Source organism: Pseudomonas marginalis, from assembly GCF_024169655.1.
Classification (GTDB): domain Bacteria; phylum Pseudomonadota; class Gammaproteobacteria; order Pseudomonadales; family Pseudomonadaceae; genus Aquipseudomonas; species Aquipseudomonas paraveronii.
Genome location: NZ_JALJWV010000001.1, coordinates 636,823 through 693,504 on the forward strand (window position 1 = coordinate 636,823; position 56,682 = coordinate 693,504).

The following is a 56,682-nucleotide window of genomic DNA, read 5'->3' on the forward strand; positions in this document are numbered from 1 at the left end:
AGTGGACGTATAGGGTGTGACGCCTGCCCGGTGCCGGAAGGTTAATTGATGGGGTTAGCTAACGCGAAGCTCTTGATCGAAGCCCCGGTAAACGGCGGCCGTAACTATAACGGTCCTAAGGTAGCGAAATTCCTTGTCGGGTAAGTTCCGACCTGCACGAATGGCGTAACGATGGCGGCGCTGTCTCCACCCGAGACTCAGTGAAATTGAAATCGCTGTGAAGATGCAGTGTATCCGCGGCTAGACGGAAAGACCCCGTGAACCTTTACTATAGCTTTGCACTGGACTTTGAATTTGCTTGTGTAGGATAGGTGGGAGGCTTTGAAGCGTGGACGCCAGTTCGCGTGGAGCCAACCTTGAAATACCACCCTGGCAACTTTGAGGTTCTAACTCAGGTCCGTTATCCGGATCGAGGACAGTGTATGGTGGGTAGTTTGACTGGGGCGGTCTCCTCCTAAAGAGTAACGGAGGAGTACGAAGGTGCGCTCAGACCGGTCGGAAATCGGTCGTAGAGTATAAAGGCAAAAGCGCGCTTGACTGCGAGACAGACACGTCGAGCAGGTACGAAAGTAGGTCTTAGTGATCCGGTGGTTCTGTATGGAAGGGCCATCGCTCAACGGATAAAAGGTACTCCGGGGATAACAGGCTGATACCGCCCAAGAGTTCATATCGACGGCGGTGTTTGGCACCTCGATGTCGGCTCATCACATCCTGGGGCTGAAGCCGGTCCCAAGGGTATGGCTGTTCGCCATTTAAAGTGGTACGCGAGCTGGGTTTAGAACGTCGTGAGACAGTTCGGTCCCTATCTGCCGTGGACGTTTGAGATTTGAGAGGGGCTGCTCCTAGTACGAGAGGACCGGAGTGGACGAACCTCTGGTGTTCCGGTTGTCACGCCAGTGGCATTGCCGGGTAGCTATGTTCGGAATAGATAACCGCTGAAAGCATCTAAGCGGGAAACTAGCCTCAAGATGAGATCTCACTGGGACCTTGAGTCCCCTGAAGGGCCGTCGAAGACTACGACGTTGATAGGTTGGGTGTGTAAGCGCTGTGAGGCGTTGAGCTAACCAATACTAATTGCCCGTGAGGCTTGACCATATAACACCCAAGCAATTTGACTACTCGAAAGAGCATCAGATTGCGGTGTGTGAAGACGAAACGAACCGAAAGTTCGACTTTTACAAAACACCGAAAGCTATCACATACCCAATTTGCTGAAGCGAGGCCATCAGGCCACGACTCAGTACCCGAATTTCTTGACGACCATAGAGCATTGGAACCACCTGATCCCATCCCGAACTCAGTAGTGAAACGATGCATCGCCGATGGTAGTGTGGGGTTTCCCCATGTGAGAGTAGGTCATCGTCAAGATTAAATTCCAGAACCCCTGTTTGCTTACGCAGACAGGGGTTTTGTTTTGGGCGCTTGGAAAGTGCGAAGAGGCTTGCGACGATCGGCATCCGACAAATTTGCACAGTTATTTCTGAACCAGACCACTAGAATAGGCACCTAACCTTTTTTAGCGTCCGAGCCCTATCTATGCCCGATCCGGATGATGCCCCCAAGGTGTCGGATTTACCCCTGGACGACCTGGTGGCATGCCATGAGTGCGATTTATTGATGCGCAAACCTGTGCTCGCCCTCGGCGAAAAAGCCCAGTGCCCGCGTTGCGGTTACGAGCTGTACGCGCATCGCCACAACGTCGTCGAACGAAGCCTCGCCTTAGTGCTGGCAGCACTGTTGCTGTACATTCCCGCCAACTTTTTGCCCATCATGCAGCTCAATCTACTCGGGCAGTCCTCAGAGGACACCGTGTGGACCGGCGTAGTCGGCCTGTTCGACACCGGCATGCGCGGCGTCGCCGCCGTTGTGTTCCTGTGCAGCATGGGCATTCCCCTGCTCAAGTTGCTCTGCCAATTGGCGGTGTTGCTCAGCATTCGCTGGAACATCGGCCGCAGTTACGGGCTGCTGCTCTATCGCATTTACCATCACCTGCGAGATTGGGGGATGTTGGAGGTGTACCTGATGGGCGTCCTGGTGGCGATCGTAAAGCTCGCCGACATGGCCTCCATTACGATTGGCCTGGGTCTGGTCTGCTTCATCAGCCTATTAATGGTTCAGGTTCTGCTTGAGGTGGTGATGTCGCCCCACCAGATCTGGCACGCACTGTCAGGAGAGGATGATCATGCGGGCGATTGATGCAGGCATTCTGATTTGTACCGAATGCCACGAATTGAACAAGCAAGAACCGGACACCGATGAGCAAACCTGCACGCGTTGCGGTGCGCTGGTCCATGCCCGTCGCCCCAACAGCCTGACGCGAACCTGGGCCTTGCTGATCACCGCCGCGATTCTCTATATCCCCGCCAACCTGCTGCCGATCATGACCGTCAATTCCCTCGGCCAGGGTGACCCCAGTACCATCATGTCCGGCGTGATCCAACTGGTGCAGCACGGCATGTTCCCCATCGCGGCGGTGGTGTTCATTGCCAGCATCTTGGTGCCGACGTTCAAACTGGTGGGCATTGGTCTGCTACTGTTCTCGGTGCAGCGTCACCAACCGTTGTCCGCGCAACAACGGATTATCATGTACCGCTTTATCGAATTCATCGGCCGCTGGTCCATGCTGGATATCTTCGTGATCGCCATCCTGGTGGCGGTTGTAAACTTTGGGCGGCTTGCCAGTGTCGAGGCCAATCTCGGCGCGGCGGCGTTCGCCAGTGTGGTGATCTTGACGATGCTTGCCGCAGTAACTTTTGATCCCCGACTGATTTGGGATAACACGGAGTCGGACGACGACCATGAGTAATTTGCCTAAAGCTAAAACCCGCCCGGCCTCCAACTGGTCGGCCATTTGGGTACTGCCCCTGATCGCCCTGATCATCGGCGGTTGGTTGGGCTGGCGTGCCTATTCCCAGCAGGGCATCGAGATCCAGGTACGCTTCGAAAGCGGCGAAGGTATCCAGGTCAACAAGACCGAGGTGGTCTACAAAGGCATGCCCGTGGGCAAGGTCAAGACCCTGGCCCTGGACGACGAAGGCAACAATCGCGGGGTGATTGCCACCATCGAGATGAACAAGGACGTCGAGCAATACCTCAAGACCAACACGCGCTTCTGGCTGGTCAAGCCCAGCGTCAGCCTCGCCGGCATCACCGGCCTGGAGACTCTGGTGTCGGGTAACTACATTGCCGCCAGCCCTGGCGATGGTGAGTCCACGCGCAAATTCAAGGCGCTGTCCGAAGAGCCGCCCTTGTCCGACGCCAAGCCCGGCCTGCACTTGACCATCAAAGCCGACCGCCTCGGCTCGCTAAACCGCGGCAGCCCGGTGTTCTACAAGCAGATCCAGGTCGGCCAGGTCAAAAGCTATCTATTGTCCGAGGACCAGAGCACCGTCGAGATCAAGGTCTACATCGAGCCGACCTACGCCAGCCTGGTGCGCAAACACACGCGTTTCTGGAACGCCAGCGGCATCAGCATCGACGCCAACTTCTCCGGTGTGAAGGTGCGCAGCGAATCCCTCTCTAGCATCGTCTCTGGCGGTATCGCCTTCGCCACCCCAGAGAATCGCAAGGACAGCCCGCCGACCGACCCGAGCCTGCCCTTCCGCCTGTATGAAGACTTCGACGCCGCCGCCGCCGGCATCAAGGTCAAGGTCAAACTCAGCGACTTCGAAGGCCTGCAGGCCGGGCGTACCCCGGTGATGTACAAAGGTATCCAGGTCGGCAGCCTGAAAACCCTGAAGATCGACCCGGATCTGTCCAGCGCCAACGCCGAGCTGACCCTCGACCCATTGGCCGAAGACTACCTGGTTCAGGACACCCAATTCTGGGTGGTCAAACCGTCGATTTCCCTGGCCGGTATCACTGGGCTCGAGGCGTTGGTCAAAGGTAACTACATCGCGGTTCGTCCCGGTGACAAAGGCACTGCACCCCAACGCGAGTACGTGGCTCGGGCCAAGGCACCGCCCTTGGACCTGCGTTCTCCTGGCCTGCACATGGTGCTGTTCACTGACAACCTCGGCTCCCTGGATGTTGGCAGCCCGATCCTCTACAAGCAGGTCAAGGTCGGCTCGGTGCAGAGCTACCAGTTCTCACGCAAAAACAAACAGTTGGTGATCGGTGTCCACATCGAGAAGGAATACGCCAACCTGGTCAATGGCTCGACGCGTTTCTGGAATGCCAGCGGTGTAACCCTGACCGGCGGCCTCACCGGCGGTATCCAGGTCAAAAGCGAATCCCTGGCCAGCCTGATATCCGGCGGTATCGCCTTCGAAACGCCGGAACCGAACGTGCCGCTGAGAAAGCGTATTCCACGTTTCCGCCTGTTCACCGATCGTGAAGCGGCGAATCAGAGTGGCACCCTGGTGACTATCAAAGTCGACCGCGCCGACGGCCTGCGCCCCGGTACCCCGGTGCGATTCAAAGGCCTGGACGTCGGTAAGATCGAGAGCGTCGACCTCAGCGCCGATATGCAATCGGTGCTGCTCGGTGCGCGCATCACCCAGGTCGCGGATCGCATCGCGCGCGTCGGCAGCCAGTTCTGGGTGGTCAAGCCGGAACTGGGCCTGATGAAAACCTCGAACCTGGAAACCCTGGTCACCGGCCAATACATCGAGGTGTTGCCCGCGGTGAAAAACGCCGGGCCACAAAAGAGCTTTGTTGCGCTGGACCAACCGCCCGAAGCCACCCACCAGGAGGCCGGCCTGAGCCTGACACTCAGCGCCGCACGCCGTGGTTCGCTCAAAGAAGGCGTGCCCGTCACTTACCGCGAAGTCACCGTGGGCAAAGTCACCGGCTACGAGTTGGGCCAGACCGCCGACCGCGTGTTGATCCACATCCTGATCGAACCCAAATACGCGGCGTTGGTGCGCAGCGGCAGCCGCTTCTGGAACACCAGCGGCTTTGGTCTCGACTTCGGCCTGTTCAAGGGCGCGACGGTGCGCACCGAGTCTCTGGAAACCCTGGTCGCCGGCGGCATCGCCTTTGCCACGCCCGATGGCGAACGCATGGGCAGCGCCGCACGGCCGCAGCAAACCTTCCCGCTGTTCGACAAGTTTGAAGATGAGTGGCTGACCTGGGCACCTAAGATTCCGCTGGGTAAGTAGACCGAGGCGCGGCTGTCGCGGGCAAGCCCCCTCCCACATTCGACCGCATTCCTACAGGATAAACTCGGTCAAATGTGGGAGGGGGCTTGCCCGCGACGAGGCCCTCAAAAACACCACCAAACCCCAGCCCACAAAAAAGGCCGCGATCCATAAGATCGCGGCCTTTCTGTCTTTCAGCGCAAACTGTCAGACCTCATCCAACTCCGGCTCATCCGCCTGCACATTCACCGTCACCTTCACCGCATCATGGCGACGGATGTACTTCCAGTCCGCCTCATCGATGTAGATGCCATTCGGCCCGCTACCGCCTTCCAGGTCGATCGCCACCTGGGCGGACACCTGCGGCTTCACACTCGCCAGGATCGGCACGAAGCCCAATTGCAGGCTGGTTTCCAGCAGCGCCGCCTGGTTCTTCTCATCGATGTCGGCCGCTTCATCGAGGTAGTACGGCAAGCGCACACGCCCGGCCTGGTCGCGGTCCATCAAGTGCAGCAACAAATACATGTTGGTCAGCGCCTTGATGGTCATGGTCGTGCCGTTGGACGCCGCACCGTCGATGTCGGTGTGAATCACCGGCTGGCCATTCACTTTGGTGATCTCGAACGCCAGCTCGAACAAGTCCTTGAGACCCAACTGGTTATGGTTGGCCGCCACCAGGCGCGCCAGGTATTCCTTGGCCTCTTCGTTCTTGTTGTCCTGCTCGGCGCTCTGGCTCAAGTCGAATACCGACAGGGTTTCGCCTTCTTCGTACTGACCGGCGCTGTGGATGATCTGGTCGATATGCTTGAGCGCTTCCTTGTTCGGCGCGAGCACGATGCGGAAACTCTGCAGGTTCGACACCTGGCGCTTGTTGATCTCGCGGTTGAACAAGGCCAGTTGGTGTTCCAGGCTGTCGTAGTCACTGCGGATATTGCGCAGGGTCCGCGCGATGTCGGTGACCGCCGCGCGCCGCGCCTTGCCCAGGGTCAGGGCTTCGTCGGTCCGGTGCGCATACGCGTTGATCAGCAGATGCAGGCGCCGCTCCATGTCGTCCTCGCTGTCGAACTTGGCCACGCCCTTGAGGCGTACCTGGGCGTACAGCGCTTCGATCTGGCCATCGGCGCGCAGCAAGCCCTGCCAGCTGTCCTGATAATCGTTGAGCAGTGGCAGCAGGTTGTCCATGGAATCGTCGACCGGGTCCATGAACGGCGTGCCGAACGGCAAGTCCGCCGGCAGCAACTGGCGACGGCGCAACGCGTCATCCAGGGTGCGTTGCTTGGCTTCCATATCGCCGATCTGGCGACCGACCAGTTGCAGCTTGGCCGACAGTTGCTGCACGCGTTCGGTGAACGCATCGCTGGAGCGCTTCAATTCATCCTGGGCCGCTTCCATCTGCGCCAGCTGTTCCAGCTTCTCGCCTTCTTCGGCGCTCAGGGTCTGCGCACGGCGGAAATCTTCCAGCGCCTTTTGCGCGTCCAGCACTTGCTGGTACAGCGCTTCGGTCTGGGTTTTGCTCGCGGCGCGGTCAGAGGCGACCGCCTGTTGCGTCTTGAGCTGCTTGAGTTCTTTTTCCAGACGCTCTTTCTGGTCGCGCAAGGCTGCGCGATCCGCCAGGGCCTGCAAGGCGGGTGGCTCGATGTGGGAGATGTCGATGGACAGCCCCGGCACTTCAAAGCGCTCACCCTTGAACCCATCGAGGATCAGTTCCAGGGATTTGACCCACTGGCCGTCCTCATCCAGCGTGATGCCATGCTCACCCAACGGCAGGCTGAACAACGAACTGTTGAACAGACGCATCAGACGCTCGACATCCTGCTGTGAGAATTCCTCGCGCAGTTTGGCGTAGCTGTTGTTGTCGGCGTGGTCGAGCTGTTGCTTGACCGACTTCAAGCGTTTTTCCAGGTCGCGCAGGCGCTCGTCCAAGTCCTCGGCGCTGAACTGCCGCGACTGCGCCAGGGCGCCGGCGAGTTCATCGTGGGCATCCTTGGCCGCCAGCAGTTGCTGTTCCAGCACCTTGACGTCATCGACCAGCGCAAAGCGATGCTTGAGCACCGACAGCTCGCCCAGCCAACGCTGGATACCGCTGATTTCGCGCTCCAGGCGCATCAGCTCCTGGGTGCCGCCGCGCTGGTCGTTCTGCAGCGCGTCCTGCTCGTTACGGTAGTGCTCGGCCTGGAGGGTCAGCTCTTCCTTGCGCGCACCGGCGTAGTCCGACCAGGTGCCCAGCAGCGAGTCCAACAGCGGCGACAGGCGATGCAATTTGCCGCGCAGGATGTCGCGTTGTTTCACGCCATTGGCCAGGGCCTCGACCAACGGGCCGGCGGCGACCAGCGAGTTGTAGTCCTGCTCCATGCGTCGCACGTCGCGGAAGGCTTCTTCACACGCGGCGATGTAATCGACACTGCCGGAACGCAAGCTGTGCTCGAACGCATCGAGGAACAATTGCTTGAGTTTGGCCGCAGTGATTTCGCGCATGTGCAGCAGGTTGATAAACAGCGCGCGGAAGGTCTTCAGGCTCTGTTCGCTGGTGGAACGCAGCGGGATCAGCGTCAGGTCCAGTGGGATCGACGTGTGGCCGCCCACCAGCAAACGACGTAGTTCATCGGGCTTGAGTTCGTAGGCTTTCAGGCCCTCGCGTTCAAGGTTGGTGAACAGCTCTTTCTGGCGCAGGCAGGTGTCGTTTTTCTGGTAATGGGCCAGGTCCAGCTTGCCGGCGTAGGCAAAGAACTGGTGACCGAAACCACCGCCCGGGCCGCGTCCGACCACGCCGATCACGTGTGGGCCGTGGGGCAGGGAGACTTCGACGAGGATGTAGCTGGTGTCGGTGGCAAAGTAGAAGCGCCGCGATTGTTCCAGGGTGTACTTGCCGAAACTCATGTCCGACATGCGCGCCAGGATCGGGAACTGCAAGGCGTTGATCGACGCCGATTTACCCAGGTTGTTCGCGCCATACACCGACAGCGGTTCTTCCAGCGGAAACAAACCCAGGCTGTAGCCGGCGGTATTCAATAGGGCGAAGCGGCGGATGCCGTAGCGTTCCTTGCTCATGCATCGGTCTCCTGTTCTTCGGCAATGGCGCGGGCCAAGGCGTCTTCTTCGCTGTCGTCGGCAAAGTCGCTCAAGTCCAGCGGGTCATCGGTTTCCAGCAGTTTTTCGTCGCTGTCTTCGTTGATGATCACCGGCGCCGGCAATGGCAGCACGCTGTGGATGCTGGCCGCGAGGTCGCGGTCCTGCTGCACCGACAGGCACACATCGAGGAAACGGTGCATCGGCGGCAGGAAGCGATAGATGCCGTTGTCTTCGCTGGCAAAGCCCAGCTGGGTCATGCGGCGCATGATTTTTTCTTCGAGCTCTTCCTGGGTCTGCACTTCGGCCTGGATAAACAGGTCGCGGTACTTCTCCAAAAGCGACGGCAGTTCATCGCGGCCGAGGCTGCCGCCGTCGAGCACGGCAATCGGGTCGCGGCCCTGGTCGGCCAGGTGCTCGACGATGATGAAGGTGAACAACGCCAGGCGCTGCGCGGTCTTGTTCACCTGCGCGCTGGCGATGGCGGAGTCCGGCACGAAATAGTAGAAACCACGCGTATCGCAGACCAGCTCAAAGCCCAGGGCCTTGAACAGCGTGCGGTACTGGTCCTGGAAGTTCGACAGTTGCGCGTACAGCTCCGGGTCGCGGCGGCTGACGTGGTAACCCTTGAACAGCTCGCGAAAGATCGGCGCCAGCTGGGACAGTTCGGATAGATCAAGATGCATAAGGGGTGCTCGCAGAATGCTCGGCCGCGTCTGTGCTGGCCGGGAGCAGGGCGAATGAGCGCAGGCTGACCTGATGCTCGTGTGTGTGGTAATCGCGGCGTTCCAGGCGCTCGCGCTTGAAGCGTTTTTCGCGGGACAGACGCGAGAACCAGTACAGCAATTCGTCGGTGGCGCCGTCCGGTTCCTGTTCCAGCAGCCAGGTCATCAGGTCCGGCATCGGCAGCGCGTCTTCGCAGCGTTCGAGCATTTCCTTGACCGTGCGCGGTGCGCGCTGGGCTTCGCCGGTATGGGACTTGTGCGCCTTGGGGAAACGCGCCGGTTTCGGCTCGAAGTTCGCCAGGGCATACACATAGGCTTCGACCTGACTGGCACTGCCGAGGAAGGTGCTTTGCGGCCGGGTAAACATCGGCATCGCGGCCTGCGGCACCGCGTCCAGGCCTTTACGGCGAATGGCCGACAGGGCAAGCGCTGCGCCACGGGTCACGGCGTTGTGCCGACGCGCTTCTTCACGCAACGGCAGCAGCAGCTCGCGGGCGTGACGCAGGGTCAGTTGGGCGCTGGTCTGCATTTCGAGGATGCGCGCGTGGGTGCGCAACAGCATGTCGTCGTCGACCAGATGGCCAAGACGCTGCTGCTCGGTGAGCATGCGCAGCAGCACGTTTTCGACCTTGCGCACGCCCTGTTCGAAGGCGCCGTCGGCGTTCACCAGTTGGATCATCGGTTCGACGTATTCGTCCCAGGTCGCCAGCACTTCGGCATAACGCTGACGCAACGGGATCTGCCGGTCGCTGGTCTTGGCGCGGTCGGCCACGGCGACGAGGGCCTGCTCGTCGTTGGCGAGCTTTTTCAGCACATCGCGCACGCGCATGTCCAGCAGGCGCAGTTGACGGGCCAGGTCGTGGCCGTCACGGATGTCGAAGGCGTCCTGGATATAACCGGCCAGGCGCTCGAGGTGGCGCAGGTAGGCTTCGATTTCCAGGCACAGGCCGAGCCGGTGCTCCTTGCGAAGATAGGCGAGGAAGTCGTGGATCTGCGCATTGAGCTCGAATCGGTTCGGGCTCTTGGCGACAGGCACCAGGATATCCAGGCGAATCCACACGTCCAGCAGGCTGGTGATGTCCTGGGGCGTGCTGTCCAGTTGTTGGGCGGCCAGTTGTGCGCGCAGCTCGCCGAGGCTCAGGGTGCCTTGGTCGAAGTGTTCGCACAGTGGCTCAAGTAAGGCCCAGTGTTCGGCGAGGGCGCGCAGGACGCGCTTGGGTTCGATCATGGGAATGGCCGGCTGGTTGGCGATTAAAAGTCGCGATTGTACTGCATCAGGCGCGGGATTTATCCACAGCCGGTCAGTGCGCAGTGGGCGATTGTTACCGAACAGCGGTAGAATCCCCGCTCTTTACTTATCCACAAGTGGCCGAGCTGTGCTTATCGAGTCCCGACGTCGCGCTTACTTGACCGCCATGCAGGTGGTCAACTGGCTGCCCCGCACCGAACTGCCGTTTGCCGCGCCGTCGCGGCCCGAGCTGCTGCAGGCGCTCGAGCCCGATGAGGCCTTCGAGACCTCGGGGGAAGAGGCCGCAGCGCCGGTGGCGGTGGTCAAGCCTGAGCCGCCGGTGCGCCCGGTGGTAGAACGCGCCAAGGTCGAGGTGCCACGCCCGTCGCCGATGGCCAAACCGGTGGTGGCTGAAGAGGCGGTGCCGGTGGTCAAGGCGGCTGTCGTTCCACCCCCGCGTTTTGCCCTGCAACTGCTGCGGGCCGGGCGTTGCCTGTTGCTGGTGGAGCTGCCGACCGGCGAGCGCTTCCAGACCCGCGACCCGGCCTACATGTTGCTCAAGGACATGCTGCGCGCCGCCGGCTTGCCCGACAGCCCGCAAATCGTCGGCGACCCGGTGCGCTGGCCGCTGCTGGTGCGCGGCACGATGGACCAGGGCCCGGACGCCGCGCGAGATTTTGTGCAAGGTTTTGTGTCGGCGCGCCTGGAAGACGAACCCTGCGTGTGCCTGTGGCTGATCGGCCTGCCCGCCGTGCGGTTTGCCGGCGAAGCCGACGCCGAAGTCTGGTACCGCGAGCTGCAGGTCGAAGGCCTGGGCTCGGTATGGGCCCTGCCGGGCCTGGAATTATTAATGGAAGAGCCACAGCGTAAGGCTGATGTCTGGCAAGCCATGCGCCGGCTGATGGCGCGCTGGAAAACAACCGATGAGTGAGGCTTTATCCTTTCGCCCGATGACCGAGGCCGACCTCGACGCCGTGCTGAAAATCGAATACGCGGCGTACAGCCACCCCTGGACCCGCGGGATCTTTCTCGATGGGTTGGGCAAGTACCAGATCTGGCTGATGTTCGAAGGTGAACAGCAAGTGGGCCACGGGGTGGTGCAGATCATCCTCGATGAAGCGCATTTGCTGAACATCACCGTCAAACCGGAAAACCAGGGCCGCGGCCTCGGCCTGGCGCTGCTGGAGCACCTGATGTCCCGCGCCTATGCCGCCACTGCACGGGAATGTTTCCTCGAAGTGCGTGACAGCAATACCGGCGCGTTCCGGCTGTACGAGCGCTATGGCTTCAATGAAATCGGGCGTCGGCGCGACTACTACCCGGCCGTCGGCGGTCGCGAAGATGCGGTCGTGATGGCCTGCACCCTGGTCGACTGAACACAGATGTGGGAGGGGGCTTGCCCCCGATGGCAGTGTGTCAGTCAACACATGTATTGCTGACAGTGTGCTATCGGGGGCAAGCCCCCTCCCACATTTGGATCTACGGTGTGTCAGCGGTTGCCGTCGACAGGCTCGCGCTCGGCCAGTTCGGCTTCATCCAAGCCATTGCCGCCGCCAATTTCATCCTCGTCGACGATGCTCAGGTCCCAATCGGCCTGTTCGCCTTCGCCTTCTTCCCGCGCATCCCGTGCGCCGTCCTCGCGGATCAGGTTCTCCGGGCTCATCTCGTCATCGGTCGTCTCGGCCTCGCCCACCCGTTTGTCGGGCATCCGGTGCTTGCGCTCGCCACGTGGCATTTCATCGCCGATTTCCGCCGTCGGCTCTTCCTCGTCAAAGTCCAACTCGCGCATCGAGCCCATGCGATCCTCGTTGTCATCAATCGGTTCCGGCTGGGTAGCACCGTATGGACGTCGTGATTCAGTCATGGCCAATCCTCATACTGTGGGGCTTATAGTGTGTGGACAGGCCTGGCGCCCCAAGATTCAAGTAATTGCCCGCCGACTATCTTTATTCCCTACGTGACCCGGACGGGCGGTCGTCTGTCAAAGCTGCGCATCATTCCTGAGGCTTTCCCTGATGAACGAACTACAAGACCTGCTTGATAACAACGAACGCTGGGCGGATGCGATCACACAGGAAGATCCCGAATTCTTCGCCAAGCTGGCCCGCCAGCAAGCCCCGGAATACCTGTGGATCGGCTGCTCAGACGCCCGTGTACCGGCCAACGAGATCGTCGGCATGCTGCCGGGTGATCTGTTCGTACACCGTAATGTGGCCAACGTGGTGTTGCACACCGACCTTAACTGCCTGTCGGTGATCCAGTACGCCGTCGATGTGCTCAAGGTCAAACACATCCTGGTCACCGGTCACTATGGTTGCGGCGGCGTGCGGGCGTCGATGCAGGACCGCCAGTTCGGCCTGATCGACGGCTGGCTGCGGACCATTCGCGACCTGTACTACGAAAACCGCGAGATGCTGGCGCAGTTGCCGAGTGAAGAAGAACGCGTCGACCGCATGTGCGAGCTGAATGTGATTCAGCAGGTGGCCAACGTCGGTCACACCAGCATTGTGCAAAACGCCTGGCACCGTGGGCAGAGCCTGTCGATCCACGGCTGCATCTACGGCATCAAGGATGGCCGCTGGAAGAGCTTGAACACCACCCTCAGTGGCTTTGAGCAGTTACCGCCGCAGTATCGCTTGCGCCCGCTGGGTGAAGTCTAAGGGCGCTTGCGCTCGCGCCACTCGGTCATGAACGCCTGCCCCTCGGCGTTCAACGGCTCCTGGCTGCCGGTGATCCAGCCCCGGCAGTTCAGCTCGCCGCATTGGCAAGCGAACTGCCGGAACAGCGTGTCCTCGGTGCTGGCGTAATCCAGGGTCAGCCGGGTGTCGGCGGGGATGGACTGCACGGTCCAGAGCTCCAGGTAGGTGGTGTCTAAAAATACATTCGGGTTGCAGGAGTGGTGCAACAGGCCGCAGAACCAACAGTCGTACAAGTGGATGCGCGGCGACACCTGCAAGGTGTGCGGGCGTCGCTCGTTCACCGCGTAGCCGGAGACCTTGGCAATGCGCACGCGACTGTCAAAGGGAATGCGCGCCTTGATCCCGGCTCCGGTGCCGTCCGTGGTTCGGATGACCTGGAAGTGTTTGGACGAAGGGTAGCCCTGCTCGACGAACAGTGTCTTGAACGGGTAAAGGCAATCATTCATAGCGTTTACAGCCTTATCCATGGCTCGAGTCTTCATAACTCTCCTTGGTTGGGCTGCATCGACCTGCGGGTGGTGTCTGACTGCCAGTCTTGCAGCGGATGGGCCCGGATCAAGACTCGCTGAACATAAAGCCGATTTCTACTGTCAAGTTTGACAGTAGAAATCGGCTTTTTTTCTGCACTTTACAGCGCCGGGGCGGTGATTGCCGGGGCGGGGGCGGCGTCTTTCAGTTGCTTGAGCTGGGTTTTGATCGCGGGCGTGGCGCATTTGGCGTTCGCCTGCTCCGGGGTCAGGTCGCGCACCGAGGTGTAGAACAGTTCGCAGGTCTGCTCTTTGCGCGTGACTTGCCAGGTGTTCATGCACGCCTTGAGCAGCACATTCGCATCGCTCGCTGGCTTCTGGCCCATTCCGGCTTGCCAGCAGGCGGCGCTCAAGTCCTGGCCCATCACTTTCAAACCGGCCTCGTCGGCCTTCTGCGCGTTACCGTCGTAGGTGTCCGGGCTGGCCGCGTACCAGATGTAACTGGGGTGGTTGGCGCCCAGCACCGAGACGGTTTTACCGGGGGCCGGGCTGATCTGCGCCAGGCCCAGCACGCCCACGGTTTGCCCGTATTGTTGCTTGATCCAACTGCGCACCGGCGCGCCGAACGCCACCATCGGCAATGCACCTTTGGGCGGCAGGCTCAGCTCCGCGACCATGCGTGTCTGGTAGTCGGTGAAGTAGCTGTAGACGTTTTCCAGGTCTTTACCGGCGTTGGACGGCGCGGCGATCGGCGCGATGTCGATGATGGTCTGGTAGGCCGGGGTTTCGCTGGCCGGAATGCCATTGTCGACGAGCAGGGTGGCCCAGCGGTCGGTGGTGGCCGATTCCAGGTAATCCTGGGCCTGGGTCAGTGAATAATCCGGCGGAAAGTGCAGCAGCTCGATGCTTTTGCGGTTTTCCAGGGCCATGCCCAGCGGCAGGAACAAGTACCAGTTGTAGGCCCACTTGCCGTCGCTATTGAGCCGGCTCGCGCCTTGGTAGGCCAGGTCGGCGGTCGCGAGCAAGCTCGTCAGCGGAAGGCCATAGCTCTCGGGCACGCCGCTGAAGGTCGCCGCGACCTGGCCATCATGGATTTTGACGCTGACTTTGGCGCGGCTGTAACCGTCGCGCTGCAGGCTCTGGTTCAGGTAATGCTCGGCGGTCTGCTCCAGCGTCCAGGGCCGAAAGCAAATCACATTGCAGTTATTGGGGTAAGCGAACAACTGGGTAACCCGTTGCGTGCTGCCCAGGGGCACTTCGATGTCGGCCTGTACGACCGCACTCGCCATCAGTGCGGCCAAGGTGAAGGACAACCTGGTCGGTTTAAACATAGATGATTCCTTGTCCGCGAAAGCCCGCCTGTGCGGGGTGAAAGCCCACCCTCACACAGTAGCGGCTGACCAGGAAAACCGCGTGCAAAATTGCTGGGCGTGTCGCTATTGGATAAGCCGTCCTACACCTCGAACTGCAGCGCATTGCTCAAGTCGCCCATCGGTTTCTGGCCGCGGGCGATCATGGCGTCGTCGCGCTGCTTGAGCCCGTCGAGTGTCTCCAACTGAAAAACGCGGGTGATCAGGCGCAGGATCGACGCCGTGTCGTACACCGTATGGTCCACCGTGCCTTTGCGCGCGAACGGCGACACCACCAGCGCCGGAACCCGCGTGCCAGGGCCCCAGCGGTCGCCCTTGGGCGGTGCCACATGGTCCCACCAGCCGCCGTTTTCATCGACGGTCACCACCACCACCATGTTTTTCCACTGCGGGCTTTCCTGCAGCACCTTCAGGGCGCGGGTGATATGGCGATCACCCGAGGCTACGTCGGCATAACCGGCGTGCATGTTGAGGTTGCCCTGGGGTTTGTAGAAGGTCACGGCGGGTAGCTTGCCCGCCTGCGCGTCGGCAAAGAACGTGTTGGTGCTCGACTCATCGCCCAGGCCCGCGTCGCGCAGGCGCTTGTCACGCTCCGCGCGGTTTTCCGGGCCCTGTTGCTTGAAGTAGTTGAACGGCTGGTGGTGGTACTGGAAGTTGGGGATCTTCGGAATGCCGCCCGAGTCCTTGAACTGCTCCAGCGTCGCCTGCCAGGCCCCGGCGTACCAGGCCCAGTCGATGTGCTTTTTCGACAGCTTGTCGCCGATGTGTTCGTGGGTTTGCGGCACCAGCACGTTGGGCAGGTCGGGCTTGGCGTAGTCCGGGTTTTGCGGGTCGCGAATCCAGGTCGGCCAGTAGGGCGGGGCCAGGGTGTTCACGGCGTAACCGTCCGGGGTCAGCGCGCTCGGGCCGAACTGCGGCGGGCCGCTCATGGCGCTGGCCGGGGATTTGTCCAGGGGCTTGAGGCGTGGGTCGTTGGGATCGTCGCTTTGCAGCGTGGCGATCTGCGCCTTGGCCACCGACTGCGCCGCGTTCGGATAAACCGGCGCGGTGGCGCTGATCAGGTATTGGTGGTTGAGGAACGAGCCGCCAAATGCGCCCTGGAAGAAGTTATCACAGAGCACAAACTCCTTGGCCACGTCCCACAGGCGCAGGGAATAACGGCTCTGGGCGTAATGCCCCATCACCAGGCCGCCGGAATCGGCCCAGGCGACGAAATTGTCGTTCTTGCCGCCGTTGATCTGCATCTGGTTCTGGTAGAACACGTGCCACAAATCACGGGTGACCAGGCTCAAGGGCAGGTCTTCGGCGTTCGGGCCCTTGAGGGCGAACGGGGCGTTGGGCAGGTTCTCCTGGAATTGCACTTCACTGGGGTAGGTCACCCCGTCGACGCTTTGCGAGCCGACTTGCAACACGCCACCCCACACCGGGGGCAGGGTGGTCAATACGCTGGCGTCGCGGTCGCGCTGCTGATAGTCGGCGGCGGACAACGCCGACAGCGGTTTCTCCAGTCCCGGGAAGTCGGCAAACAGGTTGTTGAAACTGCGGTTTTCGGCGTAGATCACCACGACGGTTTTCACTTGGTCGTGTAATGCCTTATCCAACTCCTGCGGCGTAAGCGGCCGAGGCAGCGGTTTGCCCGGCGCGTCGCCGGGATTGCCGCAGGCACTCAAGGTCGCGCCCACCCCCAACACCGCTGCGCCGCCGAGGAAGCGCCGCCGGCTGGTGTCTACCGGCGGTTGGTCGATGGAATCAGAGGCAGGGCGGTCTTCGTGCTCGTCACTCATTGCGGGGAGTCCTTGCTGGCTATTTGTTGCAAGATATTTCGCCAGGACGGTAGCAGTGGAATGTGACGGAGGGAAGACAATGGTGTGTGACCAGTGGCATGTGTCTACACGCCGTCGGCGCTGCTAGACTGGCCCGATAATGGATGTCACCGAGGTGAACCGTGAAACCTTCAACTGCCCTTGATCTACAACGCGCCGCCGTCAGAGAAGTGGTGGGCCGTTTTCGTATCTCAAATCCCAGGGTGTTTGGGTCGGTCTTGCTGGGTACTGACCATGAGGGCAGTGATCTGGATTTGCTGGTTGATGCTCCGCCGGGAACCACTCTCTTTGATCTCGGTGGGCTTCAGGTGGCGCTTGAGGATCTGCTCGGGATTAATGTGGACTTGCTGACGCCTGCCGATTTGCCGTTGAAGTTTCGTGCAAAAGTGTTGGCAGAGGCCCGGCCGGTATGACATTGAACCGCCTTGGGGATTATTTGAATCACATCAGGCAAGCCGCAACTGATGCGGTCACCTTTGTCGAAGGCTTGAGCAAAGAAGAATTTCTGGAAGACCGGCGTACTCAACAAGCGGTGATCATGAGTTTGATCATCATTGGTGAGGCGTCTACGAAAATCATGGATCAGTACCCGGATTTTACGGTGGGTCATCCACACATTCCTTGGCGGAGCATGCGCGGAATGCGCAACCGGATCGCTCACGGTTATTTCGACATCAACCTTGATGTGGTTTGGGACACGATCCAGAGCGCATTGCCCGATTTATTGGGGCGCATCCCCGATGCTCCTGCGTAAATGCACCTGTTGCAACAACAGGTGCGTCATCCGCAGTTTAAGGCATCACCGGCGGCAAATACTTCAACGTCGTCCCCAACGCCCACAACAAAAACAACACCAACGGCGCGTGTACCAGCAACTGCACGAACGAAAACCCGATCAAATCCCGCGCCTTCAGCCCCAGCACGCCCAGCAACGGCAGCATATAAAACGGGTTGATCAAATTCGGCAGCGCCTCGGCCGCGTTGTAGATCTGCACGGCCCAGCCCAGGTGGTATTGCAGGTCATTGGCCACTTGCATCACGTAGGGCGCTTCGATGATCCACTTGCCGCCGCCCGACGGGATAAAGAAGCCCAGCACCGCCGAATACACCCCCATCAACAGGGCATAGGTGTCGTGGGAGGCGATGGACGTAAAGAAGGTCGAGATATGGTGGGCCAGCGTCTGGCCGTCGCCGCCCTTGACCACGGTCATCAGCGCGGCAATCGAGCCGTACAGCGGGAACTGGATCAGTACGCCAGTGGTGGTTGGCACCGCGCGGGCGACCGCATCGAGAAAGCTGCGCGGGCGCCAGTGCAGCAACGCACCGACCATGATGAACAGGAAGTTATAGGTGTTCAGCCCGGAGATGGCACTGATCGCCGGCTTGGTCGAAAACTCGTGGAACAACCAACCCGCCGCCAGCAGCGCCAGCAGGATGGTCAGCACCGGGCTGTGCTCCAGCCATTCGCCCGGGCGCGTCGGGGCCTGCGGCTTGGGCAGGTTGAAGGCCGGGTCGACCCCGCAGGCCTTGGCATCACGGGCGCTGTTCGGGCCGGGCGCGGTGGCGTAGGCGATGATCAGCGAGACCACGATCAACGCCAGCAACAGTACGCCGGATTGCCACAGGAAGATGGTGTCGGTGAATGGGATCACCCCGGTGATCGACAGGATCGACGGCGGCAAGCTGGCCGGGTTGGCCTGCAACTGCGCGGCCGACGACGACAGCCCCAACGCCCACACCGCACCGAGGCCCAGGTAGGCCGCGGCGCCGGCAGCGCGGTAGTCCATGCGCAAGTCCGTGCGCCGCGCCAATGCGCGCACCAGCAAACCGCCGAACACCAGGGACAGGCCCCAGTTGAGCAAGGAGGCAACCATGGAAATCAACGCCACCCAGGCCACGGCCGAGCGGCCGTTCTTCGGGATGCGCGCCAGGCGGTCGATCAGCCTCACCGCCGGCGGCGAACTGGCGACCACATAACCGCCGATCACCACGAAGGCCATCTGCATGGTGAACGGGATCAGGCTCCAGAACCCATCGCCGAACGCCTTGGCGGCCTCGCTCGGCGCGGCGCCCATGCCCAGGGTCGCCACGGCGACAATGATCACGGCGAGGGCGGCAAACACCCAGGAGTCAGGAAACCAGCGTTCGGCGAAATTGGAGCAGCGCAGGGCAAATCGGGCATAGCGGCTTTCTTCGAGAGCATCGGCCACGAGGCATTCCTCTTATAGTTGTTATGGTTTTGGTAGTTTTACGCCATGTTCCGCTACGGCCATTGATAGGGGAATGCAGTTATCTTCATCGATCAATGAGGAAAACAAATATATCCTCCGCGATTGCCATCATCCGCCTCAGCTCATAACCTGCACGCCATTTTGTTTGTCTGCCGAGCCTCAACATGACTGCCACCTCGCTTGCACAGGCGCAGCGTTTTTCCCGCTCCGACTACAAAACCCTGGGCCTGGCCGCCCTCGGCGGTGCCCTGGAAATCTACGACTTCATCATCTTCGTGTTTTTCGCGCTGACCCTCAGCCAACTGTTCTTCCCGCCGGAAATGCCCGAGTGGCTGCGCCTGCTGCAAAGTTTCGGGATCTTCGTCACCGGCTACCTCGCGCGCCCGCTGGGCGGCATCCTGATGGCGCACTTCGCCGATCACCTGGGGCGCAAGCGCGTGTTCAGCCTGAGCATCCTGATGATGGCCTTGCCCTGCCTGCTGATCGGGATCATGCCGACCTACGCGCAGATCGGCTATTTCGCACCGCTGATCCTGCTGGTGCTGCGCGTGCTGCAAGGCGCAGCGGTGGGCGGTGAAGTGCCCAGCGCCTGGACCTTCGTCGCCGAGCATGCGCCGACCCATCACCGCGGTTACGCCTTGGGCTTCCTGCAAGCCGGCCTGACCTTCGGCTACCTGCTCGGCGCGCTGACCGCCACACTGCTGGCGCAACTTTTCACCCCGGCGGAGATCCTCGACTACGCCTGGCGCTTCCCCTTCCTGCTCGGTGGTGTCTTCGGCGTGATCGGCGTGTGGCTGCGCCGCTGGCTCAACGAAACCCCGGTGTTCCTCGAAATGCAGGCGCGCCGCCAAGCCGCCGCCGAAATGCCGCTGCGCACCGTATTGCGCGACCATCGCAGCGTGTTGCTGCCGGCGATGATCCTCACCTGCGTGCTCACCTCCGCCGTGGTGGTGCTGGTGGTCATCACCCCGACCATGATGCAGAAAACCTTCGGCATGACGCCCAGCCACACCTTCGCCCTGAGCGCGCTGGGCATCGTGTTCCTGAACATCGGCTGCGTCCTGGCCGGCCTGTTGGTGGACCGCATCGGCGCCTGGCGCGCGGTGCTGGTCTACAGCCTGTTGCTGCCGCTGGGGATCGCGGTGTTATACGCCAGTCTGATCGCCGGTGGCGTCTGGCTCGGCGCGGCGTATGCCTTGGCAGGCTTGAGCTGCGGCGTGGTTGGCGCAGTGCCGTCGGTGATGGTCGGGCTGTTCCCGGCGCCGGTGCGGGTGTCGGGGATTTCCTTCACCTACAACATTGCCTACGCGCTGTGGGCGAGCACCACGCCCTTGATCCTGATTGCACTGATGCCGACCAGCCCGTGGATTTGCGTGGGTTATTGCGTGGTGATGGGCGCGGTGGGGGCGGTGAGTGTGGTGTTGTTCAGCAAGCGCCACGCAGTGGAGGCGGGCACTCACGGGGCCTAAGGGCCACCAATTGACGGGTATTGCAGCCACTCCTATAGTCAGCTCCACCCTCGATTAGCACCTAGTACTTCATGACTCAGACGGCCTTTATCAACCCCTCCATCCTGTCCTGGTCTCGCCAGCGGGCGGGGCTGTCTGAGGCTCAGGTCGCCAAGGGGCTTACGGTCAAGACGCAAAGGGTCATGGAGTGGGAGGGCGGCCGGAGCCTACCCACCTTTAACCAGGCGCAAAAGTGGGCTGCCATCGCGCATGTTCCTTTTGGTTTTCTCTTTCTCCAGGCGCCTCCAGAGGAGCATCTGCCACTTCCGGACCTGCGCACGGTAGGCGGTGTATTGCCCGATAAACCCAGCCTGAATTTGATGGACACCGTCAGGGATGTGTTGCGCAAGCAGGACTGGTACCTGGAGTATTTGCAGGATCATGAACGAGCTCCGCTTTCCTTTGTCGGTAGCTTCAACAGTCGTTCGCCGATCAAGGACGTCGTTGCCGATATTCGTCGCGTGCTGGGCATAACTGATGCACCTACCCGTATAAGTTATGAAGACTATATGCGGGCATTGGTGAGTGGCGCGGAAGACGCCGGCATTCTCGTTATGCGCAGCGGTGTTGCCTTGGGCAATACCCGCAGGAAACTTGATGTCAGCGAATTTCGAGGATTTGCGATCAGTAACGTGATGGCGCCTGTCGTGTTTATCAACAGCGCGGATGCACCCTCTGCACGGCTTTTTACCCTGATGCATGAGCTTGCCCATATCTGGATCGGTAGCACAGGTGTGTCCGATGGAGGTAGTCAAGGTGCAGGTCAGGAGGAAGTGTTCTGCAATGCCGTGGCGGGCGAGTTTCTTGCGCCGGGGATCGTCTTCAGCGCGTACTGGGACGGCGATATTTACTGGGAAGGAAACCTGGCGCCTTTGGCGGGGCGTTTTCATGTCAGCGCACTCGTCATTGCCCGTCGTGCGCGTGATCTTGGTTACATCAGCAGCGATCAATACGGTGCTTACTACCGACGGATCTTGCAGGCCTATCGAGATAAGGATGGCTGCGGAGGGGACTACTACCGCACCGCAGCGACCAGGAACAGCGCCCGGTTAAGCAAGGCTGTTCTGGCAGAAGCCCAGAGCGGGCGGATGTTGTTACGAGATGCCGGAAAACTGCTGGGTGTACAGCCTGCCAAGTTGAAGGCATATGGGGTGAAGCTCTCGGCATGAAACATCTATTGGATTCGAATACGCTGATCGAGGCCAAAAATCGTTATTACGGTTTGACGATTTGTCCAGGCTATTGGGCGTGGATACTTCAACAACATCAGGCCTTGGAGGTTGCCAGTATCGTACCGGTAAGGGACGAGCTGGCCAAAGGCAATGACGACCTCACCCAGTGGGTCAAGGGCAATGCCCACCTCTTTGAAGACGCCAGTGATGAACGGACTCAAGCGGCATTTGGACATATTGTCGCCAAAATTGCGCAGCAGGCGCCGCTGATGAAGGCTGGCGCACTTGAAGAGTTTCTTGAAGGGGCAGACCCGTGGCTGATTGCCAAGGCTATGACGACGGGGGCAGTAGTCGTAACCCATGAAGTTTATAACCCCGATATCAAGCGCAAATACACCATTCCCAATGTGTGCTCACTCGTCGGAGTCTCTTATATGAACACGTTCGAGTTGCTCGGTAAGCTGGACGCACGCTTTGTTTTGCACCACTGACCTATAGGTGAAGAGGGCCACCCTCTTCAGGTCGGGAGTTTTGGTGCAATCAACGGTAACCGCCTGCTGGCGCGCGGAGGACAAATTTGTAACCTGTGCCGGCGGATTTAGCTGATAGCTCTATGATCCCTGAACCACTCCCCACGAGGATGTTTCATGAGCGCAGGACACAACCACGCCCAGGTACGCGCCGGTCACGAACGCCAGTTATGGATCGCCCTCGGGCTGACCAGCAGCTTCATGATTGCCGAGGTGATCGGTGCCTTTATCACCGGCAGCCTGGCGCTGTTGTCCGACGCCGCGCACATGATGACCGACGCCCTGGCCATGGCGATTTCCCTGGTGGCGATCCAGATCGCCAAGCGTCCCGCCGACCGCAAGCGCACGTTCGGTTACGCCCGCTTTGAAATCCTGGCGGCGGCATTCAATGCGTTGCTGCTGTTTGCGGTGGCGTTCTACATCCTTTATGAGGCCTATCAACGCCTGCAGGCACCCGCCGAAATCCAGTCGACCGGCATGCTGGTGATCGCCGTGCTGGGGCTGCTCGTCAACCTGATCGCCATGCGCCTGCTCAGCGCCGGCAGTGGCGAAAGCCTGAATGTCAAAGGTGCGTACCTGGAGGTCTGGAGCGACATGCTCGGCTCTGTCGGCGTGATCATCGCGGCCGTGGTGATCATGTTGACCGGCTGGGGTTGGGTCGACTCGGTGGTGGCGGCGGCAATTGGTTTCTGGGTGTTACCGCGTACCTGGGTGTTGCTCAAGGAGAGCATGAATGTGCTGCTGCAAGGTGTGCCCGACGGCATCGATATCGACAGCGTGGAACAGGCCATACGTGGCGTACCTGGCGTGAAGGATGTACATGACCTGCATGTCTGGGCGCTCACCAGTGGCAAGAACGTGCTGAGCAGCCATCTGGTGGCGGACGCGGTGCCGGGCGTCGAGCAACAGGTCCTCGCTCAAGTGACGCAATTGCTGCATGAACAATTCGATATTTCCCACGTCACGCTGCAGGTCGAGGGCGAGGGTTTTCATCGTGACGGGCTCGAAGAAGCCCATGCTTGAGCCTTGCTAACGGATTTGTAATGTTCGCCCCACCCCCCTGATAAGTACCGAAAGTTACAGTGCCCCGGCTTGGATTTATCCGCCATTTCATGGGCCTGGAACTCTCGTTATGCCAACTCGTGCAAGAACATTACTGTGCTCGATCGTCGTGTTGCTGGCGACGGCACAAGGGGTCGGCGCCCAGACCCTGAGCCTCGACGCCGCCCTGCAAACCGCCTTCGCCAATAACCCCGACCTGGCCGCCGCGCAATGGGAGATCGACATCGCCAGCGGCGGTCGCCAGCAGGCGGGGCTGATCCCCAACCCGGTGGCCTCATGGGATGCCGAAGACACCCGCCGCGACACCCGCACCACCACGCTCAAGTTAAGCCAGACCCTGGAACTGGGCGGCAAGCGCGGTGCGCGCATCGCGCTGGCGACGCGTGGTCAGGACGTCGCGGCGCTGACCTTGGAACAGCGCCGCAACGACTTGCGCGCCGAGGTGATCGACCGCTATTACGGCGCCCTTCGCGCCCAGGAACGCCTCGACCTGGCGCAACGCTCCCTGGCACTGGCCGAGCGCGGTCTGGTGGTCGCCAACGGCCGGGTCAGCGCCGGTAAAGCGTCGCCGGTCGAAGCCACCCGCGCTCAGGTGCAGTTGTCGGAAATCCGCCTGGAACTCAACCGCGCCCAAATGGGCGTGAGCGACGCCTATCGCCGCCTGGCTGCCAGCACCGGCAGCGCCGCGCCCGACTTCGCCGCCGTCGCCACGCCAAGCAGCGTCCCGGCGACGTTGCCGCCCGCCGCGCAACTGCTGGCGCGTCTTGAGCAGACCGCCGAGCTGCGCCTGGCCGAACTGCAAATCCTACAGAACGAAGCCAGCGTCGGCCTGGAAAAAGCCCAGCGCATCCCCGACCTCGATGTGTCGATTGGCAGCCAGTACGACGCCAGCGTGCGCGAGCGCGTGAACCTGGTGGGCGTGTCGATGCCGATCCCGCTGTTCAACCGCAACCAGGGCAACGTCCTCACCGCCACCCGCCGCGCCGACCAGGCCCGTGACCTGCGCAACGCCGCCGAACTGCGCCTGCGCACCGAAACCCGCCAGGCCCTGGACCTGTGGCAAACCGCGAACACCGAAGTGCGCGCATTCAACCAGCAGATCCTGCCCGCCGCCCAGAGCGCGGTGGACAGTGCCACCCGTGGCTTCGAGATGGGCAAGTTCAACTTCCTCGACGTCCTCGACGCCCAGCGCACCTTGATCGCGGCCCGCACCCAATACCTCACGGCGACCGCCCAGGCCACCGACGCCTGGGTGCGCATCGAACGGATCTACGGCGACCTCGCCCGTTTCTGATTTTTTTGGAGTCCTCTATGCAGACTAAACATGGCGTGGCGCTTGCCGTCGTCCTGGGCCTGATGCTGTCCGGCCTGGCAAACGCCGAGGAAGAAGAAGGCACGCTCGAACTCACCGAGCAGCAGATCGAGGCCGCCGGTATTCAACTGGCCCAGGCCCAGCCCCGGCCGATCAGCAGCGTGCTGTCGCTGCCGGGTGAAGTGCGCTTCGATGAAGACCGCACCTCGCACATCGTGCCGCGTGCGGCGGGGGTGGTGGAGGCGGTGAAGGTCAACCTCGGCCAGGCGGTCAAGCAAGGCGAGCTGCTGGCGGTGATCGCCAGCCAGCAGATTTCCGATCAGCGCAGCGAACTGGCTGCCAGCCAGCGCCGGGTCGAACTGGCGCGCACCACCTTCCAGCGCGAGCGCCAACTGTGGCAGGACAAGATCTCCGCCGAGCAGGATTACCTGCTGGCGCGCCAGGCCTTGCAGGAAGCCGAAATCGCCCAGAACAACGCCCGCCAAAAGATGACCGCCCTCAGCGGCAGCGCCGTACTGGTCGGCGGCAATCGCTACGAATTGCGCGCACCGTTCGCCGGCGTGGTGGTGGAAAAACACCTGGGCGTCGGCGAGGTGGTCAGCGAGACCAGCAATGCCTTCACCTTGTCGGACCTGTCGCAGGTGTGGGTCACGTTCGGCGTCTTTCCCAAGGACTTGAACAAGGTCCGCGTCGGCAAGCCGGTGAAAGTCAGCTCCACCGAAATGGGCACCGAAGTGCTCGGCACCGTGGCCTATGTGGGCAGCTTGCTGGGCGAGCAGACGCGCACCGCCACCGTGCGCGTGAGCGTGCCCAACCCCGATGACGTGTGGCGCCCGGGGTTGTTCGTCGCCGTACAGATCGCCACCGACACCTACCAGGCCAAGGTCACGGTGCCCCAGGCCGCGATCCAGACCGTCGAGGACAAACCCTCGGTGTTCGTGCGCACGGCGGACGGCTTCGTCACCCGCCATCTGGAACTGGGCGTCAGCGAAAACGGCTACGTCGAAGTGCGCCAGGGCCTCGACGCCGGGGCGCAGGTGGCCACGGTCGGCAGCTTCATCCTCAAGTCCGAACTGGGCAAAGGCTCGGCCGAACACGCCCATTGATCCCGCGAGTGATTTCCCATGTTTGAGCGCCTTATCCAATTCGCCATCGAGCAGCGCATCATCGTGCTGCTGGCGGTGCTGCTGATGGCCGGTGTCGGCATCGCCAGCTATCAGAAACTGCCCATCGACGCGGTGCCCGACATCACCAATGTGCAGGTACAGATCAACTCGGCGGCGCCCGGTTTTTCGCCGCTGGAAACCGAACAGCGCATCACCTTTCCCATCGAAACCGCCATGGCCGGGTTGCCGGGGTTGCAGCAGACCCGTTCGCTGTCGCGCTCCGGTTTGTCCCAGGTGACGGTGATCTTCAAGGACGGCACCGACCTGTTCTTCGCCCGCCAGTTGGTCAACGAACGCCTGCAAGTCGCCCGTGAGCAATTGCCCAGCGGCATCGAAACGGCGATGGGGCCGATTTCCACCGGCCTAGGGGAAATTTTCCTATGGACCGTGGAAGCCGAAGAGGGCGCGCGCAAGGACGACGGCACGCCCTACACGCCGACCGACCTGCGCGTGATCCAGGACTGGATCATCAAGCCGCAACTGCGCAACGTGCCTGGCGTGGCCGAGATCAATACCATCGGTGGCTTCGCCAAGGAATACCAGATCGCCCCCGACCCCAAGCGCCTGGCGGCCTACAACCTGACCTTGAACGATCTGGTCACCGCCCTGGAGCGCAACAACGCCAACGTCGGTGCCGGTTACATCGAGCGCAGCGGCGAGCAGTTGCTGATCCGCGCACCGGGGCAAGTGGCGTCGATCGACGATATCGCCAACATCGTCATCACCACCTCGGACGGCACGCCGATCCGCGTGCGCAATGTGGCCCAGGTCGAGATCGGCCGTGAGCTGCGTACCGGCGCCGCCACCGAAAACGGTCGTGAAGTGGTGCTGGGCACGGTGTTCATGTTGATCGGCGAAAACAGCCGCAGCGTGTCCCAGGCCGTGGCTTCGCGACTCGAACAGATCAACCGCTCGCTGCCCGAGGGCGTGGTCGCCGTTACCGTTTACGACCGCACCAACCTCGTCGAAAAAGCCATCGCCACGGTGAAGAAAAACCTCTTCGAAGGCGCGCTGCTGGTGGTCGCAGTGTTGTTCCTGTTCCTCGGTAACATCCGTGCGGCGCTGATCACCGCGATGGTGATTCCGCTGGCGATGCTGTTCACCTTTACCGGCATGTTCACCAACAAAGTCAGCGCCAACCTGATGAGCCTCGGCGCACTGGACTTCGGCATCATCGTCGACGGTGCGGTGGTGATCGTCGAGAACGCCATCCGCCGCCTGGCCCATGCGCAACAGCGTCACGGCCGTCTGTTGACGCGCAGCGAGCGCCTGCACGAAGTGTTCGCGGCGGCCAAGGAGGCGCGGCGTGCGCTGATCTTCGGGCAACTGATCATCATGGTGGTGTACCTGCCGATCTTCGCCCTCACTGGCGTGGCCGGGAAAATGTTCCACCCCATGGCCTTCACCGTGGTGATCGCCCTGTTCGGCGCGATGATCCTCTCGGTGACCTTCGTACCGGCGGCGATTGCGCTGTTTGTCACCGGCAAGGTCAAGGAAGAAGACAACCTGGTGATGCGCAGTGCGCGTCGGGTCTATGCGCCAGTGCTCGACTGGGTGATGGCGCGGCGCCCGCTGGTGTTCGGTTTGGCGCTGTTGACCATCGTCGCCTCGGGGCTGGTGGCCAGCCGCATGGGCAGCGAATTCATCCCCAGCCTCAGCGAAGGCGACTTCGCCCAGCAAGCCCTGCGCGTGCCCGGCACCAGCCTGACGCAGTCGGTGCAGATGCAACAGCAGTTGGAAAAAACCTTGATGGCCCAGGTGCCGGAAATCGAACGGGTCTTCGCCCGCACCGGCACCGCGGAGATTGCCTCCGACCCGATGCCACCGAACATTTCCGACAGCTACGTGATGCTCAAACCCAAGGATCAGTGGCCCGATCCGCAGAAGTCCCGCGAAACGCTGATCGCCGATATCCAGCGCGCCAGTGCGATTGTGCCGGGCAGTGCGTATGAATTGTCACAACCGATCCAGCTGCGTTTCAACGAGCTGATTTCCGGGGTGCGCAGCGACGTGGCGGTGAAGGTGTTCGGTGATGACATGGCGGTGCTCAATGCCACCGCCGGGGAAATTGCCGAGACCTTGCAAGGCCTGAACGGCGCCTCGGAAGTGAAGGTGGAACAGACCTCCGGCCTGCCGGTACTGACCATCAATATCGACCGCGATAAGGCCGCGCGGTTTGGCCTGAATGTCGGCGATGTGCAGGACACGATTGCCGTCGCAGTCGGTGGGCGCCAGGCCGGTACGTTGTACGAAGGCGACCGGCGTTTCGACATGGTCGTGCGTTTGTCCGACGCACTGCGCACCGATATCGACGGCTTGTCGCGGTTGTTGATCCCGGTGCCGGCATTGGCGGGTAACGCCTCCGGGCAGTTGGGCTTTATCGCCTTGTCCCAGGTCGCCAGCCTCGACCTGGTGCTGGGCCCGAACCAGATCAGCCGCGAGAACGGCAAGCGCCTGGTGATCGTCAGCGCCAACGTGCGGGGGCGCGATATCGGCTCGTTTGTCCAAGAGGCCGAAGCCGCCATCGGCGCCCAGGTCAACGTGCCGGTTGGCTACTGGACCACCTGGGGCGGGCAGTTCGAACAGTTGAAGGAGGCCTCCGACCGCCTGCGCATCGTGGTGCCGGTGGCGCTGCTGTTGGTGTTCGGGCTGTTGTTCATGATGTTCAACAACCTCAAGGATGGGCTGTTGGTGTTCACCGGGATTCCGTTCGCCTTGACCGGTGGGATCATGGCGCTGTGGCTGCGCGATATTCCGCTGTCGATCTCGGCCGGGGTGGGCTTTATCGCCTTGTCCGGCGTGGCGGTGCTCAACGGCCTGGTGATGATCGCGTTTATCCGCAACCTGCGCGAGGAAGGGCGCTCGTTGTCGATGGCCATCAACGAAGGCGCGCTGACCCGGCTGCGTCCGGTGTTGATGACGGCGCTGGTCGCGTCCCTCGGGTTTATCCCCATGGCCCTGGCCACCGGCACCGGCGCCGAGGTGCAGCGGCCGCTGGCGACGGTGGTGATCGGCGGGATTATTTCCTCTACGTTGCTGACCTTGCTGGTGCTGCCGGCGTTGTATCACTGGGCGCATCGCAAGGACGAGGAAACACCAGACGCAAGCGCGTAAAGCGCCCCGGCTGGCTGCTGACGTCGGCGTGGCCCTGATGCAGGTGCATGATCGACTGCACGATGGCCAGCCCCAGGCCGGTGCCGCCCTCGGCGCGGGTGCGACTGCTGTCGGCGCGGTAGAAACGTTCGAACACGTGCGGCAGGTGGTGCGCTTCGATGCCCCGGCCGGGGTTGCCCACCGACAGCGAGACGCTCTGGCCGTAGGTCTCCACCAGCAGCAACACGGTCGAGGCCTGCGGCGTATGGCGGATGGCGTTGGAGAGCAAATTGGAGATGGCCCGCTGGATCATCAGGCGATCGCCCATGATCCAGGCGTCGCCGCGCAGGTTCAGGGTCACCTGCTTGTCTTCGGCGCTCAAGGCAAACAGCTCCATCACCCGCTGCGCTTCTTCGCCCAACGACACCTGGGCAAACCCGGCCCGTGCCGCCGGATGGCTGACCTGGGCCAGAAACAGCATGTCGGAGACGATGCGCGACAGGCGTTCCATTTCCTCGGTGCAGGATTCCAGCCCGGCTTTGTATTCCTGCGAAGGCCGCTCGCGGGACAACGTCACCTGCGCCTTGCCCATCAGGTTGGTCAACGGCGCGCGCAGTTCGTGGGCCAGGTCATCGGAGAACTGCGACAGTTGCCGCACGCCGTCGTCCAGGCGATGCAGCATGAAGTTGATGCCCTGGGCCAACTCACCCAGTTCCTTGGGCAGGTTGTCCAGCGCCAGGCGATGGGTCAGGTCCTGGGTGCTGACCTGGGCCGCCACACGGCTGAACTGCTGCAACGGCGCCAGCCCGCGCTGCACCAGCCACCAGGCGCCCATGCCGATCAGGATCAGTAGCAGCGGCAGGGCGATCACCGTGGAGCGCAGGTAGGCGCTGAGCAGCGCTTCATCATCGGAGCGGTTCAGCGACAGCAGCACGCGCACGTTCTCGCCGCTGTACAACGGCACCAGGCGCGTGGCGCTGAGGATGCGGTCGCCCTGCCCATCCACCCAGTTCAGGTAGGCCAGGGTCTTGCCGGCCGGTACGTCCAGCAACAGCGGCTGCTGGGGTTTCGCGCCCACGCTCAGCAGCACCGGCGTATCGGCCTGGGTGCCCATGATGGTCAGGTAGATGTTGTCGTGGCCCATCACCAGATCCAGCAGTGAGTGGGGGCGGCTGCTGATGTCGCGGGGGGTGAGGCCCTGGCTCAGGCTGTGTTCCAACTGCTCCAGCTTGTTTTCCAGGCCCTTGCGCGCGAGCTTGTCCAACTCGTGGGTCAAGGCCAGGTACGCCAGGGTCGCCAACAGCACCACCAGGCCGGCGCCCATCAGGCTGACCGTCAGGCCCAGGCGCATCGACAAGCTGGTGGTCCTCATTGGCGCGCCTCCAGCACGTAACCGACGCCGCGAATGGTGTGGATCAGCTTGACCTCACTCTGGTCGTCGACCTTGCCGCGCAGGCGGCTGATGGAGACTTCGACGACGTTGGTGTCGCAGTCGAAGTTCATGTCCCACACCAGCGAGATGATTTGCGTGCGGGTCATCACCTCGCCGGCCTGGCGCATCAATACGTGCAGCAGGGCGAACTCCTTGGTGGTCAGGTCGATGCGTCGTGTGCCGCGATAGGCGCGGTGGCGGCGCGGGTCCAGTTCCAGGTCGGCGACGCGCAACACGTCCGGCAGCGGGATGTGTTCGCTGCGGCGCAACAGCGTGCGCACGCGGGCCAGCAGCTCGGGGAATTCGAAGGGCTTGACCAGATAATCATCGGCGCCCATGTCCAGGCCCTTGATCTTGTCGGCCAGCCGGCCACGGGCGGTCAGCATCATGACCCGCTGGTTGCCGTCGCGGCGCAGGTGTTCCAGCACTTCCCAACCGTCGGTGTTGGGCAGGTTCACGTCGAGGATCACCAGTTCATAGGTGTGTTGCCGGGCCAGGTGCAGGCCGTCTACACCGCTGGCGGCGCAATCGACGACGTAGCCACTTTCGGTCAGGCCCTGCTGCAAGTAATCGGCGGTTTTCTGCTCGTCCTCAACCACAAGGATACGCATGGGGATTTACCTTCAAAGAAAACGGAGAGGGGCATGGCCGCATAGAGGCGGCGAGTGGGCTGTAGGAAAACTCTGAACCGTGAAGTAGCTTTAGGGTCAAGCCACGTCAGGCAACTGCGACGATTCGTCGCTGTGCGGGTGAACAAAAAAACGCCCCATACGGGGCGTAAAAGTTCATCTCCGTTCCAAAGGAGCTACACAAAAGCTGCAGAGATGAATGTGTTCGATAAGCAGTATAAAAACTGCAACTTAACGCGAAGGTGAGGCCGATATTACAGTTCTGACAGATTTGAACCTGTGAAGAGATGTACTTCATCGGCAAGTAAATGTAAGCGTTACTTAGAGCGCCGCCAGTGGATATTCGATAATGCCCCGAACTTCTTCCCGGTGCGGTTGAAGTAAAAATTACGTGCCAGCACGTTCAGGCGGCTGCCTTCGATAAAACCGTCGGGCTGATAGTTGCAAACCGTGGTTAGCGGCTGTGTTGCGCGAACATTACAATTCTGGAACCTTAGTGCCACCTAACAAATACGTAATCTTCTGGTGAACATCGCGTCAGGGTTGTTTGGTTAGTCTCGACACTGAACTTTCAGTCGAGGAGTGAACAATGAACTTTTATAACACTAGCCTGGGTATATTGACGGCCGTCCTGTCCTTCGGTGCATTGGCCGAGGGCGGCGGTGATCGCACGTTTGCGCTGATGATGGAGCGCAATGAAAAATCCATGACCGAGTACGCGGCCAGAGAGGGCAAAGCGGCCCCGGTGGTGCAGAACTATCGCTATGGCATGACCCTGGACATCGCCAAGGTGGTCAGCGTGACGCCACCGGTCCGTGCATGCGGCCCCGTGCCCTCGCGCATGACCTACGAAGACGCCAGCGGCTAGCTCAAGACCCTGGAATATCAAGTGATGGGAGTCTGCCGAAACAATGGCGGCTGACCGCTGCAAAAAAGAGTGACGCCGGGCATTGAACCGCTCTTCAGAAAACGCCGGCCACGCCGATGCAGGTCAGATCCGTCCTTTTCTCATGACCATCGGTGTCTCATGTTCAACACCCGTTTGAAGCAGGAGCTGTCCGCTCTTCGCGAAGAGTTGTCCAGTTTGCAGCAGGTCAAGGAAAGCCTGGAAAGCGAAATGTTGTGCCTGACCCTGGACGCTGAAGGTCGGGTGGAGTGGGCGAATGCCAACTTCCTGCAGGAACTGGCTTACTCGATGTCGCAACTGCTGGGGCGGCCCGTTGACGAGTTGGTGCCGGCCTACCTGCGTCAGGACGAATTCCAGCAGCGCTTCAAGAACGCACTGGTGCGTGGCGAACACTTTGCCGGTGCCGTGCGCCTGTTGCGCGGCAACGGCAAGGAAGCGTGGTTGCGTTCGATCGTGCAGCCGGTGCGCGGCTCGGACGGGCGCATCAAGCATATTTCGATGTTCTCCAGCGACCTCACGCGCACCATCGAGGCGTCGCGCGAGCACGAAAACCTGATCACCGCGCTGGTGCGCTCCACGGCCGTGATCGAGTTCGACCTGGACGGGCATGTGCTCACCGCCAACGAGCGTTTTCTCAATGCGATGGGTTACAGCCTGGCGCAGATCCAGGGCAAACATCACCGTATGTTCTGCGAACCGGCGGAATACAACAGCGCCGAGTACCAGAACTTCTGGAAACGCCTGAACGCCGGCGAGTTTGTCGCAGAGCGTTTCAAGCGCGTGGACAGCCATGGCCGCGCAGTATGGCTTGAAGCCACCTATAACCCGGTGCTGGATGCCAATGATCGTCTGTACAAAGTGGTCAAGTTCGCCACCGTGATCACCGAGCAGGTCAACCGTGAACAGGCGATTGCCGAGGCGGCCAACATTGCCTACAGCACCTCGCTGCACACCGACAGCAGTGCCCAGCGCGGCACCACGGTAGTGACGCAGGCGGTCGACGTGATGCGCGAGCTGGCCCACCACATGCAGCGGGCCGGCGAGGGCATCGAGGCGCTGAATGCCCAGTCCCAAGTGATCGGCAGCATCGTCAAGACCATCAGTGGCATCGCCGAACAGACCAACCTGCTGGCGCTCAACGCAGCCATCGAAGCGGCGCGTGCCGGCGAACAGGGGCGCGGGTTTGCGGTCGTGGCCGACGAAGTGCGCCAACTGGCGTCGCGCACCAGCAAGGCCACTGAAGAGATTGTCGGGGTGGTGCGTCAGAACCAGGACATGGCTCGCGACGCCGTGAACCTGATGACCGACGGCCGCCAGCAAGCCGAGCAGGGCCTGGCCCTGGCCGCCGAAGCCGGCACGGTGATCGTGGAAATCCAGGACGGCGCGCAAAAGGTCGTCAGCGCTGTCGGACAGTTCGCTAACCAGCTATCGAGCTGACCCGTAGGGCTTGTGCTTGAGGTATCGTAGGTTTTTCACGATTGAAGAGCCGATCCTCCATGAGCCCTGATCACCGCCGCCCCGTTCCGCTGTCCAAGGCCTACCGCTTGCTCAATCACGGCCCGACCGTACTGGTCAGCGCCGCGCATAATGGCCAGCGCGCTATCATGGCCGCCGCCTGGGCCATGCCGTTGGATTTCGAACCGCCGAAAGTCGCGGTCGTGCTGGACAAGGCCACCTGGACCCGCCAACTGCTGGAACGCGCCGGCACCTTCGTGCTGCAGGTGCCCTGCGCGGCCCAGGCCGATCTCGTACAGACCGTGGGCACGACCAGCGGCGCCGATCTCGATAAATTCGCCGCCTATGATTTGCACACCTTCAATGGCGAACACACTGAAGCGCCCTTGCTCGAAGGCTGCGTCGCCTGGCTGGAATGCCGCCTGCTGCCCGAGCCGCATACCCAGCAGACCTACGACCTGTTCCTCGGCGAAGTGGTTGCCGCGTATGCCGACGAGCGCGTGTTCAGCGACGGGCGTTGGCATTTCGAAGGCTTTGATCAACTGCGCACCCTGCACCATGTGGCGGGCGGGCATTTCCTCACCATCGGCCAGCCGATTGACGGGCAGCAGCTGACGCCCGCCGGTTGAGCCTGTTCAGCGCCCGAGCATCTTCACCCAGCGCGCCGGCGGCATGCCGTAGGTGCTGCGAAATTGCCGGGTCATGTGGCTCTGGTCGGTGAAGCCGGCGAGCATCGCCGCGTCCACCAGCGGTTTGCCCTGGGCCAGCAGGCTGCGTACCAGATCCAGCCGGCGCATGGTCAGGTAGCGGTAGGGGCTGGTGCCGAACAACAAGCGAAAATCCCGCGACAAGGCCCAGCGGTCGCGGCCGGCGTGTTCGGCCATTTCATCCAGGGTGATGCTGCGGCCCAGGGCGCTGTGGATAAATTCCCGGGCGCGTTCGGCGGCGACGTAATCGAAGGTCTTGCGGGTGGTGATCGCTCCCGAGGCGTTGCTCAAGGCCTGGGCCAGGTCGAACATCGCGTCCTGCTCCTGCAACGGGTCGATCGGGCAGTCCAGGCTTTGCAGCAACACTTCGCTGGCGCGGTGCAACCACGGGTCGGTGGACACACCGCCGGGGATAAACGGCAACGGCTTGCCGCCGAGGATCTGTTGGATCAGCGCCGGCTCCACGTAGATCATGCGGTACTTGAAACCTTCCTCGCTGCCGGCGCGGCCGTCGTGGGTCTCGTCGGGATGAATCACCATGGTGGTGCCGGGCAGGCCGTGAGTCATGCCGCCGCGATAATGAAAACTCTGCACGCCGAACAAGGTACGACCGATGGCATAGGTGTCATGGCGATGCGGGTCGAATGCGAAGCCGGCAAAGTACGCCTCGATGCGGTCCAGGCCGCTGGCGTGCGGCGCGCGGTGCAGCCAGTCGAGGGTGGGGGTGGGTTTACCCATGGTGACTTGTCACAAGAAGAGGTGGAAACACGTTAGCCGAGTCTGAAGCCCTTGTCTGCCGGGGTCTTGTACGATTGTGCAGGAGGGCAGGCGAGGCCTATGATCGCTGTTCGTGCCTTGTGCTGATGGAGCGCCCCCATGGATGTCCTCAACCCTGCCTACGTCGCGCCCCTGAGCTCGCTGGCCCTGCTGTGGACGGTGGCGGTGGTCACGCCTGGCCCCAACTTCTTCAACACGGCGCAACTGGCCGCCAGTTGTTCGCGCCGCCATGGTGTGGTGGCCTCGGCGGGTGTGGCTACGGGTACGATCCTGTGGGGGTTGGCGGGTGGCCTGGGCATAAAGTCGCTGTTTAGCGCCGCACCCATGCTGTACCTGGCGTTCAAGATCATCGGTGGCTGCTACCTGATCTACCTGGGGTTGAAGCTGTTCAAGCGCTCAGCGCCGGCGATGGGGCAGAGCCTGTTGCCGGACGGGCCTCGACGCTCGTTGTTTTCCGCCTGGCGCCTAGGGTTACTGGGCAATCTGTCCAATCCCAAGGCCGCGTTGTTCGTCGCCACCATCTTCGCGTCCACCATGCCGCCGTCGCCATCGCCGATGCTGTTGACCCTGGCGGTGATCATCATGGCCACCTTGTCGTTCAGCTGGTATTCCAGCGTAGCCCTGGTGTTTTCCAGTGCGCGCATGGCCGATCTCTACAGCCGCTCGCGCAAATGGCTCGACCGTTTTGCGGGGGGGTGCTACATGCTGTTCGGTGTACATCTGGTAGCGAATCGCTGACCGCTCATGGTAAGAAGCCTTACTTTCAACAGTGAGGTCGGGTCATGAGCAAGGTGCGCGTAGGGATTATTTTTGGTGGCCGTTCGGCCGAGCACGAAGTCTCGCTGCAGTCGGCGCGCAACATTGTCGATGCCCTCGACCGTTCGCGCTTCGAGCCGGTGCTGATCGGCATCGACAAGGCCGGTCACTGGCACCTTAACGACACCTCGAACTTCCTGATCAACCAGGAAAACCCGGCGCTGATCGCCCTCAACCAGTCCAACCGCGAACTGGCGGTGGTGCCGGGCAAGGCCAGCCAGCAAGTGGTGGAAACCACCGGCAGCGGCCTGCTGGCCCACATCGACGTGATCTTCCCCATCGTCCACGGCACCCTCGGCGAGGACGGTTGCCTGCAAGGCCTGCTGCGCATGGCCGACCTGCCTTTCGTCGGCTCCGACGTGCTCGGTTCGGCAGTGTGCATGGACAAGGACATCAGCAAACGCCTGCTGCGCGACGCCGGTATTGCCGTCACGCCGTTTATCACCCTCAACCGCAACAACGCGGCACGCACCTCGTTTGACATGGCGGTGCGCACGCTCGGCTTGCCGATGTTCGTCAAACCCGCCAACCAAGGCTCCTCGGTGGGCGTGAGCAAAGTGAACGACGAGGCCGAATACCACGCCGCCGTCGAACTGGCCCTGGGCTTTGACGAGAAAGTGCTGGTGGAGTCTGCCGTCCAGGGCCGCGAGATCGAATGCGCGGTGCTGGGCAACGACAACCCCATCGCCAGCGGTTGCGGCGAGATCGTGGTGAGCAGCGGCTTCTATTCCTACGACAGCAAATACATCGACGACCAGGCGGCCCAGGTGGTGGTGCCGGCCGATATCAGCGTGCAAGCCAGCGAGCGGATTCGCCGCCTGGCCGTCGAAGCGTTCGAGGTGTTGGGGTGCGCAGGGTTGGCGCGGGTCGATGTGTTCCTCACCGAGGACGGCGAAGTGCTGATCAACGAAATCAACTCGTTGCCGGGTTTTACCCGGATCAGCATGTACCCCAAGCTGTGGCAGGCGGCGGGGATGAGCTACAGCGAGTTGGTCAGCCGCTTGATTGAACTGGCGTTGGAGCGGCATGCGGGGCGTAAGGGGTTGAAGATCAGCCGATAGTCATCGCCCGGCGCGCCAGTAACGCCATCAGGCGTTACTGAGGACTTCCCGGAAAACGTTCGGTCTTACTTCTAGTGTCGGCGGCTCGAGTGATTTCGACCGGGTGTACTGCGCCGTAAAGCCCTGCTTTGACCTCCTGAATGGCGGTCAGTAACTCTTCGCCGATATTGCGTTTGGCGTCACGTTCCTTCAGCTGTTTCTCAGTGAGTGGCATGTTTCATGTCCTTCGCGATCTTGTACAGGATATGCGCTGGAGTATGCTCGGTAGCGCCCTTGGCGTCAGCGTAAACATCAATCACCCAACGCCTCGCCCTCCCGCCGAGGATCGGCACCCCCGCTCAACATCACCTTGCCCTGCGCATCCCGTGTGCGAACGATCGCCTGGATGCCGCTGGTCATCTCGATCTCGCTCAGTGCATGGCCCTTGTCCTTGAGTGCCTGTTTCAACGCCGGGCTGAACATGCCGCTTTCCAGTTCGGTTGCGCCATTGCGGCTGCCGAAGTTGGGCAGGTTGATGGCGGCTTGCGGGTCGAGTTGCCAGTCGAGCATCGCCACCAGGGATTTGCTCACGTATTCGATGATCTGCGAACCGCCTGGCGACCCCAGCGTAGCCAGCAATTCACCGCTCTGGCGGTCGAACACCAGGGTCGGCGCCATGGCCGAGCGCGGGCGTTTGCCGGGTTGTACGCGGTTGGCCACCGGCTGGCCGTTTTCCTCGGGAATGAACGAGAAGTCGGTCATCTGGTTGTTGAGCAAAAAGCCCTGGACCATCAGGTGCGAGCCGAACGCGGCCTCCACCGTGGTGGTCATCGACACGGCACCGCCCTGGTCATCCACCGCCACTACTTGCGAAGTGGAGATGCGCAGCGGCGAGCGGTCCGGGGCATACGCCACTTGAATGCCCGCCGGTTGGCCCGGCTTGGCGACGCCCAGGCTGCGTTCACCGATCAAGGCGGCGCGCTGGGCCAGGTAGTCGGGGGCGACCAGGCCCGCGACCGGCACCGGCACAAAGTCCGCATCGGCCACATACAGTGCGCGGTCGGCAAAGGCCAGGCGGCCGGCTTCGGCGATCAGGTGAACCGCCTCGGGCGTGGGCTCAAGGCCGGCGAGCGAGGCGCTGTTGAGCGGCGTCATGGGCGCGATGGCCAGGCGCGGGTCGCGGGCTTCCAGGGCCTGCAGCGTGCCCATGATCTGCGCGATGGCAATCCCGCCCGACGACGGCGGCGGCATGCCACAGATTTTCCAGCGCTTGTAGTCGCTACACAGCGGCGCACGTTCCTTGGCCGCGTAGGCTTTAAGGTCCGCCGGGGACAGGCTGCCCGCGTTGCGGTGGCCCTGCACCTTGCGCGCAATCTCGTCGGCAATCGGGCCGTGGTACAGCGCATCCGGGCCTTCCTTGGCGATGCGTTTGAACACTGCAGCCAGCGCCGGGTTTTTCAACAGGGTGCCGGTGGCTTTGGGTGTGCCATCGGCGTTCAGAAAGTAGGCCGCCATCTCCGGCGACTGTGGGATAAAACGGTCTGCGGCAATCAGGCTGTGCAAGCGCGGCGAGAGGGCGAAACCCTGTTCCGACAGCCGGATCGCCGGCTCGAACAACTTGGCCCATGGCAGGTGCCCGGTCTTCTTGTGCGCCATCTCCAGCGCTCGCAACACCCCCGGCGTGCCCACCGAGCGCCCGCCGATCTGCGCGGCGGTGAACCCCATCGGCTGACCGTCGGCCTTGAGGAACAGGCGCTCCGTGGCCCCGGCCGGTGCGGTTTCCCGGCCGTCATACGCGTGCACGGTATGCCCGTCCCACAGCATGATGAAGGCACCGCCGCCAATCCCCGACGACTGCGGCTCCACCAGCGTCAACACCGCCTGCATGGCAATCGCCGCATCGATGGCCGAACCGCCCTGGCGCAACATCTCACGCCCGGCCTCGGCTGCCAGCGGGTTGGCGGCCGCCGCCATATGGCGCTCGGCGTGGCGCGGGCTGAGGTCGCTGCGATAGCCCGAGCCTAGCTCCGGCGCCGGAGGCGGTTCGTTGACCGGGGTGTGGCAGGCCGCAAGGGCCAGGGTTGCGGCAATGACCGTCAGTTGACGGCGGGCAATCGAAAACACGCGCTGAACTCCGTTCATTTTGAGAATGATCTGTCGTTCCAGGGGGGCTGCTTTTTACAGGTAAATCGTGCCTTGCATATACAGCACGGCCTTGCCGGAAATAATCACCCGGTCGCCCTTGAGTACGCAGCGCAACTGGCCTTTGCGCGCACCGCCTTGCTCGGCGGTCAGGCTTGTCTTGCCCAGGCGCTCGGCCCAGAACGGCGCCAGCGAGGTATGCGCGGAACCGGTGACCGGGTCTTCATTGACCCCCACATTCGGCCCGAACCAACGGGACATGAAATCACACCGCGTGCTCTTGGCCGTCACCGCAATCCCGCGTTTGGGCAGGCCCTTGAGCTGGGCGAAGTCCGGCGTGAGCGCAGCAACCTGGGCTTCATCGTCGAGCAACACAATGTAGTCATCGGTGCCGAACACCTCGGCGCGTTCAATCCCCAGCGCGCTGAACATTCCGGCCGGCGGCTCGCACGCGTGTGGCGCTTTCGCCGGGAAATCCATCGCCAGTTCATCGCCCTCGCGGGTTACCCGCAGCTCGCCGCTGCGCGTTGCAAATCGCAGCACATCAGGCGCATCCGCCAACGCATTGATCAACACCCACGCCGCCGCGAGCGTGGCATGGCCGCACAGGTCGACTTCGACGGTCGGGGTGAACCAGCGCAGTTCATAAAAACCGTCACGGGGCACGAAGTAGGCGGTTTCGGACAGGTTGTTTTCGGCGGCGATGTTTTGCAGTTGCGCGTCGCTCAGCCATTCGGTCAGTGGGCACACCGCTGCGGGGTTGCCGCCGAAGGGGTGTTGGCTAAAGGCGTCGACTTGGTAGATGTCCAGTTTCACCGTGGTGTACTCCATGCGTTCGGGGAGGCTGGACACTAACAGCGGGCTCTGGGGAGCGTCAAAATACAGAAGGCGTGTTTTTTTGCGCGCATGCACGCTGCAGGGAAGGGCGCGGCACAGCTTTTTCGGTGTCTCAGAAAAATGCCCCGACAGGCCGGGGCATTTTCAACTCGCGGTTTTACACGCTCTGGTGCTATTTCTGCGTGTGGTTTTGCTGGCCGCCACTGCCGATCTGCCACACGTAGGGCGGTTCGGTGCCGTTGATTTCCCAGTCACCGATGATCCGTTCTTTATAGATCAATGGATTATGTGAGGCCGCAGTGCGCGCATTGCGCCAGTGGCGGTCGAGTTGCAGGCTCGTGCGTGCGGCAGATGCGCCCAAGGCGTTGAACAGATCGCTGGTAGCGCGAAGCACCAGATCGGCGATCACCACTTGCGCTTGGGCCGACTCCAGCTCAGCGGCAATATTGGCTTCGCGTTCGGCCTGCGCATCCTTGGCGAAGTGCGCCACATAGGCGCGTTGCGACGCCGCTGCGGCGCGCAGGGCCGCCGCTTCGGCCGTGTAGACCTGCGCCGAGGCTTTGCCGACCACCTGCTGCACCTGCGCATCGTCACGCACCGCCGCCGCATTGCCATGGCTGAACACCCGGGCGCGAACCCGTACCTGTTGGGCCACCTCTCGCACGGCCGCCTGCCCCGACCCGACCAGCACGGCCAGCAGGGTCAGTTGGTAAAACGCCGTTTGGTATTTAAAGCGCGTGGAGAAGTCGATCAGGTGGTCGTCTTCGACCACTGCGTTTTCAAACACGGAAGTGCCGCTGCCGGTAGTGCGCTGACCGAAGCCATCCCAATCGTCGCTTTGCCGCACACCCGGTTGCTGCACGCGGACCGCCGCGATCACATCGGCACCGGTGTCGTCCCGTTGGGCGTACAGGTCGATCCAGTCGGCGAACAGGCTGCCGGTGCTGTAGAACTTGGTGCCGTTGGCGACCCATTGCTGGCCCTGGCGGCTGATGCGGGTAATCACCTGGCCGATCTTCACGTCGCCGACTTCGGTCCAGGCATTGCCGACCAGTTCCCCGGCCACAAACCGCTCGAACCAGGCGTTCTGTGGGCTGAATGCCTGGGCGTTGAGGCGGTCTTCGACAAACGCAAAATGCCCGCGCAGGGCTTGTGTCACGTTGGAGTCGGCAGCCGCCAGTTCAATCAACAGTTGGAACAGTTGCGGTAGCGAGGCGCCGGCCCCGCCGAATTCGACCGGCACACGCACGGCGCCAAACCCGGCTTGTTTGAGCCATTTGATCGGTTCGAACGGCAGCGTGCGGCTGCGTTCGCGTTCGACCGCGCCTTCGGCAATACGCGTAAAGATCGGCCGAAAACGCGCGGCGAGCGCCTCGTAATCAGTACCGACAGACAGTGTGTTCAGCGTGGAGAAACTGGACATGGAATGGATTCCTCTTCAGCGCAGATAAGCGTCAAGTCAGGTCAGAGAATCTGGACGGTTTGGTGTGATCGGTGGCGTTGGCGCCGGTTTTGAATGCCCCGCGATAACGTGCCGCCGGATGGTCGTCTGCGGCATACGGGGAAGTGCCGTCGAGCAGGTTTTCGCGCAGGGTGTCGCCCTCATAGGAAGTGCGGACACGGCCCCGGCGTTGCAGCTCCGGAACGATGAACTCGACGAGGTCTTCGAACGTGCCCGGGGTGATCGCATAGGCCAGGTTGAAGCCGTCGATACCGCCGACGTCCACCCAGCGCTCCATCTCGTCGGCCACCGTTTTCGGGCCGCCCACCAACACCGGGCCCAGGCCGCCGATGCTGCGGTGTTTGATGATGTCGCGCGGCGTCCACTTGCGGTCGGGGTCGGCGGTGGCGAGCAGTTCCAGCACCGAGCGGATGCTGTCGTTGTCGATCGCTTCCAGGGGTTGGTCCGGGTCGTATTCGGAGAAATCGATGCCGGTCCAGCCGCCGTAAAACGACAACATGCCTTCACCGTTGGCATAGCTCAGGTAGTCGCGGTATTTGGCTTGCGCGGCTTCATCGCTTTCAGCGGTGATCACCGTCAACAGCGTGAACACCTTGACCGAATCACGGCTACGGCCCGCCTCCACGGCGCGGTTGCGGATGTCATCGGAGACCTCGCGCGCCTGTTCTGCGGTGGCCGGGCTGATGAACACCCCTTCGGCGTGCTTGGCGGCAAAGGCGCGGCCACGGCTGGAGGCGCCGGCCTGGAAAATCACCGGGGTGCGCTGTGGCGACGGCTCGGACAGATGGATGCCCGGCACATCGTAGTATTTGCCCTTGTGACCGATCGGGTGGACTTTGCTCGGGTCGGTAAAGATCCCGCGTTCACGGTCACGCAGCACTGCGTCTTCATCCCAGGAGCCTTCCCACAGTTTGTAGGTCACGTCCAGAAACTCATCGGCGATGTCGTAGCGTTCGTCGTGGGAAATCTGTTGCTTGAGGCCCAGGTTGACCGCCGCGCTGTTGAGGTACGAGGTCACCACGTTCCACGCCACGCGGCCCTTGGTCAGGTGGTCGAGGGTCGAGAACTTTCGCGCCAGGGCGTAAGGCTGTTCATAGGTCAGCGCCGAGGTCACGCCAAAGCCCAAGTGCTTGGTGACGGTGGCCATGGCTGGCACTTGAAAGAACGGATCGTTGACCGGCACCTGGTCGGCGTCGAGCAGGGAGGTTTCCACCGAGCCGCGATAGATGTCATACACGCCGACGACGTCGGCGATAAACACCGAGTCGAAATAACCGCGCTCAAGCAGCTTGGCCAACTCGACCCAGTAATCGAGGTCTTTGTATTTCCATGCCTGGCTGTCCGGGTGACGCCAGGTGCCCGCGGCCTGATGACTCACGCAGGTCATTTCAAACGCATTGAGGATTATGCGGGAAGCCATAGTCGATTAACTCCAGTTGTCTTGATTCATGGGGCACGCACGGCGGTTCAATCGTGGTTTAAGGGGGTGATTGCATAGTTCATGCCGAGTGCCAAAGGCCTGTAATGCCTGGGTTTTGTCGGTTTATGGGGCTGGCTGCCTATCACTGGAGCAACACTTTGTTGTTCTGGTGAACGGTGGCGAACACCCGGCGCGTGTGGTCAGGAATAGAAACTCGGCGTCGGCGGTTTCTGCTTCAAGGCCCACTCGCCGAGTTCGCGGATGCGGTAGTCCACCGGGTCGTGCAAGGTTTGGGTCCGCAGGTTTCGCCAGTAGCGATCAAAGCGCCGCGAGGCGTGGGTGGCGCGGGCGCCTGTCACCTCAAACAGCCTCGAACTCAGGTCCAGGCCGACCCGCGTGGCATGGACCTTGGCGCTGCCGATGGCCAGGGCGAGGTTCGCGCGCTCCTCGGCGCGCAGCTGTTCGCCGCGGTTCCAGGCCTTGTCGAACAACGCGTTGGCCCGTTCGGCCAGGGCGCGTACCGCCTCCAGGCCGACCCAAAACTCGCCGTAGTGGGCCAGCACATAAGGGTCGTCGACCGCCCGCTCGACCTCGGACTTGAACCAGGCGCGTGCTTCGTGGGTGGTGTAGTGCTGCGCCTGCTCAAAGGCGCCTTCGGCAATGCCGAGGAACAGGTTGACGAACGTCAGTTGCGCCAACAGCGGTCGCAGCCCGGAAAACACCGTGCTCAGCGGGCCAGGGTCGAGCAGCAGTTCATCTTCGGCCACCCGCACGCGTTCGAAACGGGCGCTGCCGCTGTCGGTCTGGCGTTGGCCCATATTGTTCCAGTCGTTGAGCAGGGTAATGCCGACGCGGTCAGTGGGGATTGCGGCGATCAGCAGTTTGCCTGCGCCACTGTCCTCCAGCGCCGAGGCAATCAGGCGGTCGGAGTCGCTGGCCCCGGAGCAGAAGCTTTTCATCCCGGAAAACTCGCGCCCGCCGTCCACGCGCGTGGCCACGGTGCGGGTGTCCAGCGGGTTGAGGGCGTTGCCCCAGAACCAGCGCTGGCGGACGGTCTGTTCCAGCCAGGGCTGCCACTGATCGGGCCGCGAGAACAGGCGCACAGTGGCCAGCATCAAGTGTTGGAAACCAAACACATGGGCCATCGAACTGTCGACTTTGGCGAACTCGCGCACGATGTTCAGCGTGTCGCTCCAACTGGCGCCGAGGCCGCCGAATTCACGGGGAATACTCAGGGTCAGCAGGCCGCTGTCGCGCAGGGCATCACGCTCGCGTTTTGGCGTGCCGCCGCGCTCGTCACGCTCGGCAGCCGTACTGGCCCAGTCGGCCGCCAGACGGCGAGCGACGTGCACAGGATCGTTGGGGGTGGTCACAGGGGAACTCCTTGAAGTTGAAAACAGCGCCGGGCCGCCCCTGGATGACGGCCGGTCCCGGCGTGTAGCGCGAGGTGTCCTACAGCCCAAACAGCCGGGCGGCATTGCCGTAGAGGACGTTGTCGAGCACCTCGGGTTTGAAACCCAGACGCAGGACATCCTCGATGGATTGACGAATCGGGCGGAACGGATAGGACGAGCCGAACAGCAACTGCTCTGCCAGAAAGCCGTTGGCCGCTTGCACGTAGGCGTCGCTGCCGGGCTGGAACAGGTACATGTCCGGCACCAGGTAGATGTTCGGGTAGCGGAACGCCACGCCCAGCGCTTGCTGCACGTTGGGCCAGTAGCCGTGGTAGCAGACGATCGACAGCTGCGGGAACGCCCGGGCGACCTTGGCCAGGTGTTCGGGGTTGTTGACGGCGGGGTCCGGGGTGGTCGGCCCGCTCATCAAAAACAGCGGAATGCCGCGTGCCTGCAAATGCTCGTAGATCGGCCAGTACAGCGGGTCATCCGGCTGCCTGGCCGGTTCGCCAAACCCCGGCTCCAGGTCGATCCCGGCCAGGCCCAGTGTCGAGAGGGCGCGCTCGATTTCGCCCAGCGCGCCGTCGATACCCTGCAGCGCCGGGTCGATGCTGGCGATGCCGAGCAACTCGGTGTGGTCGCGCACGATGCTGTGAATCAGGTCGTTGGGCAGATGCTGGCCGGGCGTGTGCCGACCGACCACCACCGCCCGGCTCAACCCGGCGTCGCGCACTTCATCGAGAAACCCCTGGGGTGTGCGCGAGCGGGCGAAGTGCTCGTCGTCGCCACGCGTGCCCACCCGCCGGTTCAGCCAGCGGGCGGTGGCGGTCTCGGCGCTGCCTGGGGTGGCGCCGAAAAAATCGTGCAGGTACGCCGGGCGGCAGCGCATATCAATCACGTTCATGCCGTGGCCTCTTCCTTGGCCGATGTATGGCCGGCCCGCACGTCGAACGCGCCGCCGGTGAGTACTTGGTCGCGGACCGTGACAGGCTGTTTGCCCAACAGCGGGAACACCAGTTCGGCAAAGCGGAAAGCCTCTTCCAGGTGCGGGTAGCCGGACAGTACAAAGCGGTCTACGCCGAGGTCGGCATATTCCTGCAGACGCTTGGCGACGGTCTCGGGGTCGCCCACCAGCGCCGTACCGGCGCCTCCGCGCACGAGGCCGACACCGGCCCACAGGTTGGGCGAGACCTCGAGCTTGTCGCGCTGTCCACCGTGCAGGGCGGCCATGCGGCGCTGGCCTTCGGAGTCCATCTTGGCGTAGTTCTCTTGGGCGTCGGCGATCACATCGTCGTCGAGGTGGCTGATCAGCTCTTCGGCGGCGGCCCAGGCCTGCTCGTTGGTTTCACGCACGATCACATGCAGGCGCACACCGAAATGCAGGGTGCGCCCATATTTTTTCGCACGCTCGCGCACATCGGCGATTTTCGCGGCCACGGCCGCCGGCGGTTCGCCCCAGGTCAGGTAGGCGTCGACCTGTTGCGCCGCCAGCTCATGGGCGGCAGGGGACGACCCGCCAAAATACAGGGGCGGGTGCGGTTGCTGCACGGGTTTGAAGAAGTTCTGCGCGCCTTCGACGCGCACATGCTTACCGGTGAAATCCACCACCTCGCCACTGAGCAAGCGCCGCCAAACGCTCAGGAACTCGCCAGCGGCTTCGTAGCGTTGGTCGTGGTCGAGGAAAATACCGTCGGCGGCCAACTCGGTGGCATCGCCGCCGGGTACGACGTTGAGCAGCAGGCGGCCGTTGCTGGCCTGGTCCAGTGTGGCCGCCTGACGGGCCGACGCCGTGGGGTTGCCCAGCGAGGTGCGCAGCGCCACCAGCAACTTCAGGCGATGGGTGACCGGTACCAGGCTGGCGGCGGTAATCCACGGGTCCAGGCAACTGCTGCCGGTGGGAATCAACACCCCGTCATAGCCCAGGCTCTCGGCGGCTACCGCGATTTGTTGCATGTATTTGTTGGTGGCCGGGCGGCCGCTGTCGGATCGGCCCAGATAACGGGTGTCGCCGGAGGTGGGCAGAAACCAAAAAATATCAAGACTCATCAACATGCTCCTCGCTGCAAAAATAAGAAGCCCGCTGCCTTGGGTAAGGTAAGACGGCAGCAGGTTGTGCAACGCAGGGCCGGCCCGGCTCTATGGAGGCGCTTGTTGGAACAAGTCTGTGGCTGTGGCCGATAGTTCCAAGAGAGCAAGCATCGTACCAATCGATCAACTTGTTGATTTATAAGGAAATGATTGGTTTGTGTGCGGCGATGACTGTCGCTGGAAGAGGATAAGTGTTGAAACGCTGTTGCCTGGCAAACAGTTGGGCGCAAAGAGAGAAGTGTTCGCTGGGCAACAGGCTTTAAGCAGGCTGTGCCGAATCAATACATGATTGTTTGCGCAGAATGAACATAACTAATTGATAAATAACGATTTAAATCTTGGCATGGAGACTGCAAAAGTGGCTGTATAGCACTCTGAAGGATAGTCCCCATGGCCCAGACACTGCCGCTGGCGTTGTTACAGCAAGCCCAAGCCCGAGGTTCGGCGATAGCCCTGCGCTACAAACGCCTGGGCATTTGGCACACCCGCAGTTGGAGCGAGTTGGCGCAGGAGGTCGGCCGTCTTGCGGCAGCGCTGCATCAGCGCGGGTTCGGTCGCCACGACGATTTACTGATTATCAGCCAGGCGCGTTCCGAAGCCTTGTTGCTGGCCCTGGCCGCGCAGTGGCTGGGCGGCAGCGTCACCCTGCTGGACCCCGAACGTGACAACCGCGCATTGCTGGCCCGTTTGCGCCCGAGCTTCGTGCTGGCCGAAGCCCAGGATGCCGTGCAACAGGTCCGGCATGCCGATCTTCCACCCTGTGTATTGCTGTTCCTCGACGGGCGCGGCCTGAATGCCGGTGACGGGAAGGGGTTGAGCGCTTACACCGATTTGTCCGCGGGCGTGGCGGCGGAACCGCCGGCCTGCGCCACTGACTCTGCAGCCGTCGCCTTCGTGTTCCATGCCGATACGCACGGGCCTTCCCTGCGGTTGAGCCATGCGCAGTTGCTGGGAGGCGCCCGCAAGCTGGTGGCGCGCGAGCACCTGAGCGGCGCCGAAGAAGCCTTGGCGGCCCGTGTGTTCGCCGCCAGCGGTCAGGCGCGTTACCTGCTGGCGCCCTGGCTTTGCGCCGGGTTCTGCCTGAATTTCCCGGAAGCCATGGCCACGCGCGACACCGACCGCCGTGAGTTGGGGCCAACCCTGGTGCTGGGCACGCGTGAGTCCTATGCCCGTCTGGAGCAGTGGGCGCGAGAGCGTCTGCCGTTGCCCGGCACGCTCGGTCATCGCTTGTATCGCTGGGCGATGGTGCCGGACGCGCAGGTTTTTCGACGCTGGCTCGGCTACTGGCTGATCCGCAGACCCTTACTCGATGTGTTGGGCATGAGCCGCCTGCGCGTGCCGTTGCTGGTCGGGCCTGCGCTGAGCCAAGAGAGCGCGGCTTTTTTTGGTGCCCTGGGCATCCATCCGGGCACCTGGCAGGAGCCGTCCGCCCGGCAGGAGCGTGCCGATACCCGCCCCCCCCAGATTTCTCAATCCGTCTGACGAGCCCTATGAGCGCAACCACTGAATCCGAATTACTGCGGCTCGATGACATCTCCCTGTCGTTCAAGGGGGTCAAGGCCATTACCTCCATCAGCTTCGCCGTGAAGGCTGGGGAAATCTGTGCATTGATCGGCCCCAACGGCGCGGGCAAAAGTTCGCTGCTCAATGTGATTAACGGCGTCTACCAGGCCCAGAGCGGCAGCGTCACCTATGCCGGACAGGCCCGGCGGCGCATGCGCCCGCACCAGGCCGCCGAACGCGGTATTGCGCGGACCTTTCAAAACATCGCGCTGTTCAAGGGCATGAGCGTGCTCGACAACGTGCTGACCGGCCGCAACCTCAAGCGCCGCAGCAGTTGGGTCGAGCAGGTGCTGCGCCTGGGCCGTGCGCCTCGCGAGGACGACGAGCAGCGCCGTCACGCGGAAAAAATCATCGAGTTTCTGCGCATCCACCCTTGGCGCCATGTGCTGGTGGGCAAGTTGCCTTACGGCTTGCAGAAACGTGTCGAACTGGCCCGCGCCCTGGCCGCTGAGCCCAGGTTGTTGCTGTTGGATGAACCCATGGCCGGCATGAACGCTGAAGAGAAGGGCCAGATGAGCCAATTCATCCGCGACATCAACCGTGAGTTCGGCACCACCGTGGTGCTGATCGAACACGACATCGGGGTGGTCATGGGCTTGTGTGACCACGTGGTCGTGCTCGATTACGGCCGCAAGATCGGCGATGGCACGCCCGAGCAAGTGCGCGCCAATCCCGATGTGATCGCCGCTTACCTGGGCACGCGGCGTTCCCGTGCGGAGAGCCACTGAACATGCAATTTTTCTTCGAAGTGCTGATTGGCGGGCTGCTGGCGGGCGTCATGTACTCCTTGGTGGCGATTGGTTTTGTCCTGATCTACAAGGCCTCCGGGGTGTTCAATTTCGCCCAGGGGGCAATGGTGCTGTTCGCCGCGCTGACCTTTGTCAGCCTGCTCGAACGCGGCTTCCCGTTCGTGTGGGCGTTTGTTGTCACGCTGGCGAGCATGGTGGTGCTGGCGTTGCTGATCGAAAAAATGGTGCTGCGGCCCCTGGTCAATCGCGCACCGATCATCCTGTTCATGGCCACGCTCGGGCTGTCCTACATGATCGAAGGTTTTGCGCAGTTTCTTTGGGGCGCTCAAGTCCACGGTCTGGAATTGGGCATCGCCGACGAGCCGCTGGAAATCCGCGGCATGTTGCTCTCGCAATTCGACCTGTTTGCGGCCGGAACGGCGGCCACTTTGGTGATCGCCTTGTCGCTGCTGTTCAACCGGACCCGGGTCGGTTTGTCGCTGCGCGCGGTTGCCGATGATCCGTTGGCGTCACTGGCCGTGGGCATCCGCCTGCCACGCATCTGGGCGCTGGTCTGGGCGGTGGCGGGGTTCGTCGGGCTGGTGGCCGGGTTGCTCTGGGGCGCTCGTCTGGGGGTGCAGTTCTCCTTGTCATTGGTGGTGCTCAAGGCCTTGCCGGTGTTGATCATCGGCGGTTTCTCCTCCATCGGCGGGGCGATTGTCGGCGGGTTGATCATCGGTGCGGCGGAAAAAGTCGCGGAGATTTACCTCGGCCCGATCATCGGCAGCGGCATCGAAAACTGGGTGCCTTACGTCCTCGCCATGCTGTTTCTGTTGGTGCGGCCTGCCGGGTTATTCGGCGAGCGGGCGATCGAACGGGTCTGATTTTTTTCAAGGAATGCCTTCATGCTTTATCGAGAAGCCGGTCAACTGAGCACCTCTTATGCGATGGAACGGCGCACGTTCCGCTTGCGCCAGGACCGCGTAGGCCTGTGGCTGTTCTTGGGGGTTGCCTTCATTGCGGTGCCCTGGCTGGGCAATGACTATTGGTTCAGTGCGATTCTGCTGCCGCTGCTGGTGTTGTCCCTGGCGGGGCTGGGGCTGAACCTGTTGACCGGTTATGCCGGGCAGTTGTCCCTCGGGTCGGCGGCGTTCATGGCGGTGGGGGCGTTCGCGGCCTACAACCTGCAGTTGCGCGTGCCGGGTTTGCCGCTGCTGGTGAGTTTCGCGCTGGGCGGAGTGATTGCTGCGCTGGTGGCTGTGCTCTTCGGTTTGCCGAGCCTGCGGATCAAGGGCTTTTACCTGCTGGTGGCGACCCTGGCCGCGCAGTTCGTGGTGGAGTGGGGACTGACCCGGTTCAGTTGGTTTACCAACGACAACGCCTCCGGGGTCATCACCTCGCCACCGCTGCTGATCGCGGGGCTGGATTTCAGTTCGCCCCGTGGGCGTTATCTGCTGACCCTGGCGGTGGTGGTGGTGCTGTTCTGGCTGGGCAAAAACCTGGTGCGCAGCGAGTTGGGCCGCAACTGGATGGCCGTGCGCGACATGGACACCGCCGCCGCCGTGATCGGCATCCGCCTGTTCAAGGCCAAGCTGCTGGCGTTTGCCATCAGTGGCTTCTACCTCGGGGTTGCCGGTTCGCTGTGGGCGTTTGCCTACCTGGGCACGGTGGAGCCCCACGGCTTCGATCTCAGCCGCTCATTTCAAGTGCTCTTCATCATCATTATCGGCGGCCTGGGCAGTGTGCTCGGCAATGTCCTGGGCGCCGCTTTCATCGTGCTGTTCCCGATTCTGCTGGCCAACCTCTTCGGGCTGTTGCCCGGTGGGCTGATCGATTCCGGCCAGTTGGAAAACCTGCAGAAAATGCTCTTTGGCGCGTTGATCATCGCTTTTCTGATCAAGGAACCCGAGGGCCTGGCCCGACTGTGGCAACGCTTTCGCCAGCGGGCCCGGATCTGGCCGTTGCGTTACTGATTGTTCTCATCCCTGACCCCCATCCTTCGTTCACGAGGAACTGCCTTCATGACTCACCGCACACCGCTGCGCCGCCTGCTATTAGGCTTGGCCTTGATCACCGCCGGGCTCAGTGCCGGCGCTCACGCCGACAACGAACAGTACTTCCCCTTGCAGAGCTATCGGGTCGGACCTTACGCCGCCGGTGGCACCGGCTTCTTCGGCGGCTTTATCGACTACCTGCAATACATCAACGCAAAGGGTGGGGTGAACGGCGTCAAGCTGACCTGGAGCGAGTGCGAAACGGAGTATGTGGTGGAAAAGGGCGTCGAATGCTACGAGCGCCTCAAGGGCGGCCTTAATGGTGCGCCGGCCGCCGCGACCAACCCGTTGTCGGTGGGCATTGCCTACGCGACGCTGGACCGTTCGACGGCCGACAAATTGCCACTGATCACCATCAACCACGGCCGCACCGACTCCACCGACGGTAGCGTGTTCCCTTACGTGTTCCCGTTGCAGCTCAACCCGTATTCGGAAGTCTCGGCAATCATCAACTACATCGGCACGCGCGAAGGTGGGGCGGACAAACTCAAAGGCAAGAAGATCGCCGTGCTTTACCACGGCTCGCCGTATGGCAAGGAAACCAATGGCGTCCTGGAAACCCTGGCGAAAAACGCCGGTTTCGAACTGACCCTGCTGGAAGTGCCGCACCCCGGCAACGAGCAGCAATCGCAGTGGCTCAATATCCGTCGCCTCAAGCCGGACTGGGTGATCCTGCGCGGTTGGGGGGTGATGAATCCGGTGGCGCTGAAGTCCGCGCAAAAGGTCGGTTACCCGGTGGATCACATCATCGGCAACATCTGGAGTAACTCGGAAGAGGACGTGGTGCCGGCAGGCGCGGCCGCCAAAGGCTTCATTTCCATCACCACCCACCCTTCCGGCACAGATTTCCCGGTGCTGCAGGGCATCAAGCAAAGCGTGGTGGACGCCGGCAAGGGCAACCTGGCCGATCCGAAGCGCTTCGGTACGGTGTACTACAACCTCGGTGTGGTGAACGGCATTCTCAACGTCGAAGCCGTGCGCCTTGCGCAGGCCAAATACGGCGCCAAGCCGTTGACCGGCGAGCAGGTGCGTTGGGGCTTCGAACACCTGAACCTCGACGATGCGCGGTTGCAGGCATTGGGCGCCAAGGGCCTGGTACAGCCGTTGAAGTTGTCGTGCGCCGATCATGAAGGCGGCGGTGCGGTGCGCTTTCAGCAATGGGACGGCCAGCGCTGGAACCTGATCAGCGACTGGGTCCAGGCCGACCGTGCGTTGTTGCGGCCGATCATCGAGGCTTCCGCTGCCCAGTACGCCAAGGAAAAAGGCATCACCCCGCGCAATTGCAGCCAGGAGCAATAAGGTCCGATGAGCCAGAGCCTATACGCCAACCCACCCTTGCTGAGCGTCGAGCAGGTCGTCGTCTTCTACGAACAGTCGATCCTCGCCTTGCGCGGCGTCACGCTACAGGTCGGCAAGGGGCAGATGGTGGCGTTGCTCGGGGCGAATGGTGCGGGCAAAAGCACCACCCTCAAGGCCATCTCCAGCCTGGTGCGCGCAGAGCGCGGTGAAGTGACCGAGGGCCGGGTGGTTTACCAAGGGCACGTGGTCACCGAGAGCGACCCCGCCAACCTGGTGCTGTCGGGGTTGGCCCAGGTGCTTGAAGGGCGACATTGCTTCACGCACCTGACGGTCGAGCAGAACCTGCTGATCGGCGGCTTTTCCGGGCGACCGTCGCGCAAGGTGTTGAACCAGCGTCTGGAGCGCATCTACGGCTACTTCCCAAGGTTGCGCCTGCTGCGCAAACGCCTGGCGGGCCTGACCTCCGGTGGCGAGCAGCAAATGGTCGCGATCGGTCGTGCGCTGATGTCCGAGCCGTGCCTGTTGTTGCTGGACGAACCGTCCATGGGCCTGGCGCCCCAGGTGGTCGAAGAAATCTTCGAGATCCTTGCCCGGCTCAATCGCAATGAGGGGTTGAGCCTGCTGGTGGCCGAGCAGAACATCAACATCGCCCTGGATTACGCGCATTACGCGTTTGTGCTGGAGAACGGTCGGGTAGTGGACGAAGGCTCGGCAGCCGAACTGGCGACACGTAAGCAAATGCAGAACTATTACCTGGGCGCTGCGCAGGCTTAGGCGGTGTTGCGTGTTGAAAAAGGAAAGGCCGTAAGCCTTTCCTTTTTTTGTTTGTGTGTCAGACAAGTTTAACGTGTGCCAAGTGTTTACAGTGCAACACCGAGTTCACAAAGTGCGGATTAATACCTGCGATAAATAGTTGTTAAGTTTATTTAACTAATTGAAATATATGATTTTATTGTGTTGGCATGCTTTTCGGATTGTTGCGGGAAGATCAGCATTTTTTGCATCCCTACCGCCTTAATAATTTGAAGAGAGCATCATGCGTAAAGTCGCCGCTTTGTCTGCGTTTTTTGCCGTTACCGCGCCCGGTACTCCATGCCGGTGATATCCGCCTGTTGCCGCTGGATTTGCGCATGCTGTAACCGCGCCATCCATTCCAGCCATAGAGTGGAATCGCAGAAACAAGAAAGCCCGCACGAGGCGGGCTTCTTGGGGATTCATAGACGACCGTGGACGTCTATGGATCGGCGCCTGGAATAGGTCAGATGCGGAAACTGCCCACCAGATGCTTCAGCCGTGCCGCCTGCTGTTCCAGGTCGGCGCAGGCGCGCAGGGTCGATTGCAGGTTTTCCACGCCTTCCTGATTGAGCGTGTTGATCTCGGTAATGTCCATGTTGATCGACTCCACCACCGAGGTCTGTTCCTCGGTGGCGGTGGCGACCGACTGGTTCATGCCATCGATCTCGCCGATGCGCTGGGTCACGCTGCTCAAGCGCTCGCCGACCAGGTTGGCGATTTCCATGCTGTCTTGGCTATGGCGCTGGCTGTCGCCCATGGTGCTGACCGAATCCCGGGCGCCGACTTGCAGCTCCTCGATCATTTTTTGCACCTGTTGTGCCGACTCCTGGGTGCGATGCGCCAGGTTGCGTACTTCATCGGCCACCACCGCAAACCCGCGTCCGGCTTCCCCGGCCCGTGCGGCCTCGATGGCGGCGTTGAGCGCGAGCAGGTTGGTTTGTTGGGAAATACTGGTGATCACCTCAAGGATCTGCCCGATATTCACCGTTTTGCTGTTCAGCGATTCGATATTCGTACTCGATGCGCTGAGCATGTCCGACAGCTGATGCATTGCGCTGATGTTGCGCTCGACCACTTGCTGACCCTGCTCGGCCATACCCCGCGCGTCGCTGGCCTGTTGCGAGGCCTGAGCGGCATTACGGGCTATTTCCTGAGCCGCAGCGCCGAGTTCGTTGATGGCAGCGGCAACGCTGTTGGTACGGCTGGCCTGTTCGTCGGAGTTGAGCATCGATGAGTTGGAGGCGCTGACCACGCGCATCGCCACCTCGTTGACGTGCTCGGTCGCTGAGGAGACTTCTCGGATCGAGGTGTGGATACGTTCGACAAAATCGTTGAACGCATTGCCCAGGGTGCCGAACTCGTCTTGCGTGTGGATAACCAGGCGTTTGGTGAGGTCACCTTCGCCTTGGGCAATGTCCTCCATTGCGCGGGTCATCGCGTGCAGCGGTTGGAGCAGTACGCGGATCAGAAAAGTCAGCAGGACGATGATGAGGATCACCGCAACGATGGTGGCAATCACCGCCGAATAACGGAATTGGCTCAGCGTCGCGTAAGCCTTGTCTTTATCGATAGACAGGCCGATGTACCAGTTGGCGGAAGGTAGACCTTTGATCGGTGCGAAGCTCAGCAAGCGGGCTTGCCCATTGACCTGGACCTCGGTCAGCTCGCCGGAAAGTTTCGGTGTGTGTGTAGGGTACAAATCCGAAAGCGACTTCATGACCAACGCTTTGTCCGGATGGACCAGGATCTTGCCCTGATCGTTGACCAGGAACGCATAGCCCATGCCGCCAAACTTCAACGAGTTGATCAGTTCCACCAGACCATCCAACGCCAAGTCACCGCCGACCACACCGATGCTGTTGGAAACCTTGCTGATGACACTAATGACCATCTTGTTGGTGGCCAGATCAATATAAGGCTCAGTCAGTATGGCGCCGTTGGCGTTCATACCGTCCTTGTACCAAGCGCGGGAACGCGGGTCATAGCCATCGGGCATCTTGGTGTTCGGACGAATACTGAAACTGCCGTCGACCTTGCCCAGGTAGTCGGTGAGAAAACTTGAGGTCAGGACGCTCTCATCCATCAGCGTCTCGGCATTGGCAGGCTCCCTGGCAATGTTCTGCGCCAGATTCCTCACCAAATTAATCCGCCCCTCCAGCAGGTTGCGAATATTGGTGGAGGTAGAGTCACCCATTTCAGTCAAATAGTTTTCCAGGCTGGTGCGAGTGGCATTGCGCTGTAAATAGTCGTTGTACAACGTGAATAGGGTGAAGGCGAGCATCACTATCAGCGACACGGCCAAAAGAATTTTGTGACTGAAACGAAGACTTTTATTCATGGCGTATTGAGTTCACTGGGTCTTTTGGGGGGGACTGTCCAAGCGTATCGGCAGTAGCCCGGTAAACCTTTAGGTGTGAAGGGGTTGGTGGCCGCGCTGGAGGGGTAGGGGATATGTGGGGGGAAGGTGGAGGGGGGTAAGGAGAGGCAGTCAAAAACAAGAAAACCCGCACGAGGCGGGCTTCTTGAGGTGATTCATGGACTGCTGCACAGCGAAGGGCGATTTCCGCTCATCCGGTCTTTAATCGATGCTTAGGGGCTTTCCAGCGGCTCAGGTATGAAGCCTTGTTCCCTGAGAGACTTGATTACACCTCGAATGAGATAGTTGTTAGAAAATCCGATCGTGTACTGCCTCGCGCCTGCGTTTAGCGGTAGAAGCATCCCTTGGTCCACCAGCTTTTTGATCAGGTAAGTCCGTTGATTGCTCGACTGCTGAGGGAGTACGGCTGCTACATCTGCAGATTTTACGACCTTCAATTTTATGGCGGCCGACAGTACCGCCTCCTCCGTCTCCGTGATCCATTTTCGTTCCCGTGCGAAGGCCACGGCAGGGACGAGTATGCATTTGGTCAGCCATCCTATAGCCCAGCCTGGCTGACAGGGGTAACGCTGCGGGTGTGATAATCGCCCGACGAGTCCTGGATGCAGTAATTCGGGGACATCGGTTTTTCCTCGCCGGCTTTCAACTCAACCACCTCATTGCGGCACGTTGTCTGGAATGTTTGCGACTGGAATGCCTGCCGGACTTCATAGTCGGCGCCTGCGCGTGGCACGAAACTCACGGGCGCAGAAGAGCAACTGGACCCGGACGTGACGAACGCCACAAACACGATCAGCGGCTGGCCGGCCGGGACCACACGTTCATCGAAGTACCTGCGCGTCTCATCGATCTTCGCGCTGACCGGGGAGGTCGGCATGCCGATGACATTGTTCTGGTAGTCGGAAGGCCACATGCCGAAGATATCCGTGCTCTGACCGCTGGGCTCGATACGCGAAGGATTCCATCCTTGCGGCCGCTCGCGGGCGGCCAGCGCTTTTCTGTAAGTGTCGTTGAAATACTGCTCGCAACTTTGGCCGGATACGAAACCTGCGTATGCCCCTTGCCCGCTGATCAGGCGGATGCGCGCCGTACTGGCGGGGTCGTACTTGGCCATCTCGGCCGGGTTCTGGACATCGGTTTTCTTGAAGGTGCAGCCCCCGACAGCCAACGGCACGATGAGCAACAGCCCCAGGCGTGCGATGACAGTGCCCAAGCCGGTATGAATTGATGAGCGCTTGCTGGCGTCCTGCTTCATTATTTTCTCCCTGTTAGTGGCTCAACCTTGGTAATGACGGGGTTTGGGTAGGCGTTTGCCTTCAAAGTTCGCGGGTTCGCATTGGATTGGATTGGATTGGGGCAAAAAAAGCATGGCGGCGGCCTTTTCTCTCTCCCGATGTGTCGCGCGTACAGTCTGCCCTGTTATTCTGATTCAGCAATCCGGCGTGTAGAAAAAATGCTATACGGCATTAAGTGACAGGAATGTCGGCTAATTGATAGTTAGGGAAAACTGAGTATGCGTCGCAAAATAGCCAACGGGTTTGTGTTTGTCAGCATTGCGATACTCTGTTCCGGCTGCACATCTTATTCGTCCCAGCCGACAATCAACGAACCCGCTGAGCCCGAAACAAAAGAAATCATCTCCAGCTTCAGTTACGCAATAAACTCCCCATGGAAAGACAGTCGCTTCGGCAAGGACGCATACGCAGCGACACTCAAAGTTATTCCCGATGTACAGGATACGGGCTCCAGCCTTGCCGCCCCGACCCTGCCGGCATTAGAAATAAAGATCTCGGAATTCTCATCTGGCGGCGCTTGCGGACAAGATTACTTGACGGGCCTGAGTCTGGGTTTGATCCCCAGTTGGTGTACGCGGACAAACCTTTTCAAGTTTGATTTTATATTGAATAAGGATCAGCGCTTTTGCAGGCAGAAAACCTACTCGATAAACTCCACGTCGTTTTCACATCTCACGATGATACCGTTTGCACTATTCAATACGGACAATCAGCCATTGGCGCTCTATCAGGCGGCGCTTAAAGATTTTCTTCGGATAGGTCAATGTGCGACGCGTTGAGAGGCATGTTAACAGGCTTTGTTTTGCGGCTACGAGGGACTCATTCCAAGCGTTGGGACGTTCAAAATTTATCTCAGGTGAACGGCAGCTTTTGGCCGATTCTGTTGAAAAAGTCGGCCTTGGTTGCCAGCACAGAAAAATTGGCGCCTGAGA

Annotated in this window: 48 protein-coding genes, 2 rRNA genes and 4 pseudogenes (2 of these 54 cut by a window edge); 31 read left to right on the forward strand and 23 right to left on the reverse strand. The window is 61.5% G+C overall.

Going from position 1 to position 56,682, the window contains the following annotated elements; genetic code table 11:
• The 5 genes from J2Y83_RS02695 to J2Y83_RS02715 all read left to right on the forward strand — a co-directional run.
• A 23S ribosomal RNA gene (locus J2Y83_RS02695) occupies nt 1-1,095 on the forward strand; it begins 1,797 nt to the left of the window's first position.
• Nucleotides 1,096-1,252: 157 nt separating this feature from the next.
• Nucleotides 1,253-1,368 (forward strand): 5S ribosomal RNA (rrf, locus tag J2Y83_RS02700).
• A gap of 168 nt (nt 1,369-1,536) precedes the next feature.
• A complete protein-coding gene (locus J2Y83_RS02705) occupies nt 1,537-2,196 on the forward strand; it encodes a paraquat-inducible protein A (RefSeq protein WP_253393233.1) in 660 nt (219 codons plus the stop codon).
• A complete protein-coding gene (locus J2Y83_RS02710) occupies nt 2,183-2,806 on the forward strand; it encodes a paraquat-inducible protein A (RefSeq protein ID WP_046384829.1) in 624 nt (207 codons plus the stop codon). Before J2Y83_RS02705 ends, J2Y83_RS02710 begins: the two co-directional genes overlap by 14 nt.
• The gene (locus tag J2Y83_RS02715) at nt 2,799-5,102 is read left to right on the forward strand and encodes a PqiB family protein (RefSeq protein WP_253393234.1); all 2,304 of its coding nucleotides are present in this window, start codon (nt 2,799-2,801) and stop codon (nt 5,100-5,102) included. The genes J2Y83_RS02710 and J2Y83_RS02715 overlap by 8 nt, the downstream gene beginning before the upstream one ends.
• 186 nt (nt 5,103-5,288) lie before the next feature.
• Here J2Y83_RS02715 and mksF read toward each other — a convergent pair whose 3' ends face one another.
• The 3 genes from mksF to mksB are packed head-to-tail and all read right to left on the reverse strand — an operon-like array spanning nt 5,289 to nt 10,100.
• On the reverse strand, nt 5,289-8,129 hold the full coding sequence (gene mksF, locus J2Y83_RS02720) for an Mks condensin complex protein MksF (RefSeq protein WP_253393235.1): 2,841 nt from the start codon (nt 8,127-8,129) through the stop codon (nt 5,289-5,291).
• A complete protein-coding gene (gene mksE, locus J2Y83_RS02725) occupies nt 8,126-8,833 on the reverse strand; it encodes an Mks condensin complex protein MksE (protein ID WP_247404127.1) in 708 nt (235 codons plus the stop codon). The genes mksF and mksE overlap by 4 nt, the downstream gene beginning before the upstream one ends.
• Complete coding sequence (mksB, locus tag J2Y83_RS02730; RefSeq protein WP_253393236.1) at nt 8,823-10,100, reverse strand: Mks condensin complex protein MksB; 1,278 nt, start codon at nt 10,098-10,100, stop codon at nt 8,823-8,825. The genes mksE and mksB overlap by 11 nt, the downstream gene beginning before the upstream one ends.
• A gap of 187 nt (nt 10,101-10,287) precedes the next feature.
• Between mksB and J2Y83_RS02735 the strand changes: the two genes are divergently transcribed.
• Nucleotides 10,288-11,031, forward strand: a complete 744-nt coding sequence (locus tag J2Y83_RS02735) for an energy transducer TonB (RefSeq protein ID WP_253400333.1) — start codon at nt 10,288-10,290, stop codon at nt 11,029-11,031.
• On the forward strand, nt 11,024-11,476 hold the full coding sequence (rimI, locus tag J2Y83_RS02740) for a ribosomal protein S18-alanine N-acetyltransferase (protein WP_247405947.1): 453 nt from the start codon (nt 11,024-11,026) through the stop codon (nt 11,474-11,476). The genes J2Y83_RS02735 and rimI overlap by 8 nt, the downstream gene beginning before the upstream one ends.
• 113 nt (nt 11,477-11,589) lie before the next feature.
• Here rimI and J2Y83_RS02745 read toward each other — a convergent pair whose 3' ends face one another.
• Nucleotides 11,590-11,964 (reverse strand): serine kinase/phosphatase, encoded by a 375-nt coding sequence (locus J2Y83_RS02745; RefSeq protein ID WP_253393237.1) that lies wholly within the window; start codon nt 11,962-11,964, stop codon nt 11,590-11,592.
• A 151-nt stretch (nt 11,965-12,115) separates the two neighbouring features.
• Here J2Y83_RS02745 and can point away from each other — a divergent pair, with 151 nt between their 5' ends.
• Complete coding sequence (gene can / locus J2Y83_RS02750) at nt 12,116-12,760, forward strand: carbonate dehydratase (protein ID WP_253393238.1); 645 nt, start codon at nt 12,116-12,118, stop codon at nt 12,758-12,760.
• Here can and J2Y83_RS02755 read toward each other — a convergent pair.
• From J2Y83_RS02755 to acpA, 3 genes are all read right to left on the reverse strand, one after another.
• Nucleotides 12,757-13,281 (reverse strand): SET domain-containing protein-lysine N-methyltransferase, encoded by a 525-nt coding sequence (locus J2Y83_RS02755; RefSeq protein WP_253393239.1) that lies wholly within the window; start codon nt 13,279-13,281, stop codon nt 12,757-12,759. The two genes, can and J2Y83_RS02755, sit on opposite strands and share 4 nt — an antisense overlap.
• A 146-nt stretch (nt 13,282-13,427) precedes the next feature.
• On the reverse strand, nt 13,428-14,597 hold the full coding sequence (locus tag J2Y83_RS02760) for a hypothetical protein (protein WP_253393240.1): 1,170 nt from the start codon (nt 14,595-14,597) through the stop codon (nt 13,428-13,430).
• Between the two features lie 122 nt (nt 14,598-14,719).
• Nucleotides 14,720-16,420, reverse strand: coding sequence for an acid phosphatase (gene acpA / locus J2Y83_RS02765; protein ID WP_253393241.1), 1,701 nt, complete (start codon nt 16,418-16,420; stop codon nt 14,720-14,722).
• Between the two features lie 161 nt (nt 16,421-16,581).
• On the opposite strand from acpA, the gene J2Y83_RS02770 reads away from it, so the two are divergent.
• A complete protein-coding gene (locus tag J2Y83_RS02770) occupies nt 16,582-16,872 on the forward strand; it encodes a nucleotidyltransferase family protein (protein WP_253393242.1) in 291 nt (96 codons plus the stop codon).
• Nucleotides 16,869-17,213: a HepT-like ribonuclease domain-containing protein gene (locus J2Y83_RS02775; protein WP_253393243.1), complete on the forward strand. Its 345-nt coding sequence runs from the start codon at nt 16,869-16,871 to the stop codon at nt 17,211-17,213. Before J2Y83_RS02770 ends, J2Y83_RS02775 begins: the two co-directional genes overlap by 4 nt.
• 37 nt (nt 17,214-17,250) lie before the next feature.
• On the opposite strand, the gene J2Y83_RS02780 is transcribed toward J2Y83_RS02775, so the two are convergent.
• Entirely contained in the window at nt 17,251-18,669 is a 1,419-nt protein-coding gene (locus tag J2Y83_RS02780) for a short-chain fatty acid transporter (RefSeq protein WP_253393244.1), read from the reverse strand.
• Nucleotides 18,670-18,854: 185 nt separating this feature from the next.
• Here J2Y83_RS02780 and J2Y83_RS02785 point away from each other — a divergent pair, with 185 nt between their 5' ends.
• The 7 genes from J2Y83_RS02785 (at nt 18,855) to J2Y83_RS02815 (ending at nt 28,554) form a co-directional block, all read left to right on the forward strand.
• On the forward strand, nt 18,855-20,159 hold the full coding sequence (locus J2Y83_RS02785; protein ID WP_253393245.1) for an MFS transporter: 1,305 nt from the start codon (nt 18,855-18,857) through the stop codon (nt 20,157-20,159).
• 71 nt (nt 20,160-20,230) lie between these two features.
• Nucleotides 20,231-21,367: an XRE family transcriptional regulator gene (locus J2Y83_RS02790; RefSeq protein WP_253393246.1), complete on the forward strand. Its 1,137-nt coding sequence runs from the start codon at nt 20,231-20,233 to the stop codon at nt 21,365-21,367.
• Nucleotides 21,364-21,861 (forward strand): DUF4411 family protein, encoded by a 498-nt coding sequence (locus J2Y83_RS02795; protein WP_253393247.1) that lies wholly within the window; start codon nt 21,364-21,366, stop codon nt 21,859-21,861. The genes J2Y83_RS02790 and J2Y83_RS02795 overlap by 4 nt, the downstream gene beginning before the upstream one ends.
• A 156-nt stretch (nt 21,862-22,017) precedes the next feature.
• Nucleotides 22,018-22,923, forward strand: coding sequence for a cation diffusion facilitator family transporter (locus J2Y83_RS02800; RefSeq protein ID WP_253393248.1), 906 nt, complete (start codon nt 22,018-22,020; stop codon nt 22,921-22,923).
• 109 nt (nt 22,924-23,032) lie between these two features.
• Nucleotides 23,033-24,256: a TolC family protein gene (locus tag J2Y83_RS02805; RefSeq protein ID WP_253393249.1), complete on the forward strand. Its 1,224-nt coding sequence runs from the start codon at nt 23,033-23,035 to the stop codon at nt 24,254-24,256.
• A gap of 17 nt (nt 24,257-24,273) precedes the next feature.
• Nucleotides 24,274-25,380 carry an efflux RND transporter periplasmic adaptor subunit gene (locus J2Y83_RS02810; RefSeq protein ID WP_253393250.1) on the forward strand — a complete coding sequence of 369 codons (1,107 nt, stop codon included), beginning with the start codon at nt 24,274-24,276 and terminating at the stop codon, nt 25,378-25,380.
• Between the two features lie 18 nt (nt 25,381-25,398).
• Nucleotides 25,399-28,554, forward strand: a complete 3,156-nt coding sequence (locus tag J2Y83_RS02815; RefSeq protein WP_253393251.1) for a CusA/CzcA family heavy metal efflux RND transporter — start codon at nt 25,399-25,401, stop codon at nt 28,552-28,554.
• On the opposite strand, the gene J2Y83_RS02820 is transcribed toward J2Y83_RS02815, so the two are convergent.
• Both J2Y83_RS02820 and J2Y83_RS02825 read right to left on the reverse strand, forming a co-directional pair.
• Nucleotides 28,469-29,905 carry a heavy metal sensor histidine kinase gene (locus tag J2Y83_RS02820; protein WP_253393252.1) on the reverse strand — a complete coding sequence of 479 codons (1,437 nt, stop codon included), beginning with the start codon at nt 29,903-29,905 and terminating at the stop codon, nt 28,469-28,471. The genes J2Y83_RS02815 and J2Y83_RS02820 overlap by 86 nt on opposite strands.
• Complete coding sequence (locus tag J2Y83_RS02825) at nt 29,902-30,576, reverse strand: heavy metal response regulator transcription factor (protein ID WP_046384814.1); 675 nt, start codon at nt 30,574-30,576, stop codon at nt 29,902-29,904. Before J2Y83_RS02825 ends, J2Y83_RS02820 begins: the two co-directional genes overlap by 4 nt.
• A 607-nt stretch (nt 30,577-31,183) precedes the next feature.
• Here J2Y83_RS02825 and J2Y83_RS02835 point away from each other — a divergent pair.
• From J2Y83_RS02835 to J2Y83_RS02845, 4 genes and pseudogenes are all read left to right on the forward strand, one after another.
• The gene (locus J2Y83_RS02835) at nt 31,184-31,462 is read left to right on the forward strand and encodes a DUF2790 domain-containing protein (RefSeq protein ID WP_253393253.1); all 279 of its coding nucleotides are present in this window, start codon (nt 31,184-31,186) and stop codon (nt 31,460-31,462) included.
• A gap of 249 nt (nt 31,463-31,711) precedes the next feature.
• Nucleotides 31,712-32,398, forward strand: a pseudogene (locus J2Y83_RS29740) (PAS domain-containing protein); the annotation flags it as partial.
• Nucleotides 32,399-32,509: 111 nt separating this feature from the next.
• Nucleotides 32,510-32,938: pseudogene (locus J2Y83_RS29745) on the forward strand (methyl-accepting chemotaxis protein); the annotation flags it as partial.
• Nucleotides 32,939-32,997: 59 nt separating this feature from the next.
• Entirely contained in the window at nt 32,998-33,585 is a 588-nt protein-coding gene (locus tag J2Y83_RS02845) for a flavin reductase family protein (RefSeq protein ID WP_247407326.1), read from the forward strand.
• 6 nt (nt 33,586-33,591) lie between these two features.
• Here the strand turns inward: J2Y83_RS02845 and J2Y83_RS02850 are convergent, their stop codons facing one another.
• Nucleotides 33,592-34,401 carry an AraC family transcriptional regulator gene (locus J2Y83_RS02850; RefSeq protein ID WP_253393255.1) on the reverse strand — a complete coding sequence of 270 codons (810 nt, stop codon included), beginning with the start codon at nt 34,399-34,401 and terminating at the stop codon, nt 33,592-33,594.
• Between the two features lie 138 nt (nt 34,402-34,539).
• Here J2Y83_RS02850 and J2Y83_RS02855 point away from each other — a divergent pair, with 138 nt between their 5' ends.
• Both J2Y83_RS02855 and ddlA read left to right on the forward strand, forming a co-directional pair.
• Nucleotides 34,540-35,178, forward strand: coding sequence for a LysE family transporter (locus tag J2Y83_RS02855; RefSeq protein WP_253393256.1), 639 nt, complete (start codon nt 34,540-34,542; stop codon nt 35,176-35,178).
• A 44-nt stretch (nt 35,179-35,222) separates the two neighbouring features.
• Nucleotides 35,223-36,317: a D-alanine--D-alanine ligase gene (gene ddlA / locus J2Y83_RS02860; protein WP_253393257.1), complete on the forward strand. Its 1,095-nt coding sequence runs from the start codon at nt 35,223-35,225 to the stop codon at nt 36,315-36,317.
• A gap of 34 nt (nt 36,318-36,351) precedes the next feature.
• Here ddlA and J2Y83_RS02865 read toward each other — a convergent pair whose 3' ends face one another.
• The 8 genes from J2Y83_RS02865 to ssuD form a co-directional block, all read right to left on the reverse strand.
• The gene (locus tag J2Y83_RS02865; protein ID WP_253393258.1) at nt 36,352-36,531 is read right to left on the reverse strand and encodes a hypothetical protein; all 180 of its coding nucleotides are present in this window, start codon (nt 36,529-36,531) and stop codon (nt 36,352-36,354) included.
• 77 nt (nt 36,532-36,608) lie between these two features.
• The gene (ggt, locus tag J2Y83_RS02870) at nt 36,609-38,438 is read right to left on the reverse strand and encodes a gamma-glutamyltransferase (protein WP_253393259.1); all 1,830 of its coding nucleotides are present in this window, start codon (nt 38,436-38,438) and stop codon (nt 36,609-36,611) included.
• 36 nt (nt 38,439-38,474) lie between these two features.
• Nucleotides 38,475-39,254: a PhzF family phenazine biosynthesis protein gene (locus tag J2Y83_RS02875; protein ID WP_253400334.1), complete on the reverse strand. Its 780-nt coding sequence runs from the start codon at nt 39,252-39,254 to the stop codon at nt 38,475-38,477.
• Nucleotides 39,255-39,447: 193 nt separating this feature from the next.
• Nucleotides 39,448-40,698 (reverse strand): acyl-CoA dehydrogenase family protein, encoded by a 1,251-nt coding sequence (locus J2Y83_RS02880; protein ID WP_253393260.1) that lies wholly within the window; start codon nt 40,696-40,698, stop codon nt 39,448-39,450.
• 31 nt (nt 40,699-40,729) lie between these two features.
• Nucleotides 40,730-42,157, reverse strand: coding sequence for an LLM class flavin-dependent oxidoreductase (locus tag J2Y83_RS02885; protein ID WP_253393261.1), 1,428 nt, complete (start codon nt 42,155-42,157; stop codon nt 40,730-40,732).
• 200 nt (nt 42,158-42,357) lie between these two features.
• Complete coding sequence (locus J2Y83_RS02890; protein ID WP_253393262.1) at nt 42,358-43,530, reverse strand: acyl-CoA dehydrogenase family protein; 1,173 nt, start codon at nt 43,528-43,530, stop codon at nt 42,358-42,360.
• 79 nt (nt 43,531-43,609) lie between these two features.
• Nucleotides 43,610-44,455 carry an amidohydrolase family protein gene (locus J2Y83_RS02895; RefSeq protein WP_253393263.1) on the reverse strand — a complete coding sequence of 282 codons (846 nt, stop codon included), beginning with the start codon at nt 44,453-44,455 and terminating at the stop codon, nt 43,610-43,612.
• Nucleotides 44,452-45,597, reverse strand: a complete 1,146-nt coding sequence (gene ssuD, locus J2Y83_RS02900) for an FMNH2-dependent alkanesulfonate monooxygenase (RefSeq protein WP_128191646.1) — start codon at nt 45,595-45,597, stop codon at nt 44,452-44,454. The genes J2Y83_RS02895 and ssuD overlap by 4 nt, the downstream gene beginning before the upstream one ends.
• 432 nt (nt 45,598-46,029) lie before the next feature.
• On the opposite strand from ssuD, the gene J2Y83_RS02905 reads away from it, so the two are divergent.
• The 6 genes from J2Y83_RS02905 to J2Y83_RS02930 are packed head-to-tail and all read left to right on the forward strand — an operon-like array spanning nt 46,030 to nt 52,057.
• Nucleotides 46,030-47,121, forward strand: coding sequence for an AMP-binding protein (locus tag J2Y83_RS02905; protein WP_253393264.1), 1,092 nt, complete (start codon nt 46,030-46,032; stop codon nt 47,119-47,121).
• A gap of 8 nt (nt 47,122-47,129) precedes the next feature.
• The gene (locus J2Y83_RS02910; RefSeq protein WP_253393265.1) at nt 47,130-47,930 is read left to right on the forward strand and encodes an ABC transporter ATP-binding protein; all 801 of its coding nucleotides are present in this window, start codon (nt 47,130-47,132) and stop codon (nt 47,928-47,930) included.
• A 2-nt stretch (nt 47,931-47,932) separates the two neighbouring features.
• On the forward strand, nt 47,933-48,814 hold the full coding sequence (locus J2Y83_RS02915; RefSeq protein WP_253393266.1) for a branched-chain amino acid ABC transporter permease: 882 nt from the start codon (nt 47,933-47,935) through the stop codon (nt 48,812-48,814).
• Between the two features lie 21 nt (nt 48,815-48,835).
• Nucleotides 48,836-49,903, forward strand: coding sequence for a branched-chain amino acid ABC transporter permease (locus J2Y83_RS02920; protein ID WP_253393267.1), 1,068 nt, complete (start codon nt 48,836-48,838; stop codon nt 49,901-49,903).
• A gap of 48 nt (nt 49,904-49,951) precedes the next feature.
• On the forward strand, nt 49,952-51,283 hold the full coding sequence (locus tag J2Y83_RS02925) for an ABC transporter substrate-binding protein (RefSeq protein WP_253393268.1): 1,332 nt from the start codon (nt 49,952-49,954) through the stop codon (nt 51,281-51,283).
• Between the two features lie 6 nt (nt 51,284-51,289).
• Entirely contained in the window at nt 51,290-52,057 is a 768-nt protein-coding gene (locus J2Y83_RS02930) for an ABC transporter ATP-binding protein (protein ID WP_253393269.1), read from the forward strand.
• Nucleotides 52,058-52,541: 484 nt separating this feature from the next.
• Here J2Y83_RS02930 and J2Y83_RS29750 read toward each other — a convergent pair whose 3' ends face one another.
• From J2Y83_RS29750 to J2Y83_RS02945, 4 genes and pseudogenes are all read right to left on the reverse strand, one after another.
• Nucleotides 52,542-53,336, reverse strand: a complete 795-nt coding sequence (locus J2Y83_RS29750; protein ID WP_437181029.1) for a methyl-accepting chemotaxis protein — start codon at nt 53,334-53,336, stop codon at nt 52,542-52,544.
• 63 nt (nt 53,337-53,399) lie between these two features.
• Nucleotides 53,400-54,416 (reverse strand): annotated as a pseudogene (locus J2Y83_RS29755) (HAMP domain-containing protein); the annotation flags it as partial.
• Between the two features lie 251 nt (nt 54,417-54,667).
• Nucleotides 54,668-54,991, reverse strand: a pseudogene (locus J2Y83_RS02940) (Fic family protein); the annotation flags it as partial.
• 2 nt (nt 54,992-54,993) lie between these two features.
• Nucleotides 54,994-55,710 (reverse strand): hypothetical protein, encoded by a 717-nt coding sequence (locus tag J2Y83_RS02945; RefSeq protein WP_247404016.1) that lies wholly within the window; start codon nt 55,708-55,710, stop codon nt 54,994-54,996.
• 258 nt (nt 55,711-55,968) lie between these two features.
• Here J2Y83_RS02945 and J2Y83_RS02950 point away from each other — a divergent pair, with 258 nt between their 5' ends.
• On the forward strand, nt 55,969-56,529 hold the full coding sequence (locus J2Y83_RS02950) for a hypothetical protein (RefSeq protein WP_253393271.1): 561 nt from the start codon (nt 55,969-55,971) through the stop codon (nt 56,527-56,529).
• On the forward strand, nt 56,514-56,682 hold the 5' end (the start) of the coding sequence (locus tag J2Y83_RS02955) for a hypothetical protein (RefSeq protein ID WP_253393272.1). 272 nt of this gene lie beyond the right edge of the window; only the first 169 of its 441 coding nucleotides appear in the window; its start codon is at nt 56,514-56,516; its stop codon lies beyond the right edge, outside the window. Before J2Y83_RS02950 ends, J2Y83_RS02955 begins: the two co-directional genes overlap by 16 nt.

Coding starts and splice junctions, on each gene's coding strand:
- J2Y83_RS02705 (WP_253393233.1), top strand. CDS start 1,537: ATGCCCGATCCGGATGATGCCCCCAAGGTGTCGGATTTACCCCTGGAC.
- J2Y83_RS02710 (WP_046384829.1), top strand. CDS start 2,183: ATGCGGGCGATTGATGCAGGCATTCTGATTTGTACCGAATGCCACGAA.
- J2Y83_RS02715 (WP_253393234.1), top strand. CDS start 2,799: ATGAGTAATTTGCCTAAAGCTAAAACCCGCCCGGCCTCCAACTGGTCG.
- mksF (WP_253393235.1), bottom strand. CDS start 8,129: ATGAGCAAGGAACGCTACGGCATCCGCCGCTTCGCCCTATTGAATACC.
- mksE (WP_247404127.1), bottom strand. CDS start 8,833: ATGCATCTTGATCTATCCGAACTGTCCCAGCTGGCGCCGATCTTTCGC.
- mksB (WP_253393236.1), bottom strand. CDS start 10,100: ATGATCGAACCCAAGCGCGTCCTGCGCGCCCTCGCCGAACACTGGGCC.
- J2Y83_RS02735 (WP_253400333.1), top strand. CDS start 10,288: ATGCAGGTGGTCAACTGGCTGCCCCGCACCGAACTGCCGTTTGCCGCG.
- rimI (WP_247405947.1), top strand. CDS start 11,024: ATGAGTGAGGCTTTATCCTTTCGCCCGATGACCGAGGCCGACCTCGAC.
- J2Y83_RS02745 (WP_253393237.1), bottom strand. CDS start 11,964: ATGACTGAATCACGACGTCCATACGGTGCTACCCAGCCGGAACCGATT.
- can (WP_253393238.1), top strand. CDS start 12,116: ATGAACGAACTACAAGACCTGCTTGATAACAACGAACGCTGGGCGGAT.
- J2Y83_RS02755 (WP_253393239.1), bottom strand. CDS start 13,281: ATGAAGACTCGAGCCATGGATAAGGCTGTAAACGCTATGAATGATTGC.
- J2Y83_RS02760 (WP_253393240.1), bottom strand. CDS start 14,597: ATGTTTAAACCGACCAGGTTGTCCTTCACCTTGGCCGCACTGATGGCG.
- acpA (WP_253393241.1), bottom strand. CDS start 16,420: ATGAGTGACGAGCACGAAGACCGCCCTGCCTCTGATTCCATCGACCAA.
- J2Y83_RS02775 (WP_253393243.1), top strand. CDS start 16,869: ATGACATTGAACCGCCTTGGGGATTATTTGAATCACATCAGGCAAGCC.
- J2Y83_RS02785 (WP_253393245.1), top strand. CDS start 18,855: ATGACTGCCACCTCGCTTGCACAGGCGCAGCGTTTTTCCCGCTCCGAC.
- J2Y83_RS02790 (WP_253393246.1), top strand. CDS start 20,231: ATGACTCAGACGGCCTTTATCAACCCCTCCATCCTGTCCTGGTCTCGC.
- J2Y83_RS02795 (WP_253393247.1), top strand. CDS start 21,364: ATGAAACATCTATTGGATTCGAATACGCTGATCGAGGCCAAAAATCGT.
- J2Y83_RS02800 (WP_253393248.1), top strand. CDS start 22,018: ATGAGCGCAGGACACAACCACGCCCAGGTACGCGCCGGTCACGAACGC.
- J2Y83_RS02805 (WP_253393249.1), top strand. CDS start 23,033: ATGCCAACTCGTGCAAGAACATTACTGTGCTCGATCGTCGTGTTGCTG.
- J2Y83_RS02810 (WP_253393250.1), top strand. CDS start 24,274: ATGCAGACTAAACATGGCGTGGCGCTTGCCGTCGTCCTGGGCCTGATG.
- J2Y83_RS02815 (WP_253393251.1), top strand. CDS start 25,399: ATGTTTGAGCGCCTTATCCAATTCGCCATCGAGCAGCGCATCATCGTG.
- J2Y83_RS02820 (WP_253393252.1), bottom strand. CDS start 29,905: ATGAGGACCACCAGCTTGTCGATGCGCCTGGGCCTGACGGTCAGCCTG.
- J2Y83_RS02825 (WP_046384814.1), bottom strand. CDS start 30,576: ATGCGTATCCTTGTGGTTGAGGACGAGCAGAAAACCGCCGATTACTTG.
- J2Y83_RS02835 (WP_253393253.1), top strand. CDS start 31,184: ATGAACTTTTATAACACTAGCCTGGGTATATTGACGGCCGTCCTGTCC.
- J2Y83_RS02845 (WP_247407326.1), top strand. CDS start 32,998: ATGAGCCCTGATCACCGCCGCCCCGTTCCGCTGTCCAAGGCCTACCGC.
- J2Y83_RS02850 (WP_253393255.1), bottom strand. CDS start 34,401: ATGGGTAAACCCACCCCCACCCTCGACTGGCTGCACCGCGCGCCGCAC.
- J2Y83_RS02855 (WP_253393256.1), top strand. CDS start 34,540: ATGGATGTCCTCAACCCTGCCTACGTCGCGCCCCTGAGCTCGCTGGCC.
- ddlA (WP_253393257.1), top strand. CDS start 35,223: ATGAGCAAGGTGCGCGTAGGGATTATTTTTGGTGGCCGTTCGGCCGAG.
- J2Y83_RS02865 (WP_253393258.1), bottom strand. CDS start 36,531: ATGCCACTCACTGAGAAACAGCTGAAGGAACGTGACGCCAAACGCAAT.
- ggt (WP_253393259.1), bottom strand. CDS start 38,438: ATGAACGGAGTTCAGCGCGTGTTTTCGATTGCCCGCCGTCAACTGACG.
- J2Y83_RS02880 (WP_253393260.1), bottom strand. CDS start 40,698: ATGTCCAGTTTCTCCACGCTGAACACACTGTCTGTCGGTACTGATTAC.
- J2Y83_RS02885 (WP_253393261.1), bottom strand. CDS start 42,157: ATGGCTTCCCGCATAATCCTCAATGCGTTTGAAATGACCTGCGTGAGT.
- J2Y83_RS02895 (WP_253393263.1), bottom strand. CDS start 44,455: ATGAACGTGATTGATATGCGCTGCCGCCCGGCGTACCTGCACGATTTT.
- ssuD (WP_128191646.1), bottom strand. CDS start 45,597: ATGAGTCTTGATATTTTTTGGTTTCTGCCCACCTCCGGCGACACCCGT.
- J2Y83_RS02905 (WP_253393264.1), top strand. CDS start 46,030: ATGGCCCAGACACTGCCGCTGGCGTTGTTACAGCAAGCCCAAGCCCGA.
- J2Y83_RS02910 (WP_253393265.1), top strand. CDS start 47,130: ATGAGCGCAACCACTGAATCCGAATTACTGCGGCTCGATGACATCTCC.
- J2Y83_RS02915 (WP_253393266.1), top strand. CDS start 47,933: ATGCAATTTTTCTTCGAAGTGCTGATTGGCGGGCTGCTGGCGGGCGTC.
- J2Y83_RS02920 (WP_253393267.1), top strand. CDS start 48,836: ATGCTTTATCGAGAAGCCGGTCAACTGAGCACCTCTTATGCGATGGAA.
- J2Y83_RS02925 (WP_253393268.1), top strand. CDS start 49,952: ATGACTCACCGCACACCGCTGCGCCGCCTGCTATTAGGCTTGGCCTTG.
- J2Y83_RS02930 (WP_253393269.1), top strand. CDS start 51,290: ATGAGCCAGAGCCTATACGCCAACCCACCCTTGCTGAGCGTCGAGCAG.
- J2Y83_RS29750 (WP_437181029.1), bottom strand. CDS start 53,336: ATGCGCGTGGTCAGCGCCTCCAACTCATCGATGCTCAACTCCGACGAA.
- J2Y83_RS02945 (WP_247404016.1), bottom strand. CDS start 55,710: ATGAAGCAGGACGCCAGCAAGCGCTCATCAATTCATACCGGCTTGGGC.
- J2Y83_RS02950 (WP_253393271.1), top strand. CDS start 55,969: ATGCGTCGCAAAATAGCCAACGGGTTTGTGTTTGTCAGCATTGCGATA.